This is a genomic window from Streptomyces sp. NRRL F-525 (genome assembly GCF_000716605.1).
Taxonomy (GTDB): domain Bacteria; phylum Actinomycetota; class Actinomycetes; order Streptomycetales; family Streptomycetaceae; genus Streptomyces.
The window spans coordinates 114,940-171,267 of sequence record NZ_JNXE01000011.1 but is presented as its reverse complement, the minus strand read 5'-3'; the positions used below and the strand labels follow the sequence as shown (position 1 = coordinate 171,267).

General features: G+C 71.2%; 51 protein-coding genes (2 of these 51 cut by a window edge). 24 read left to right on the top strand and 27 right to left on the bottom strand.

The genetic code is table 11. From position 1 onward, the window contains the following. Both OO69_RS18270 and OO69_RS18265 read right to left on the bottom strand, forming a co-directional pair. A protein-coding gene (locus tag OO69_RS18270) for an ABC-F family ATP-binding cassette domain-containing protein (protein ID WP_033281730.1) crosses the window boundary here: on the bottom strand, window positions 1–1,278 show its 5' portion. 366 nt of this gene lie to the left of the window's left edge; only the first 1,278 of its 1,644 coding nucleotides appear in the window; its start codon is at window positions 1,276–1,278; its stop codon lies beyond the left edge, outside the window. A 70-nt stretch (window positions 1,279–1,348) separates the two neighbouring features. Then, a complete protein-coding gene (locus tag OO69_RS18265; protein ID WP_033281729.1) occupies window positions 1,349–2,374 on the bottom strand; it encodes a hypothetical protein in 1,026 nt (341 codons plus the stop codon). Window positions 2,375–2,439: 65 nt separating this feature from the next. Here OO69_RS18265 and OO69_RS18260 point away from each other — a divergent pair, with 65 nt between their 5' ends. Continuing rightward, the gene (locus OO69_RS18260) at window positions 2,440–3,399 is read left to right on the top strand and encodes an FAD-dependent oxidoreductase (RefSeq protein ID WP_199810974.1); all 960 of its coding nucleotides are present in this window, start codon (window positions 2,440–2,442) and stop codon (window positions 3,397–3,399) included. A 138-nt stretch (window positions 3,400–3,537) separates the two neighbouring features. On the opposite strand, the gene OO69_RS18255 is transcribed toward OO69_RS18260, so the two are convergent. After that, a complete protein-coding gene (locus OO69_RS18255; protein ID WP_033281800.1) occupies window positions 3,538–5,484 on the bottom strand; it encodes a Xaa-Pro dipeptidyl-peptidase in 1,947 nt (648 codons plus the stop codon). 192 nt (window positions 5,485–5,676) lie between these two features. Here OO69_RS18255 and OO69_RS18250 point away from each other — a divergent pair, with 192 nt between their 5' ends. Next, the gene (locus tag OO69_RS18250; RefSeq protein ID WP_033281728.1) at window positions 5,677–7,164 is read left to right on the top strand and encodes a M1 family metallopeptidase; all 1,488 of its coding nucleotides are present in this window, start codon (window positions 5,677–5,679) and stop codon (window positions 7,162–7,164) included. A gap of 99 nt (window positions 7,165–7,263) precedes the next feature. Here OO69_RS18250 and OO69_RS18245 read toward each other — a convergent pair whose 3' ends face one another. Further along, window positions 7,264–8,475: an erythromycin esterase family protein gene (locus OO69_RS18245; RefSeq protein ID WP_033281727.1), complete on the bottom strand. Its 1,212-nt coding sequence runs from the start codon at window positions 8,473–8,475 to the stop codon at window positions 7,264–7,266. A gap of 58 nt (window positions 8,476–8,533) precedes the next feature. Here OO69_RS18245 and OO69_RS18240 point away from each other — a divergent pair, with 58 nt between their 5' ends. Continuing rightward, a complete protein-coding gene (locus OO69_RS18240) occupies window positions 8,534–9,295 on the top strand; it encodes a TioE family transcriptional regulator (protein ID WP_033281726.1) in 762 nt (253 codons plus the stop codon). Here the strand turns inward: OO69_RS18240 and OO69_RS18235 are convergent. Together OO69_RS18235 and OO69_RS18230 are read right to left on the bottom strand one after the other, a co-directional pair. Then, window positions 9,292–10,224, bottom strand: coding sequence for an adenosine kinase (locus OO69_RS18235; protein WP_033281725.1), 933 nt, complete (start codon window positions 10,222–10,224; stop codon window positions 9,292–9,294). The genes OO69_RS18240 and OO69_RS18235 overlap by 4 nt on opposite strands. Window positions 10,225–10,296: 72 nt before the next feature. Then, window positions 10,297–10,776, bottom strand: coding sequence for a macro domain-containing protein (locus OO69_RS18230; protein WP_033281724.1), 480 nt, complete (start codon window positions 10,774–10,776; stop codon window positions 10,297–10,299). Window positions 10,777–10,856: 80 nt separating this feature from the next. Between OO69_RS18230 and OO69_RS18225 the strand changes: the two genes are divergently transcribed. Then, window positions 10,857–11,588, top strand: a complete 732-nt coding sequence (locus OO69_RS18225) for a MerR family transcriptional regulator (protein ID WP_033281723.1) — start codon at window positions 10,857–10,859, stop codon at window positions 11,586–11,588. 19 nt (window positions 11,589–11,607) lie between these two features. Here the strand turns inward: OO69_RS18225 and OO69_RS18220 are convergent, their stop codons facing one another. From OO69_RS18220 to OO69_RS18205, 4 genes are all read right to left on the bottom strand, one after another. Next, a complete protein-coding gene (locus OO69_RS18220; protein WP_033281722.1) occupies window positions 11,608–13,800 on the bottom strand; it encodes a 3-hydroxyacyl-CoA dehydrogenase NAD-binding domain-containing protein in 2,193 nt (730 codons plus the stop codon). 40 nt (window positions 13,801–13,840) lie between these two features. After that, window positions 13,841–15,055, bottom strand: coding sequence for an acetyl-CoA C-acetyltransferase (locus tag OO69_RS18215; RefSeq protein ID WP_033281721.1), 1,215 nt, complete (start codon window positions 15,053–15,055; stop codon window positions 13,841–13,843). A gap of 11 nt (window positions 15,056–15,066) precedes the next feature. Further along, window positions 15,067–16,233 (bottom strand): CaiB/BaiF CoA transferase family protein, encoded by a 1,167-nt coding sequence (locus OO69_RS18210; protein WP_199810973.1) that lies wholly within the window; start codon window positions 16,231–16,233, stop codon window positions 15,067–15,069. Window positions 16,234–16,343: 110 nt separating this feature from the next. Continuing rightward, window positions 16,344–16,739 (bottom strand): MmcQ/YjbR family DNA-binding protein, encoded by a 396-nt coding sequence (locus OO69_RS18205; protein WP_033281720.1) that lies wholly within the window; start codon window positions 16,737–16,739, stop codon window positions 16,344–16,346. 91 nt (window positions 16,740–16,830) lie between these two features. Here OO69_RS18205 and OO69_RS18200 point away from each other — a divergent pair, with 91 nt between their 5' ends. After that, window positions 16,831–18,009, top strand: coding sequence for a saccharopine dehydrogenase family protein (locus OO69_RS18200; RefSeq protein ID WP_033281719.1), 1,179 nt, complete (start codon window positions 16,831–16,833; stop codon window positions 18,007–18,009). A 268-nt stretch (window positions 18,010–18,277) separates the two neighbouring features. Here the strand turns inward: OO69_RS18200 and mmpA are convergent, their stop codons facing one another. The 3 genes from mmpA to OO69_RS18190 form a co-directional block, all read right to left on the bottom strand. Continuing rightward, a complete protein-coding gene (gene mmpA / locus OO69_RS52500) occupies window positions 18,278–18,415 on the bottom strand; it encodes a morphogenic membrane protein MmpA (protein ID WP_199810979.1) in 138 nt (45 codons plus the stop codon). An 87-nt stretch (window positions 18,416–18,502) separates the two neighbouring features. Then, window positions 18,503–19,192, bottom strand: a complete 690-nt coding sequence (locus OO69_RS18195; protein ID WP_033281718.1) for an endonuclease V — start codon at window positions 19,190–19,192, stop codon at window positions 18,503–18,505. Window positions 19,193–19,263: 71 nt separating this feature from the next. Further along, window positions 19,264–20,358, bottom strand: a complete 1,095-nt coding sequence (locus OO69_RS18190; RefSeq protein WP_420707887.1) for a WD40/YVTN/BNR-like repeat-containing protein — start codon at window positions 20,356–20,358, stop codon at window positions 19,264–19,266. Between the two features lie 240 nt (window positions 20,359–20,598). Here OO69_RS18190 and OO69_RS18185 point away from each other — a divergent pair, with 240 nt between their 5' ends. Continuing rightward, window positions 20,599–21,015, top strand: coding sequence for an SsgA family sporulation/cell division regulator (locus OO69_RS18185; RefSeq protein WP_033281717.1), 417 nt, complete (start codon window positions 20,599–20,601; stop codon window positions 21,013–21,015). A gap of 1 nt (window position 21,016) precedes the next feature. Here OO69_RS18185 and OO69_RS18180 read toward each other — a convergent pair whose 3' ends face one another. Continuing rightward, window positions 21,017–21,850: an isocitrate lyase/PEP mutase family protein gene (locus OO69_RS18180; RefSeq protein ID WP_033281716.1), complete on the bottom strand. Its 834-nt coding sequence runs from the start codon at window positions 21,848–21,850 to the stop codon at window positions 21,017–21,019. Between the two features lie 338 nt (window positions 21,851–22,188). On the opposite strand from OO69_RS18180, the gene OO69_RS18175 reads away from it, so the two are divergent. The 3 genes from OO69_RS18175 (at window position 22,189) to OO69_RS18165 (ending at window position 25,932) form a co-directional block, all read left to right on the top strand. Next, a complete protein-coding gene (locus OO69_RS18175; RefSeq protein ID WP_033281715.1) occupies window positions 22,189–23,808 on the top strand; it encodes an ABC-F family ATP-binding cassette domain-containing protein in 1,620 nt (539 codons plus the stop codon). A gap of 157 nt (window positions 23,809–23,965) precedes the next feature. Then, a complete protein-coding gene (gene ddaH, locus OO69_RS18170; RefSeq protein WP_033281714.1) occupies window positions 23,966–24,742 on the top strand; it encodes a dimethylargininase in 777 nt (258 codons plus the stop codon). Between the two features lie 215 nt (window positions 24,743–24,957). After that, complete coding sequence (locus tag OO69_RS18165) at window positions 24,958–25,932, top strand: acyl-ACP desaturase (protein WP_033281713.1); 975 nt, start codon at window positions 24,958–24,960, stop codon at window positions 25,930–25,932. A gap of 114 nt (window positions 25,933–26,046) precedes the next feature. Here the strand turns inward: OO69_RS18165 and OO69_RS18160 are convergent, their stop codons facing one another. Beyond that, the gene (locus OO69_RS18160) at window positions 26,047–26,292 is read right to left on the bottom strand and encodes a WhiB family transcriptional regulator (protein WP_199810972.1); all 246 of its coding nucleotides are present in this window, start codon (window positions 26,290–26,292) and stop codon (window positions 26,047–26,049) included. A 273-nt stretch (window positions 26,293–26,565) separates the two neighbouring features. On the opposite strand from OO69_RS18160, the gene OO69_RS18155 reads away from it, so the two are divergent. Then, on the top strand, window positions 26,566–27,357 hold the full coding sequence (locus tag OO69_RS18155) for a VOC family protein (RefSeq protein ID WP_033281797.1): 792 nt from the start codon (window positions 26,566–26,568) through the stop codon (window positions 27,355–27,357). A gap of 100 nt (window positions 27,358–27,457) precedes the next feature. Here OO69_RS18155 and OO69_RS18150 read toward each other — a convergent pair whose 3' ends face one another. From OO69_RS18150 to ligD, 3 genes are all read right to left on the bottom strand, one after another. After that, on the bottom strand, window positions 27,458–28,504 hold the full coding sequence (locus tag OO69_RS18150) for a LacI family DNA-binding transcriptional regulator (protein ID WP_033281711.1): 1,047 nt from the start codon (window positions 28,502–28,504) through the stop codon (window positions 27,458–27,460). Between the two features lie 134 nt (window positions 28,505–28,638). Then, window positions 28,639–29,568 carry an ornithine cyclodeaminase family protein gene (locus OO69_RS18145; protein ID WP_033281710.1) on the bottom strand — a complete coding sequence of 310 codons (930 nt, stop codon included), beginning with the start codon at window positions 29,566–29,568 and terminating at the stop codon, window positions 28,639–28,641. Between the two features lie 4 nt (window positions 29,569–29,572). Continuing rightward, window positions 29,573–30,676 (bottom strand): non-homologous end-joining DNA ligase, encoded by a 1,104-nt coding sequence (ligD, locus tag OO69_RS18140; RefSeq protein ID WP_051801089.1) that lies wholly within the window; start codon window positions 30,674–30,676, stop codon window positions 29,573–29,575. 75 nt (window positions 30,677–30,751) lie between these two features. Here ligD and OO69_RS18135 point away from each other — a divergent pair, with 75 nt between their 5' ends. After that, complete coding sequence (locus OO69_RS18135) at window positions 30,752–31,816, top strand: ATP-dependent DNA ligase (protein ID WP_033281709.1); 1,065 nt, start codon at window positions 30,752–30,754, stop codon at window positions 31,814–31,816. Window positions 31,817–31,985: 169 nt separating this feature from the next. Further along, window positions 31,986–32,990 carry a DUF3048 domain-containing protein gene (locus OO69_RS18130; protein ID WP_033281795.1) on the top strand — a complete coding sequence of 335 codons (1,005 nt, stop codon included), beginning with the start codon at window positions 31,986–31,988 and terminating at the stop codon, window positions 32,988–32,990. 88 nt (window positions 32,991–33,078) lie between these two features. On the opposite strand, the gene OO69_RS18125 is transcribed toward OO69_RS18130, so the two are convergent. Beyond that, entirely contained in the window at window positions 33,079–33,543 is a 465-nt protein-coding gene (locus OO69_RS18125) for a MarR family winged helix-turn-helix transcriptional regulator (protein WP_033281708.1), read from the bottom strand. 210 nt (window positions 33,544–33,753) lie between these two features. Here OO69_RS18125 and OO69_RS18120 point away from each other — a divergent pair, with 210 nt between their 5' ends. From OO69_RS18120 to pcaD, 7 genes are read left to right on the top strand one after another with little or no spacing between them, the layout of a single operon-like run. Beyond that, window positions 33,754–34,509 carry a CoA transferase subunit A gene (locus tag OO69_RS18120; protein ID WP_033281707.1) on the top strand — a complete coding sequence of 252 codons (756 nt, stop codon included), beginning with the start codon at window positions 33,754–33,756 and terminating at the stop codon, window positions 34,507–34,509. Continuing rightward, window positions 34,509–35,153 (top strand): CoA transferase subunit B, encoded by a 645-nt coding sequence (locus tag OO69_RS18115; protein WP_033281706.1) that lies wholly within the window; start codon window positions 34,509–34,511, stop codon window positions 35,151–35,153. Before OO69_RS18120 ends, OO69_RS18115 begins: the two co-directional genes overlap by 1 nt. Further along, window positions 35,150–36,352: a thiolase family protein gene (locus OO69_RS18110; RefSeq protein ID WP_033281705.1), complete on the top strand. Its 1,203-nt coding sequence runs from the start codon at window positions 35,150–35,152 to the stop codon at window positions 36,350–36,352. The genes OO69_RS18115 and OO69_RS18110 overlap by 4 nt, the downstream gene beginning before the upstream one ends. A 38-nt stretch (window positions 36,353–36,390) precedes the next feature. Further along, window positions 36,391–37,164: a protocatechuate 3,4-dioxygenase subunit beta gene (gene pcaH, locus OO69_RS18105; RefSeq protein WP_033281704.1), complete on the top strand. Its 774-nt coding sequence runs from the start codon at window positions 36,391–36,393 to the stop codon at window positions 37,162–37,164. Window positions 37,165–37,170: 6 nt separating this feature from the next. After that, window positions 37,171–37,776, top strand: coding sequence for a protocatechuate 3,4-dioxygenase subunit alpha (gene pcaG, locus OO69_RS18100; protein WP_033281703.1), 606 nt, complete (start codon window positions 37,171–37,173; stop codon window positions 37,774–37,776). Beyond that, the gene (gene pcaB / locus OO69_RS18095; RefSeq protein ID WP_033281702.1) at window positions 37,773–39,107 is read left to right on the top strand and encodes a 3-carboxy-cis,cis-muconate cycloisomerase; all 1,335 of its coding nucleotides are present in this window, start codon (window positions 37,773–37,775) and stop codon (window positions 39,105–39,107) included. The genes pcaG and pcaB overlap by 4 nt, the downstream gene beginning before the upstream one ends. Beyond that, window positions 39,104–40,222, top strand: coding sequence for a 3-oxoadipate enol-lactonase (gene pcaD / locus OO69_RS18090; protein WP_033281701.1), 1,119 nt, complete (start codon window positions 39,104–39,106; stop codon window positions 40,220–40,222). The genes pcaB and pcaD overlap by 4 nt, the downstream gene beginning before the upstream one ends. Before the next feature lie 204 nt (window positions 40,223–40,426). Here pcaD and OO69_RS18085 read toward each other — a convergent pair whose 3' ends face one another. Beyond that, window positions 40,427–43,111 carry an ATP-binding protein gene (locus tag OO69_RS18085; RefSeq protein WP_033281700.1) on the bottom strand — a complete coding sequence of 895 codons (2,685 nt, stop codon included), beginning with the start codon at window positions 43,109–43,111 and terminating at the stop codon, window positions 40,427–40,429. Between the two features lie 157 nt (window positions 43,112–43,268). Between OO69_RS18085 and OO69_RS18080 the strand changes: the two genes are divergently transcribed. The 3 genes from OO69_RS18080 to OO69_RS18070 all read left to right on the top strand — a co-directional run bounded on the left by OO69_RS18080 (window position 43,269) and on the right by OO69_RS18070 (window position 46,864). After that, window positions 43,269–44,645, top strand: a complete 1,377-nt coding sequence (locus tag OO69_RS18080) for an MFS transporter (RefSeq protein ID WP_033281699.1) — start codon at window positions 43,269–43,271, stop codon at window positions 44,643–44,645. Next, on the top strand, window positions 44,566–45,720 hold the full coding sequence (locus OO69_RS18075; protein ID WP_033281698.1) for an anhydro-N-acetylmuramic acid kinase: 1,155 nt from the start codon (window positions 44,566–44,568) through the stop codon (window positions 45,718–45,720). The genes OO69_RS18080 and OO69_RS18075 overlap by 80 nt, the downstream gene beginning before the upstream one ends. 94 nt (window positions 45,721–45,814) lie before the next feature. Then, window positions 45,815–46,864 (top strand): DUF2510 domain-containing protein, encoded by a 1,050-nt coding sequence (locus OO69_RS18070; protein ID WP_033281697.1) that lies wholly within the window; start codon window positions 45,815–45,817, stop codon window positions 46,862–46,864. 166 nt (window positions 46,865–47,030) lie between these two features. On the opposite strand, the gene OO69_RS18065 is transcribed toward OO69_RS18070, so the two are convergent. Further along, window positions 47,031–47,654 (bottom strand): TetR/AcrR family transcriptional regulator, encoded by a 624-nt coding sequence (locus OO69_RS18065; RefSeq protein WP_033281696.1) that lies wholly within the window; start codon window positions 47,652–47,654, stop codon window positions 47,031–47,033. A gap of 224 nt (window positions 47,655–47,878) precedes the next feature. Between OO69_RS18065 and OO69_RS18060 the strand changes: the two genes are divergently transcribed. Both OO69_RS18060 and OO69_RS18055 read left to right on the top strand, forming a co-directional pair. Further along, a complete protein-coding gene (locus OO69_RS18060; protein ID WP_033281695.1) occupies window positions 47,879–48,673 on the top strand; it encodes a phosphatase PAP2 family protein in 795 nt (264 codons plus the stop codon). Next, window positions 48,670–49,635 (top strand): membrane protein, encoded by a 966-nt coding sequence (locus tag OO69_RS18055; protein ID WP_033281694.1) that lies wholly within the window; start codon window positions 48,670–48,672, stop codon window positions 49,633–49,635. Before OO69_RS18060 ends, OO69_RS18055 begins: the two co-directional genes overlap by 4 nt. Window positions 49,636–49,641: 6 nt before the next feature. Here the strand turns inward: OO69_RS18055 and OO69_RS18050 are convergent, their stop codons facing one another. The 6 genes from OO69_RS18050 to OO69_RS18025 form a co-directional block, all read right to left on the bottom strand. After that, window positions 49,642–50,487: a phospholipid scramblase-related protein gene (locus OO69_RS18050; RefSeq protein WP_033281693.1), complete on the bottom strand. Its 846-nt coding sequence runs from the start codon at window positions 50,485–50,487 to the stop codon at window positions 49,642–49,644. A gap of 52 nt (window positions 50,488–50,539) precedes the next feature. Continuing rightward, a complete protein-coding gene (locus OO69_RS18045; RefSeq protein WP_033281692.1) occupies window positions 50,540–52,594 on the bottom strand; it encodes a phosphocholine-specific phospholipase C in 2,055 nt (684 codons plus the stop codon). Between the two features lie 159 nt (window positions 52,595–52,753). Then, complete coding sequence (locus OO69_RS18040; RefSeq protein ID WP_033281691.1) at window positions 52,754–53,998, bottom strand: ABC transporter permease; 1,245 nt, start codon at window positions 53,996–53,998, stop codon at window positions 52,754–52,756. Beyond that, entirely contained in the window at window positions 53,995–54,786 is a 792-nt protein-coding gene (locus OO69_RS18035) for an ABC transporter ATP-binding protein (RefSeq protein WP_033281690.1), read from the bottom strand. The genes OO69_RS18040 and OO69_RS18035 overlap by 4 nt, the downstream gene beginning before the upstream one ends. Beyond that, a complete protein-coding gene (locus OO69_RS18030) occupies window positions 54,783–56,036 on the bottom strand; it encodes an HlyD family efflux transporter periplasmic adaptor subunit (RefSeq protein ID WP_051801088.1) in 1,254 nt (417 codons plus the stop codon). The genes OO69_RS18035 and OO69_RS18030 overlap by 4 nt, the downstream gene beginning before the upstream one ends. After that, window positions 56,033–56,328: the 3' portion of a hypothetical protein gene (locus tag OO69_RS18025; protein ID WP_051801087.1), read on the bottom strand. It continues 277 nt past the right edge of the window; only the last 296 of its 573 coding nucleotides appear in the window; the start codon falls outside the window, past its right edge — the gene reads right to left on this strand; its stop codon occupies window positions 56,033–56,035. Before OO69_RS18025 ends, OO69_RS18030 begins: the two co-directional genes overlap by 4 nt.

The window sequence follows — 56,328 nt, the reverse complement described above, 5'->3', positions numbered from 1 at the left end:
GTGGAACAGCTGCCGGGCCTGGTCGACCTCGCCCACCAGGACACCGGAGCCGAGCGAAGCCTGCCCCGCGTCCAAGGGGATACGCCCGAGCAGCGCACCGAGCAGCGTCGACTTGCCCGCACCGTTCGCGCCGGTCACCGCGACCCGGTCCGCCCAGTCGATCTGCAGGGACACCGGCCCGAAGCTGAAATCGCCCCGCCGTACCTCCGCGTCCCGCAGCGTCGCGACGACCGCGCCGGAGCGGGGCGCGGACGCGATCTCCATCCGCAGCTCCCACTCCTTGCGGGGCTCCTCGACGACATCGAGGCGTTCGATCATCCGCTGGGTCTGCCGCGCCTTCGCCGCCTGCTTCTCGCTCGCCTCGCTGCGGAACTTGCGGCCGATCTTGTCGTTGTCGTTGTTCGCCTTGCGGCGGGCGTTCTTGACGCCCTTGTCCATCCAGCCGCGCTGCATCTGCGCCCGGTCCTGGAGCGCGGTGCGCTTGTCGGCGTACTCCTCGAAGTCGTCGCGGGCGTGCCGCCGTGCCACGTCCCGCTCCTCCAGGTACGCCTCGTAACCGCCGCCGTAGAGGTTGATCTGGTTCTGGGCCAGGTCGAGTTCGAGGACCTTGGTGACCGTGCGGGTGAGGAACTCGCGGTCGTGCGACACGACGACCGTGCCCGCGCGCAGGCCGGAGACGAAGCGTTCGAGGCGCTCCAGGCCGTCGAGGTCCAGGTCGTTGGTGGGCTCGTCGAGGAGGAAGACGTCGTAGCGGGAGAGGAGGAGGGAGGCGAGGCCCGCGCGCGCCGCCTGGCCGCCGGACAGGGACGTCATCGGCTGGTCCAGGTCGATCGCCAGGCCGAGCGAGTCGGCGATCTCCTCGGCCCGTTCGTCGAGGTCCGCGCCGCCGAGGTCGAGCCAGCGCTCCAGGCTCGTCGAGTACGCGTCGTCGGCGCCGGGCGCTCCGTCGACCAGGGCCTGGGTGGCCTCGTCCATGGTCCGCTGGGCCTCGGCGACTCCCGTGCGGCGCGCGAGGAACGCGCGCACGCTCTCGCCGGGGCGCCGATCCGGCTCCTGCGGGAGGTGGCCCACGGTCGCCGCCGGCGGGGAGAGGCGCAGTTCGCCCTCCTCGGGGGCGAGGAGCCCGGCGAGCATCCTGAGGAGGGTGGACTTGCCCGCGCCGTTGGCACCGACAAGGCCGATCACATCGCCGGGGGCGACGACGAGGTCGAGCCCGGTGAACAGGGCGCGGTCGCCGTGTCCGGCGGCGAGATTCTTGGCGACGAGAGTGGCAGTCATCAGACCGCCGATCCTAATCGGTCCCCTTCGCCGTCCGCGCCACGGATTTCCTCCGTCCGCGCCGCGGTTCTCACCGCGCCATCGCCTCCACCAGCACGCTCCCGGTCGTCCGCGCCACGACGAAGGACTCCCCCTTCACCGCCTTCGCGTCCAGGGCGATGCGGTGGCGGCCGGCTTCCAGGACACCGTCGAAGACATCCCGCGTGTGGCTGCGGTACAGGCGGTCGAGACGGTACGCCGTGACGCGCACCCGGCACGGCGAGGTGACCTCGATGCCCGCCTCGCCGTCGGCCACGACCAGGCGGGTCAGGCGGTGCTGGTCGGCGGGGCGGCGGTCCAGGGCGTGTTCGATCTGGGCGACGAGGAGCGGGACGATCGGCGCGAGGCCGTCGACGTACGCCACGTCGACCCCGGCACGCTCGAACTCGGCCCGTACAGCGGCCCGTTGCTCCTCCGTGACGGCCCGGCCGAACGCTACGGCGCCGTAGCCGCGGAGTTCGTCGGCGGGGACATGGGTCGCGTCGCCGGTGATGTCGGCGCCGATGCCGATCGCGCGCAGAGCGGCGGCGAGCTTGGCGAGGACGGCGACGCGGGCGCCGATCAGCAGGACGCGGCGCCTGGCGACCGGGGGCTCGGTGCCGTCGACGAGGGAGTCGAGGGCCGCGCGGTACTCGGCTCCGGCGAAGCGGAAGGGCCCTATGCCGTGGTAGCCGTTGCGCTCCAGGTCGGCGTGTTCGTCGGTCTGCCAGGCGAAGTCGCGCCAGATGTAGTCGGCGCCGTCCCGCTGGATGACGGCGGTGACCGCGCCGCAGGCCAAGTCCTCGCACTCGGGGCAGCCGTAGATGACGTAGCGGCCGCCCTTCAGGGGTGGGTCCGTCTCCAGGAGGAGGCTGCGGACCTGGGCGGTGAAGATCGCCGGGGGGACGTCGGAGGCGAGCGGGGAGACGGCGTCCAGGTCGGTGAGCCGGAACAGCAGCGGGCGGCCGTCGACGATGAAGTCGACGAAGTCGCGGTGCACCTGGTAGCCGCCGTCCGCGAGGACTTCACCGGCACGCATCGCCGGTGCCAGGCCGAAGGCGGCGTATTCGGCAGACATGCTGTGAGTATCCCCAGCGCGCGGGGATCTGAGCACCGCATGGCGTATTCCGCTACCGTCCGCGCATGGAGAGCGGCGTGAGTGGCGATGTGATCGTGGTCGGCGGGGGCGTCATCGGGTTGACGACGGCGGTCGTGCTGGCGGAGCGCGGTGCCCGGGTGCGGGTGTGGACGCGGGAGCCGGTCGAGCTGACGACCTCGGCGGTCGCGGGCGCGCTGTGGTGGCCGTACCGGATCGAGCCGGAGGTACTCGTCGGTGAGTGGGCGCTTCAATCCCTTGTCGTGTACGAGGAGTTGGCGGCGCGGCCCGAGGAGACGGGCGTACGCATGGTCGAGGGTGTACAGGGTGAGACGCGGCTGGACGAGCTGGGGCCGTGGGCGGCCCGGGTGCCGGGGCTGCGGCCGGCGCTGGCCGAGGAGTACGCGGGCGGCGGGCTGTGGGCGCGGTTGCCGCTGATCGACATGCCGGCCCATCTGCCATGGCTGCGGGGGCGGTTCCTGGAGCTGGGCGGGACGGTCGAGGAGCAGTCCGTGGTGGATCTGACGGAGGTGCCGGCGGCCGTCGTGGTCAACTGCACGGGGCTTGACTCCCTGGACCTCGTGCCCGATCGCTCGGTGCGGCCGGTGCGGGGGCAGTTGGTCGTCGTGGAGAACCCGGGGATCACGACCTGGCTGACGTCCGTCGACCACTCGGCGGACACGTCCACGTACTTCTTCCCGCAGCCGGGCGGGCTGATCCTGGGCGGCACGGCCGAGGAGGACGCCTGGTCGATGACGCCCGACCCCGCGACCGCCGAGGCGATCATCGCCCGCTGCGCGGCGATACGGCCGGAGATCGCCGACGCGCGGGTGCTGGAACACCGGGTGGGACTGCGGCCCGCGCGGCCCTCGGTGCGGCTGGAGCGTGAAGTACTGCGGGACGGGCGGGTGTTGGTGCACAACTACGGTCACGGTGGGGCGGGGATCACGGTGGCGTGGGGGTGTGCGCGGGAGGCCGCGGGGCTGGTGGAGGCGGGCGCGAGGTGAGGGGTCGCGCTGTCGGTCGGGGGCGGGGAGGGTGTCCGGTGGAAGCGTGACACTTTCTCTTGAAGTGTCACACTTCCACCGGGAGGGTGTCGGGTCCGCCGACATCGGCATCGACGAGGGGCCGGGACGGGTTACTCCTTACGGCACCCGCTGGACCCTGCTCGGTGCGCGCACGCCGTCGAGTGTCGTGGCCGCCGGTGCGCCGGTGGCCGTAGCGCCCGCCGTGGCCTTCGCAAACGCCGACGCGCCCCCGACGAGCGGGAGTTGGGCCGCGGTGCGGGACAGGTTCAGGGTGAGGGTCGGGGTGGTGGACGGCGGATCGATGAGGTCCTTGTCCGTGCCCGCGACGATCAGGGCGAGGCGGTGTCCGGCCGGGACGACGTGGTCGGTCGCCGCCAGGTCGAGGGTGATGGTGTACGCCTTGCCCGGGGTGAGCGGTACGCCCTTCGTGGCGGAGGCGTAGTTGCCGAGGTCGGCCCAGCCGCGGCTGACGACGTTGTAGTCGACTGCCTTGGTCTTGGCCTGGGTTGCCAGGAAGCAGGCGCTGTCACCGGCCGTGCTCTCGCCCCAGCAGGTGCGGTTGGTGAGCGTGGTGATGCCCTCGGCCGAGTCGGCGTAGTCACGGATGGTGTCGGGGCCGACATCCACAAGTACCGCCGACAGATGGGCCGTTGAGGTCGTGGGCGTCGCGGTGACGGTCACCTTCGAGGAACCCGACAGGCGCAGGCCCTTCGTGAGCGGCCCGGTGACGAAACCGGCCTTGTCCGCCGTCGGCTTGTCGATCGCGGCAGCCCAATCGGTCTCGCTCTCCTGGGGGTTGTCGGTGAACGTCTCGGTGCCCGCGCCGGTGCGGAGGCCGAGCGTGCCGACTCCGGCCTGGGTGCCCTGCGCCGGGTGGAGGGTGGTCGTCGCGGTGCCGCTCGGCGGCCAGACGGCGTCCGTGGTCCAGTGGTCCGGGGTCCGCTCGATGTCGGCCATCGGCGCGCGGTCGATTCCGTTGTCGTAGCCGAGGAGTTCGTGGTCGAACCAGCGGTGCAGGGTGTCCACGAAGTCGGCGCGACGGTAGTCGAAGGGGTCGACATGGCCGGTCTGGGAGAGCCAGATCTTGCGCTCGACGCCGTTCTTGGCGAGGGCGTCCCACCACTGGCCGAAGTTCTTGGTGCGGACGTTGAGGTCCTGCATGCCATGCACCAGGAAGACGCTGGCCTTGACCTTGCCCGCGTCCTTCACGTAGTCGCGCTCGGTCCACAACGGGGTCCAGTCGCCGGTGCGCGGGGCGCCGTCGACGAGTTTCTTCTGTACGGCCGCGCACTTGGCCTGCGCGTCGGGGCTCTCGACGGCGTCGGACAGCCAGTCGGGTCCTGAGTCGTAGAGCGGGGCGCCCTTGGCGAAGTAGTAGTCGTACCAGGAGGAGATGGAGCTGATCGGGACGATCGTCTTCAGGCCCTTCACGCCGGTGGCGGCGACGCCGTTGGCTATGGTGCCGTCCCAGCTCTTGCCGATCATTCCGGTCGTGCCGTTGGTCCAACTCGCCTGCGAGCGAACGGTTCCGGTGCGGGTGGTGTACGCCTTGGCGCGTCCGTTGAGCCAGTCGACGACGGCCTTCGCGGACTGGATGTCGGAGCGGCCGCCGACGTCGACGCAGCCGTCGGAGCGGTTGGTGCCGGCGAGGTCGACGCCGACGAAGGCGTAGCCGCGGGGCACGAAGTAGTTGTCGTAGAAGAGCGGCATCTGGACAACGTCGCCGCTGGCGTCGTACGTCTTCAGCTGGCTCTCGTTGCCGCGTCCGCAGCAGGAGTAGTAGGGGCTGGCGTCCATGATGACGGGGACTTTGCGGCCCTGGCGGGCGGGTTCGCTCGGCCGGACGATGTCGACGGCGACCCGGTCGGTCTTCCCGTCACCGTCGCCGTCGAGTCCGGTGTCCACCCAGACGGCCTCCCGGATGGCGTTCGCGTAGGAGTAGACGGGTTGACTCTCCTGCGGAGCGCTCTGGGCCGCTGTCGGGGTGAGGAAGGCGGCCAGGAGGGCGGCGATCGCCGCGGTCGCGAGCGATCTCCAGATCGTGAAGCGCGTGCGTTTCGGCATGCGCGGACGGTACATCGGTCAACTCCCGCGCAGGAAGAGGCACTCGGGGTCGTGACGGCCGAATGGCGATCGTGTGACAGGAGGGGCCGTGGACAGGCGCGGGGCCACAGGGGGTGAATAGGCTCCGTACAGACTTCGTGGACCCCCACGGCTCTCCGGACTTCTCGTGGAGCCCTACGACTTGGAGTTCTCGTGCACCGCAGAATCATCGCGCCGGGCGCACTCGCGGCGGCCTCCCTCATGCTGGCGATCCCGGCGTCGGCGGCAAGCTACTCCCCCGGCGCTCCGGGCATCGGCGACCCCTATTACCCGTACTACGGCAACGGCGGATACGACGTCTCGCACTACGACCTCAGGCTCCAATACCAGCCCGCCACCGACGAGTTGGCGGGCACGGCGACGATCCTCGCGAAGACCACGCAGGACCTGTCGCGGTTCAACCTGGACTTCCTCCTCGACGTCAGCGAGATCCGGGTCAACGGCGCGGCGGCGACGTTCGCGACCTCCGGCCAGCACGAGCTGGAGATCACCCCGAAGACCCCGCTGCCGAAGGGCACGCCGATCACGGTCGTGGTCCGCTACAGCGGAGTGCCGTCCACGAAGAGCGCGTACGGCTTCAACACCTGGCACCGCACCCCGGACGGCGCGGTCGCGGCGGACGAGCCCGAGTCCGCGTGGTGGTGGTTCCCGAGCAACGACCACCCGAGCGACAAGGCGACCTACGACGTGTCGGTCGCGGTGCCGGACGGCACCCAGGCGATCTCCAACGGCACGCTCCAGTCGACGAGTTCACAGCTCGGCTGGACCCGCTACAACTGGCGCCAGAACAAGCCGCAGGCCACCTATCTCGCCACGCTCGCCCTCGGCAAGTTCGACATCACGACCAGTACCTCCGACGGCGGCGTCCCCGTCATCAACGCCTACAGCAAGGACCTCGGCGACAACGACGGCTCCGCGCGGGCGAGCGTCGAGCGCACCGGCGAGATCGTCGACTGGCTGAGCGGCTACTTCGGCAAGTATCCGTTCAGCTCGGCCGGCGGGTACGTCCCCAACACGACCACCGGGTACGCGCTGGAGACCCAGACCCGCGTCTACTACAGCCAGAAGCAGTTCGCGAACGGCGCCAACACCTCTGTCGTGGTGCATGAGTTGGCCCACCAGTGGTACGGCGACGACGTGTCGCTGAAGGGCTGGAAGGACATCTGGATCAACGAGGGCTTCGCGCGCTACGCGCAGTGGCTCTGGTCCGAGCACGAGGGCGAGGGCACGACACAGCAACTCGCCGACTACGTCTACGCCTCGCACCCGGCGGACGACGCGTTCTGGACGATCGCGCCGGGCGACCCCGGCCCGGAGAACCAGTTCGAGCTTCCGGTCTACGACCGGGGTGCGCTGGCCATCCAGGCGCTGCGCAACGAGGTCGGCGACGACGCGTTCTTCGCCATCCTGAAGGGCTGGCCGAAGGAGCACGCCTACGGCAACGCGTCCGTCGCGGACTTCCGGGCCTACGCCGAGCAGGTGTCGGGGAAGTCGCTGGGCGCGCTCTTCGACACATGGCTGTTCCAGCCGACCAAGCCGGCGGCTCCGGCGGCGCGGAGCGCGTCGATCTCGAAGGCGGGTGTAGATCCGGTACAGCCGAAGTCGTGGAAGAAGATCGCGGCTACGAACGACGTGCACTAAGCGTCTGCCGGGTTCGGTGGCGGGGGGCTGCGGGCCTGTTGTAGCTGGGCGCGCAGTTCCCCGCGCCCCTGAAGGGGCGCTCTCCTGGACCTGCCGAAATCAGCCGCCCTTGCCGGCAGCCGTGTCCTTGACGAACACGATCCCGTCTATGCCGGCCAGGTGCGCGGGGTCCAGCGGGGCGTAGCCGTACCAAGGGGACTCGCGAGGGGCGAGCGTCGCGTCGGCGAGCGCGGCGGCCAGTCGGCCGGAGTCGACGAGGCAGCGCTCCTGCGGGAGCGCGTACAGCAGCCCCTCCACCGTGTCCGGTGGCGGGGCGCCGACCCCTTGGTGAGGGATCGTGCCGAGGGCCGTGGCCAGGAAGGCGTACTCCTCGCCCAGGCCGGCGGCGACGATCGCGCCGGCGCTCCACCACTCCACCGGCGGGCCGCCCATCCTCATCATGCTCCTGTTCCGCTGGAGGTGGCCGTTGTGGGCGTGCACCAGCGTCGGGGTCCGTTCGGCGAGGGCGAGCAGGTTGGCGGCCATCATCGCGTCGCGCTGGGCGATCAGCCGTGCCATGCGGCTCGGTGACGGGTCGGCCATCGAGGAGTGGTAGCGCAGCAGCCCGACGGCGGTACGCCCGTACAGGCGCGCCCGGTGCCACTCGTCCGGTGTGGACGTCGCGACCAGGTGCGGTGTCTGCGTGTCGAGCAGGGTCACCAAGTCGTCGGCGAGCAGGCGGAGTTGACCGGCTTCGAAGGTCTGCCCGACAGACCGGGACGGGTCCGTCATCACGGCGGTGTCGGTCCACCGGTCATCGGCGCCGAGCAGTTCGTCGAGGGTCTCCGCCATGTGGGGAAGGAGGGCGGAGTCGACCCTGGCGGCGAGGTAGGTGTGGAGTGCGGTGAGGGCCCGCCTCGGGCTCGCGGCGCCGGTGATCTCCAGCGGGCCGTCGAAACCGGCGAACCGCACCCGCTCGGCCCCGGGCCGGCCGTCGTTGTACGCGCGCATCCAGCGCACCAGTTCGCGGTTGGGCCCGAACGCGCCCCACCCGTGGCTGAAGCCGCGCTCCATGACCTCGTCGAGGGTGCCGGTGCCCGAGGTGACGTAGTCGTCGACGACCAGGCCCATCAGGCAGTCGCTCTCGATGGCGATCGTCCGGTAGCCCTCTCGCTCGACGAGGTGGCGGAAGAGTTCGTTGCGCACGTCGAGCAGCACGTCCTCGCCGTGGGTGGGCTCCCCCAGGGCGAGCAGCCGCGGCCTGCTCGGGAGCAGTCCCATGACGGCGGCGGGGTCGACGGCGTGGACGGCATCTGCGATCCCAGGAGTCATGCCTTAAACGGTATCGTTGACGCAACGGTTGAAACTTTTGGTCGACAACGGCAGGACAGTGAAGCGAAACCCTCAAAGCGTGGGTCGGCTGCGGCCCGTCGACCTGGCGCGCCGGCACGGTCTGTCGACGCAGGCGGTCCGCAACTACGAAGCGGCCGGGATCCTTCCGCCCGCCGACCGCACCGCGCACGGCTACCGCACCTACACACCCCGGCACGCTCAGGCCCTGCACGCGTTTCTCGCGCTCATGCCGGGACACGGCCACCAGACGGCGACGGCGATCATGCAGGCGGTCAACCGTGACGCCGTCGAGGACGCGCTTCGGCTCATCGACGAAAGCCATGCACAGCTTCTCGACGACCGCCGTACCCTCCAGGCCGTCGAGGCCGCCCTCCGCGACCTCCGGCCCGTGCCGGAGGAACGCGGCGACACGTTCGTCGGCCCACTGGCGAGAAGGCTCGGCATCCGCCCGGCCACCCTGCGCGCCTGGGAGCGCGCCGGCCTGGTCCAGCCGCGCCGCGACCCGCGGACGGGCTACCGGGTCTACGGCCCCGCCGACGTGCGCGACGCCCTGCTGGCCCACCAACTCAGGCGGGGCGGCTACCTGCTCGAACAGGTCGCCCCGCTGATCGCCCAGGTCCGTTCCGCCGGCGGCGTCGCACCGCTGGAGTCGACGCTTCGGGACTGGCAGGCCCGCCTCTCGGCCCGCGGCCGTGCCCTGCTCACCGGCGCCGCCGCACTGGACGCCTACCTCGGCGATCCACCGGTGCCCGGAGACGGGGCAAGCACCCGCACCACCCTCTCCTCGACCGCGGACTAGTGCGACGCACCTGCCGTCGAGGCCTCCAACTCCGCTACCTGTACGAGGAGTTCGTCCCGGCCGATCGCGTCGATCTCCGTCGACGGCACCGTGCACGCGTACGCCCCGGCGACCGCGCCGTACCGGGCGCATCGCTGCGGGGGCTCTCCGCTCAGCCGGCCGAAGAGGAACGCGGAGGCGAAGGCGTCGCCCGCGCCGTTGGAGTCGACGACCGGCTTCCGGGGCGTGACGGTCGGGATGTGGGTCACCTCGTCGTCGGCCAGCAGATACGCACCCTCCGCTCCGGCCGTGGCGACGACCAGCTCGGCCCGGCCCCGCTCGGCGATGCCGCGCATCGTGCGCTCGGGGTCGCCGGTCAGCGCGGTGGTGGACAGGAAGACGATGTCGGCCGCGAGGGCGAACTCCTCCTGGTACGGGTTCTCGCCGTCCCAGTTGTGCAGGTCCGTCGAGATCGTCGTGCCGGACTCGCGCAGCAGCGGGAGGGTTTGGGCGCAGGGCTGGGTGATGGAGACGTGGGCGTGGCGGCTCCTCGTGGCGAGGGCGCGGACCGCGGGTTCCGGGAGGCGGTCGTCGGGGTGGGCGCGGGTCGCGTCGTAGAGGGAGAGGCGCCGGCCGTCGGGCCCCACGAGGTTGACCGCGCGCTTGGTGCCCGCGGGCTGCGGGACCTCGGTGAGCGGGATGCCGTGGTCGCGGTGCAGCGCGCGGACCAGGTCGCCCTCGGGGTCGGCGCCGAGCGTGTCGAGGTGGTGGGTGCGCAGGCCCAGCGCGCTGAGCCCGAGGGCCACGAAGTCGCCGGTCTGGCCGGCGCGGGTGCGGATGCCGGGGTCGATCATGTAGCTGTCGGCGTACGGGAGCGGCAGTTCGGGGACGTGGACGATGGTGTCCACGCCGGCGCCGCCGAGGACGAGGACGTCGATGTCACGACTCATGGCTCACGGCCTTCCTGCAGTTGCGCAAGATTCTGCAACTCCTTTCAGCCTGGGGCAAGTTGGGGCGGGGGATCATTCCCCGTGGTCGTACACCGTCACCGCGATCCCCCGGCGCACCAGCCGCTCGGTGATCATCGGTTCGACCCGTGACCACTTGCCGCCCGCGAGGCCGCACCCGATGCGGGGCATGTGGACCGACGCACCGAGCTCGGCCGCGCGCTCGGCCAGCAGGCCCAACGCCGTGCCGATCGCCTCGTAGCGCACCGGCACGCCCTTGCTGCCCGTGCGTATCCCGCGCTGGCCGATCATGTTGGCCACCCACACCTGGCGCTTCACCTGGACGAGTTGGACCGCGCCCAGGCCGAAGTCGTTGGCCGCGCGGTCCCGGTGCCACGCCCTGTACGCCTTCTCCGGCTCCGGCCAGCGGCGCGACACCGCCAGCACGAAGCCCTTTCCCCAGCCCCCGATGTCGTTGCAGACATGCGCGATCACCTTGACGCCCTTGACCGACGGAACGGTCGCGTCACCCCGGACATAGCTGATCTCCCCCATGCCGACCACCGTAGACGGCACCACTGACAATGGCCCCGACGTGGTTTCACAGCGTTGGTGAGACAGCGATACTGCTGCACATGACGACCGATGCCGAGACCGACACCGCCGCCGAGGAGCCGACGCTCACGATCGACGAACTGGCCGCGCGGGCCGGTACCACGGTCCGCACGGTCCGGTTCTACAGCACCAAGGGGCTGCTCCCGCCGCCGGTGATCGGGGCACGGCGGGTCGGGCACTACGGGCAGGAGCACCTGTCCCGGCTCGCGCTGATCGAGGAGCTGCAGCACCAGGGCATGACGCTCGCGGCGATCGAGCGCTACCTGGGCCAACTGCCGCCGGACCTGAGCGCGCACGACCTCGCGATCCACCGCGCGGTGGTGGCCTCGTGGGCGCCGGACGCCGTGGAGACCCTGGACCGCGCGGAGTTGGAGCGGCGGGCGGGCCGGGCGCTCGCCGAGGAGGACATCGAACGGCTGGTGGCGATGGACGTGATCGCCCTCGACGACGGCGCCTTCCGCGTCGACTCCGGTCTGCTGCGGCTGGGTGTACGACTGCTCGACGTACCGGTGTCGCAGGAGGCGATCCTCGCGTCCCGGAACGTGCTGATCGAGCACTCCCGCGCGGCGGCCCACGAGTTGTCACAGGTGTTCCGCGGGGAGGTCTCCCAACGGGCCGCGCAGGACGTGAAGTCGCTGTCCGCGCACATGCAACCCCTGGTCGTGCAGGCCCTTCTGACGACCTTTCAGCGGTCGCTGCGCGAGGAACTCCGCGAGTGGCTCAGGGAGTCGCCGGAGGACCGGGACAGCTGAGCCACTCGCGGCACGTGCCTCAGCGCGCGTCGCTGAAGCGCTCCCCCTTCTCCGCCTTGTCGACGAGCAGCGCGGGCGGCGTGAACCGCTCCCCGTAGCGCTCGGCGAGCGCACGCGCGCGTGCCACGAAGCCGGGCAGGCCGCCCTCGTAGCCGTTGATGTACTGCAGGACGCCACCCGTCCAGCCGGGGAAGCCGATCCCGAAGATGGACCCGATGTTGGCGTCCGCCACGGACGTCAGCACGCCCTCCTCCAGGAGCTTGACCGTGTCGAGCGCCTCGGAGAACAGCATGCGTTCCTGCATGTCCTTGAAGGGCACGGTCTCGGAGGGGCTCTCGGCGCCCACGCGCGTGAAGTGCTCGCGCAGGCCCGGCCACAGCCCGGCGCGCTTGCCGTTCTCGTCGTAGTCGTAGAACCCCGCGCCGCCGCTGCGCCCGGTACGGCCGAACTCGTCGACCATGCGGTCGATGACGGCCTCGGCGGGGTGACCGGGCCAGGTGCCGCCCGCCTCCTCCACCGCCCGCTTGGACTCGTTGCGGATCTTGCGCGGCAACGTGAGCGTCAACTCGTCCATCAGGGAAAGGACCTTGGCCGGGTAGCCGGCCTGCGCGGCGGCCTGCTCGATCGACGCTGGCTCGATGCCCTCGCCGACCATCGCGACGCCCTCGTTGATGAACTGCCCGATCACCCGTGAGGTGAAGAAGCCACGCGAGTCGTTGACGACGATCGGTGTCTTCTTGATCTGCCGGACCAGGTCGAAGGCGCGGGCAAGCGCCTCGTCGCCGGTGCGCTCGCCCTTGATGATCTCGACGAGGGGCATCTTGTCGACCGGCGAGAAGAAGTGCAGCCCGATGAAGTCGACCTGCCGCTCCACGCCTTCGGCGAGGGCGGTGATCGGGAGGGTGGAGGTGTTGGAACACAGCAGCGCGTCGGGCTCGACGATGTGCTGGATCTCCTGGAACACCTTGTGCTTGAGCGAGGTGTCCTCGAAGACGGCCTCGATCACCGCATCGCAGCCCGCGAGTTGCTGCGGGTCGGCGGTGGCGGTGATGCGCGCGAGCAGCGCGTCCGCCTTCTCCTGTGTCGTACGACCGCGGGAAACGGCCTTGGCGCAGAGCTTCTCGGAGTACGCCTTGCCCTTGGCCGCCGCCTCCTCGGTCACGTCCTTGAGGACGACGTCGATGCCCGCGCGGGCGCACGAGTACGCGATGCCGGCGCCCATCATCCCGGCGCCGAGGACGGCGACCTTGCGGACCGGGCGGGAGGGGATGCCCTGGGGGCGGTTGGCGCCGGAGTTGACGGCCTGGAGGTCGAAGAAGAACGCCTGGATCATGTTCTTCGAGGTCTGGCCGACCGCCAGCTCGACGAAGTAGCGGGTCTCGATGACCTGGGCGGTCTCGAAGTCGACCTGGGCACCCTCGACGGCGGCGGCGAGGATGTTGCGCGGCGCCGGATAGGGCGCGCCGTTGGTCTGCTTGCGCAGGCTCGCCGGGAACGCGGGCAGGTTGGCCGCGAACTTGGGGTTCGCCGGGGTGCCGCCCGGGATGCGGTAGCCGGGCTTGTCCCAGGGCTGCTGCGATTCGGGGTTGGCGTCGATGAAGGCACGGGCCTTGGCGATCAACTCGTCCGGGGTGGTGGCCACTTCCTGGACGAGGCCGTTCTCCTGAGCACGCCGCGGGCTGTACTGGGTGCCCTGGAGAAGCACCTTCAGCAGGGCGTCCGCGATGCCCAACAGCCGTACCGTACGGACGACTCCGCCGCCTCCGGGGAGCAGGCCGAGGGTGACCTCCGGGCAGCCGATCTTCGAGCCGGGCGCGTCGAGGGCGACCCGGTGGTGGCAGGCGAGGGCGATCTCGTAACCGCCGCCCAGGGCCGCGCCGTTGATCGCGGCGACGACCGGCTTGCCGAGGGTCTCGATGCGGCGCAGGTTCCGCTTGATGGCGAGGCCGCCGTCGAAGAACTCCTGGGCGGTGTCCGGGGTGACGCGGATGAGGTCGCGCAGGTCGCCGCCGGCGAAGAAGGTCTTCTTGGCGGAGGTGAAGATGATGCCGCGGATGGAGTCCCGCTCGGCCTCCAGGCGGTCGGCGATCGCGGTGAGGGAGGCGCGGAAGGCCGCGTTCATGGTGTTCGCGGACTGGTCCGGGTCGTCGAGGACGAGGGTGACGACGCCGGTGTCGTCCTGTTCCCAGCGGATGGTGGTGCTCTCGGTCATGAGGGGTTCTCCGTAGAAGTCTCTGCTGCCGCTGGGGTGTTCAGACGCGCTCGACGATGGTGGCGATGCCCATGCCGCCGCCGACGCACAGCGTGGCGAGGCCGTAGCGCTTGTCCTGGCGCTCCAGTTCGTCGACGAGCGTGCCGAGGATGATCGCGCCGGTGGCGCCGAGCGGGTGGCCCAGCGCGATCGCGCCGCCGTTGACGTTGACCTTGTCCAGGGACAGGCCCATGTCGCGTACGAAGCGCAGGACGACCGCGGCGAAGGCCTCGTTGATCTCGACGAGGTCGATGTCGTCGATGGTCAGCCCGGCCTTGGCGAGGGCCTTGCGGGTGGCGGGCGCGGGCCCGGTGAGCATGATGGTCGGCTCGGAGCCGGAGACGGCGGCGGAGACGATCCGCGCGCGCGGGGTGAGGCCGTAGCGGTCGCCGACCTCCTTGGAGCCGATGGCGACGAGGGAGGCGCCGTCGACGATGCCGGAGGAGTTGCCCGCGTGGTGGACGTGGTCGATCTTCTCGACCCAGTGGTACTTCTGCAGGGCCACGGCGTCGAAGCCGCCGAGTTCGCCGATGTCCGCGAAGGACGGCTTCAGCCGGGCGAGCGAGTCGGCGGTGGTGCCGGGGCGCAGGTGCTCGTCCTGGTCGAGGACGACCAGGCCGCTGCGGTCCCGCACCGGGACGACGGACCGCCCGAAGCGGCCCTCCTTCCACGCGGTGGCCGCCCGCTCCTGCGAGAGCGCCGCGTACTCGTCCACGTCGCGCCGCGAGAATCCCTCGATCGTGGCGATCAGGTCGGCGCCGATGCCCTGGGGCACGAAGTTGACGGCGAGGTTCGTCATCGGGTCGTTGAACCAGGCGCCGCCGTCCGAGGCCATCGGCACCCGGGACATCGACTCGACACCGCCGGCGAGGATGAGATCCTCCCAGCCCGAACGCACCTTGGCGGCGGCCATGTTGACGGCTTCGAGACCCGAGGCACAGAAGCGGTTCTCCTGCACTCCGGCCACCGTGTCCGGCAGTCCGGCGGCCACGGCGGCGATCCGGGCGATGTCGGAACCCTGGTCGCCGACCGGGCCGACGACCCCGAGGACGATGTCGTCGATCGCGGCCGGGTCCAGGTCCGGGAAGCGGTCACGGAGTTCGTGGATGAGCCCGACGACCAGGTCGATGGGCTTCGTGCCGTGCAGGGATCCATTCGCCTTGCCGCGCCCGCGCGGGGTGCGGATCGCGTCGTAGACATACGCTTCGGTGCTCACTGACAAGCCTTTCAATGAGGGTTTTCGACAGCTCGATGAAGATCTTCTACGGCGTCGACGAGTCCGGGGACGTCCCAGTCGCGGGCCACGCCGGAGGTGTCGGCGCCCGGCAGGGCCGGCCCGCCGCGCACCGAGGTGGGCGTCGCGGAGAACCGGGGTGCGGGCGCGGGCTGGGTGATCCCGCCGTGCTCGGTGAACGTGCCGCGCGCGGCGAGATGCGGATGGTGCGGGGCCTCGCGCAGCGACAGCACGGGCGCCACGCACGCGTCCGTGCCCGCGAAGACGGCGGTCCACTCATCCCGTGTACGGCTCCGGAAGCGGGCCGCGACCGCCTCGCGCAGTTCGCCCCAACGGGTCCAGTCCCGGCGGGCGTCGGCGAAGTCGGCGAGGCCGAGCAGGCGCGTGAACTCGTCGTAGAACCGCGGCTCCAGGGCGCCCACCGCCATGTGCCTGCCATCGGCGGTCTCGTAGGTGCCGTAGTACGGGCAGCCGCCGTCGAGGAGGTTGGCGGCGCGCCGGTCCTGCCAGCTGCCGGCAGCGAGCATGCCGTGGATCATCGCGGAGAGGTGGGCTGTGCCGTCGACGATGGCCGCGTCGACGACCTGGCCGGTGCCGGTCACGCGCGCGTGGTGCAGGGCGGCGAGGACGCCGACGACGAGGTAGAGCGCGCCGCCCGCGTAGTCGCCGAGCAGGTTGGCGGGGGCGGGCGGGGGCTCCCCGGGGCTGCCGATCATGCCGAGGGTGCCGGTCAGCGCGATGTACGCGATGTCGTGCCCGGCACGCTCGGCGAGGGGGCCGTCCTGGCCCCAGCCGGTCATCCGGCCGTAGACGAGCCGGGGGTTGCGGGCGAGGCAGGGCCCGGGGCCCACGCTGAGGCGCTCGGTGACGCCCGGGCGGTTGCCCTCGATGAGGATCTCGGCGCGGGCGACGAGGTCGAGCACGCGCGCGGGGCCGTCGGGCGCCTTCAGGTCGACGAGGACCGAGCGCTTGTTGCGGTTGGTGACGTCGTACTCGGGGGCGACGCCGAGTGCGGGACCGCCGGGCCGGTCGACGCGGACGACGTCGGCGCCCAGGTCGGCGAGGAGCATGGCCGCGAAGGGGCCGGGGCCGATCCCGGCCAGCTCGACCACGCGCACGCCGGAGAGCGGGCCGTGCCCGGGCGTCGTTGCCGCTGTCATCCAGCCCCCAGCTTTGACACAACTGATGTAACACCAGTGATGGTAAGAACATGTTCCACTCAACACAAGGCCTGGGCGAGCAAGCGCTTAGCCAAGTTACCCGGCGTTAGTCACGGCCGGCTGCGGCCCTGCTCGTCCAGCTCGGCTATCAGGCGCTTCGGGGCGATCACGCGATAGCTCTCCTCCACCCAGTCGCACAGCAGCTCGGCGGCCGGGGCGCCCTGCTCGGCGAGCGGGACGCGCACCCAGCCGGCCTTGCCGAGGCCGTAGCCGGCGGGCTCGGCGCCGGGCGAGGTGAGCGCGTGGGCGTGGACCGCGTCGTCCGTGAGTTTGACCGTCATGGCGAGCGGATAGCTGCCGTCGTCGACACCGAGGAAGACAAAGACCTTCTTGTTGACCTTCGCGACGGTCTCGCCCCAGGGGAACTCCTCAGTGGCACCCGGCAGCCCAAGGGCGAACTCACGTACTTTCGCCCGCTTCTTCAGGGCGTTCCTGTCCACGGCCACCTGCTACCTCCGGGCTCGTCGTCGGGCTCCGCACTCTTCACGCTAGCCTCAGCCACCGACAGCGGCACGGGCTGCGGGATCCAGGAGTGTCATGAGCAGGCTGAACAGGACGGACCGTCCCTACGACATCGTGCTCTTCGGGGCCACGGGCTTCGTCGGCGTGCTCACCGCCGAGTATCTCGCCGCGCACGCGCCCAAGGGTCTGCGCTGGGCGATCGCCGGCCGCGACGAACTCAAACTGAAGCGCCTGCGCGAACGGCTCCCCGCCGGCACGTCGGTGGGCGTGCTCCGGGCCGACGTCTCCGACCCGGCCTCCCTGCGCGAACTCGCCGAGCACGCGCGCGTGGTGGCCACGACGGTCGGCCCCTACGTCACCTACGGCGAGGATCTCGTCGCCGCCTGCGCGGAGGCCGGAACGGACTATCTCGACCTCAGCGGGGAGCCGGAGTTCGTCGACCTGACGTACGTCCGCCACGACGCACGCGCGCGTGAGACCGGCGCACGGCTGGTGCACTGCGCGGGCTTCGACTCGATCCCGCACGACCTGGGGGCGTACTTCACGGTGCAGCAGCTGCCGGAAGGGGTGCCCCTGACGGTGGACGGCTTCGTGACCGCCGACGCGATGTTCTCCGGCGGCACGTTCGCCACGGCGCTGACCCAACTCGGGCGCGGCCGACAGGTGTTGGCCGCCGCCCGGGAACGGCGCCGCCACGAACCGCGCCTTGTGGGCCGCCGGGCCGGCGCGCCCATGGGGGCGCCGCGGTTCGCCGGGGAGATCGGCTCCTGGGCGGTGCCTCTGCCGACCATCGACCCGCAGGTCGTCCAACGATCCGCGAGGGCCCTGGACCGCTACGGCCCCGACTTCCGCTACCGCCACTACGCGGCCGTACGCCACCTCCCCGTGGCGCTCGGCGGGGTCACGGCGGTCGGCGCCCTGGCCACGGCCGCCCAACTCCCGCCCGCCCGGCGCTGGTTGTCCGACCGCCTCAAGCCCGGCGACGGACCGAGCCCGGAGAAGCGCGCGAAGAGCTGGTTCTCCGTGAAGTTCGTCGGCGAGGGCGGCGGCCACCGGGTCTTCACGGAGGTCGCGGGCGGCGACCCCGGTTACGACGAGACGGCGAAGATGTTCGCCGAGTCGGCCCTCTCCCTCGCCCTCGACCAACTCCCGCCCACAGCAGGCCAGGTGACGACGGCGGTGGCGATGGGCGACGCTCTCATCACGCGGCTGCGCGGCGCGGGCATCACGTTCCGGGTGGCCGCGAGCCGGTAAGCGTGCCCGCCCGTCCTTGAACACGCGAGCCCGCCGGGTCCCGTACTGGCCGCCCCCACAAGGGAGTTCGAACGGACCCTCGGAATGGGATACGATGGATCATGAGCCGGTCGCCGGAACACCCGGAGTCTGGTCGCGCGTCGGTAGTCCAAGGAAAGACGCCCCGCTTCCTGCGGGGAGATGTAGGTGCAAGGCCTGCCCGGCGCTCAAGTCCGAGCCCCACACCGTCAGTTGCGGTGTGGGGCTCGCTCGTTCCCCCACCGTCGCCTCACGGCCACAGCGTGTAGATCATCCCGCCGATCCAGGCGAGGCCCGCCGCCACGGACAGGACGAGCGCGACCATCACGGCACGCTCGACGGGCTGGCTCGGGTGGGCAACGGGCTTCGGGGAACGGTGGGTTGTCATGCGGGACAGCCTGCCGATCACGCGGGCGCGGCCACATCCGTACACGTACTCAGATCAGGTACTCAGAACCCGACTCGCCCCAGGCGCTCACTCGGTCGCCTCCCGCAGCGCCCGTCGGCACAGCGCGTCCGCCCTGCGCGTCGTCTCCGGGAGGCGGTACTCCGGGGTCAACGCCAGCGTGTGGGCACAGGCGTTGTCCAGGGTCACCCGGTGGCCCACGGAGACGAACACCGGCTTCACGCCCTCCCGGGTGCGCAGCGCGCGGCCGACCTCGTCGGCGTCCGCGCGGAGCGGCGACGAGGAGCCACGCGGGGTGCCCGGATCGTCGTACGTGAACGTGAAGGGGTTCTTGGCGACGCCGATCGTGGGCAGGCCGGTGAGGACGCCGAGGTGGCTGGCGAGGCCGAAGCGGCGGGGGTGGGCGAGGCCGTAGCCGTCGCACACGACCAGGCCCGGCGGGCAGGGCAGGGCCTCCAACGCGGCCAGCACCGTGGGGATCTCGCGGAAGGCCAACAGCCCCGGCACATACGGGAAGGAGACCCGGCCGACGGCAGTCGCCTCGGCGACGACGGTGAGGTCCGCCGCGTCCAGGACGACGGCCGCGGCCACGACCACGTCGCGCTCGTCGTCGTAGGCGACATCAACTCCCGTGACATGCCCGGTCCTTGGCGGCGGCCCCGGTTCGTCGGTCACCACCCGCTCCCGCAACTCGTCCTGGACGGCGCGGGCTTGCTCCTCGGTCGCGGGCCAGCCCGCGGGAATGTCTACGGTCGTCATGGTGAAGCCGAGCGTACGGGGATCCTGGCGGCGCGAAGAAACGGCGGGGGCCGTACCGCCCCCGCCCTGCCTCAGTCCTCCAGCCGTGCCACGCGGCCCTTCTCCCCCGCTGCCCAGCAGCCCAGGTCCGCCGCGCAGTCGACCGTGTCGTACGAGCCGGTGTCGACCGTCTTCCAGGTTCGGCCGGCGTCGGTCGTGACGTCCGTGCCCGTGGGGCCGACCGCGAGGGCCGTGCCGCGGCTGCGGGGCAGCCAGGTGACGCCGGAGCGGTAGGCGGGCGGCGGGATCGTGGCGGAGCGCCAGGTGCGGCCGCCGTCGCCGGTGACGGCCGCCGCCTGGGGTGACGGGGCGCCCGCGTTGAAGTCGCCGCCGACCGCGAGGCCGTGCGTACGGTCGCGGAAGGCGAGGGCGAACACCCCGCGCGCGGGGTCACCGGCCGGGATCGGCGTGTCGGTCGCCGTCCAGGTGAGGCCGCGGTCCGCGGAGTGCAGGACACGCGCGCGTGCACCCCCGCCGGTGGCCAGCCAGACGTCACGGGGCCCGGAACTCACCAGGCACTGACCGCTCGCCGCGAAGCCCGCCTCGCCGTCGAGCGCGGCCGGCATCCCGGTGTTGGGCAGCACCTTCCAGGAGCGGCCCCCGTCGCCGGTGGACAGGATGCGGAACTTGCCGTCCACCGGGTCGCTCATCGCGAGGCCGTGGCGGCTGTCGAAGAAGGTCATGCAGTCGTAGAAGGCGTTCGCGTCGGTGTTGCGGAAGGACTCCGTCCAGGTCGCTCCGGCGTCGTCGGTGCGGTAGACGCGGGACGTCTCGCCCTCGCCGATCGCCAGGACCACCGCGCGGCGCGCGTCGAACGCCTCGATGTCCCGGAACTGGAGGTCGGCGGTGCCGGGCGGCGAGACGTTCCGCCAGCTCGCCCCGCCGTCGGTCGTGCGCAGCACCGTGCCCGCGGTCCCGGCCACCCACGCGGTGTTCCGGCTGACCGCCGACAGCCCCCGGAACCGCACGTCGGCGGCCCCGCTGTCCTTGAGCTCCCAGTGCGGAGCCCGGTGCGCCGTCTCCCGCGCCTGCGCCGGTACGGCGGTCAGCGCGGCCAGCGCCGCCCCGCACGCCATGGCCACGGCCACGTTCCGGTACGTACGTCCCACCCGTCGCGTCTTCCCCATGCGCCTCATGGCGGGCGAAGCTAGCCCACTCCCCGGAGGCCGTCCAGATGCCCGCGCCCGCCTTGGGCGCATATGGGCGGCGGTGACAGAGGTCACTCGAAATTCATGTGCACGGATCGGCCCGTTCCGGCGTCTCTTCCAGTGCGGACCCATCCACTCGGGGGTCCGCTCCGGAATCTTTTCAGGAGACCGTCCGGCCTTCACCGCAGCAGCACCGCCGTCACACAAGGGAGCAAGGCGTTGTCCATCGTCATCGAGCAGCCCGTAGAGGCCCGTCTCGTCGCCGCCGCACCGCGGATGCCGAGCATTCCCGCCACCCTGCACTACGACCGGCGGGACCCCTTCGCCGTCCGGATGACCTTCCCGGCGCCGGCCACCCTGGAGGGCGTCGAGGTCTGCTGGACCTTCGCCCGCGAACTCCTCGCGGCCGGTCTGCACGGCGCCGAGGGCCATGGCGACGTCCGGGTGCGGCCCTACGGCTTCGACCGCACCGTCCTGGAGTTCCACGCCCCCGAGGGGACGGCCGTCGTGCACGTCCACTCGTCCGAGATACGCCGCTTCCTGCAGGCCACCGGCGAGCTGGTGCCCGTCGGTCTCGAACACCTCCAGCTCGACCTGGACCACGACCTCGCCGAGCTGATGCGGGACGCCTGCTGAGCTAGTTCCCCCGTGCCAGCAGGGAGTTGAGCTCGCCGTAGCCGATCCCTCCCGTCTGCGCGCCGTAGGTACCCGTGTCCAGCAGCTCCCGCGCGGCACGGCGGACCACGGCGTACGCGGCCGCCGCGATGCTGGAGCCCGCGCTCACGCGCGCGACGCCCAGCGCGGCCAGTTCGGCGACCGGCGGTGCGCCGGGGCCGACCAGCACATTGAGCGGCGCCTCGATCCCGTCGGCGAGTTCCTTGACCGTGCCCGGTTCGACGGCCCCGGGGACGAAGATCCCGTCGGCGCCCGCGGCCCGGAACGCGGCGGCCCGCTCCAGGGTCGCGTCCACTCCCCCGGCGCCCCGCAGAAACGTGTCGATGCGCGCGTTGACGAACAGCGGCACGCCCTCCGCGTCGGCGGCCTCACGCGCGGCGGCGATGCGCTCGGCCTGCTCGGCGACCGGACGCAGGACGCCCTCACCGCCGTAGAGCGCGTCCTCGATGTTCACCCCCACCGCGCCCGCCGCGAGCACGGCGCGGACGGTGTCGGCGACGCCCGCCGCGTCCTTCGCGAAGCCGCTCTCGATGTCGGCGCTCACCGGCACGCCGACGCTCGCGGTGATGCGGGCGACCGCCTCCAGGGCCCGCTCCCGGTCCAGCCGGTCGCCGTCCGCGACGCCGAGGGCCCAGGTGAGGCCCGCGCTGGTGGTCGCCACGGCGGACGCGCCCGCGTCCTCGACGATGCGGGCGCTCGCCGCGTCCCAGGCGTTCGGGAGGACCAGCGGACGTCCCGGCACATGCAGCGCGCGGAAGGCCAGAGCCCGGTCACGGAGGGTGTTCTGGTTCGTCATGCGCCCCACTCAAGCAGGCTCCGGCGCGCTCTGGCTGGCAGGAATCCGACATGGGCGTGCGGGTCGTGGGCTCCCGTTTAATGCGTTGACAGCCCCCCGAGGCCGTTCGTAGCGTTGCCCTTGCTTCTGTTGCCGTCGATCGGAGTAGGACGTTGCTCGTCTGAGGTTCTGAGACACCGCGTCACACACCCCTGAGGTGTGTCCGCCGTGTACGACCTCGGCGTCCGAGCCGTCCTCCGGAACAGGGCCTTTCCCTCTGTCCCCGGGACCAGTCTCCCGCCTCGCGGTGTCTCGATACGCGCCCGCCCCTGACCGCGTCGAGCAACCACGAGGCCCGCATGCATATCTCCGTCACCTGTACGTCCCTCTCCTTCGCCTGGCCCGACGGGACCTCCGTCTTCGAGGACCTGGACGCCGCCTTCGGACCCGGCAGAACCGGGCTCGTCGGTGTCAACGGATCGGGGAAGTCAACCCTGTTGAAGCTGATCGCCCGTCAACTCGCCCCGGCCGACGGCACCGTGCGCGTCGCGGGCGAGGTCGGCTACCTCCCGCAGAACGTCACGTTGGACACCGCCCTGCGTGTCGACGAGACGCTCGGCATCGCCGCCCGACGCGCCGCCCTGCACGCCATCGAGGCCGGTGACGCGGCCGAGGAGCACTTCGAGACACTCGGCGACGACTGGGACGTAGAGGAAAGGGCGATCGCCACACTCGGCGAACTCGGCCTGGGACACATCGACTTGGACCGCACCATCGGCGAGGTCTCGGGCGGCGAGTCCGTACTCCTGCGGCTGGCCGCGCTGTTGCTCGGACGGCCGGACGTCCTGCTCCTCGACGAGCCGACGAACAACCTCGACCTGTACGCCCGCAGGCGGCTGTACTCGGCCGTCGCGTCCTGGCCGGGAGTGATGATCGTGGTCAGCCACGACCGTGAACTCCTCGACCTCGTCGACCAGATCGCCGATCTGCGCTCCGGCGGGATCACCTGGTACGGCGGCAACTACTCCGCCTACGAGGAGGCCCTCAGCACCGAACAGGACGCCGCGACACGGATGGTGCGCGTCGCCGAGGCGGACCTCCGCAAGCAGAAGCGCGAACTGTCCGACGCCCAGGTCAAGTTGGCCCGGCGCAAGAAGTACGGGCAGAAGATGTTCGAGCAGAAGCGCGAGCCGAAGATCGTCATGGGCGCGCGCAGACGGGCCGCGCAGGAGTCCGCGGGCAAGCACCGCATCCTGCACGAGGAGCGGCTCGCCGACGCGAAGGAACGGCTCGACGAGGCGGTGGAGGCCGTACGGGACGACGACGAGATCCGCGTCGAACTGCCGTACACGGCCGTACCGCCGGGCCGTCAGGTCCTGACCCTCATGGACCTGGAACTCGCGTACGGCGCGCGGGCGGGCGGCCTCGATCTGCGCGGGCCGGAGCGGATCGCGCTGATCGGGCGCAACGGCGCGGGCAAGACGACGCTGCTGCGGACGATCGCCGGGGAGCTGGAGCCGGTGGCGGGCGAGGCGGCGGCGCATGTCCCGCTGCGCTTCCTGCCGCAGCGGCTCGACGTCCTCGACGGTGAGCTGACAGTGGCGGAGAACGTGGCGCGGTTCGCGCCGGGCGCCACCAACAACCGGGTCCGGGCGCGGCTTGCCCGCTTCCTGTTCCGGGGTGCCCGCGCCGACCAGCAGGCGGCGACCCTGTCCGGCGGCGAGCGCTTCCGGGCGGCGCTGGCCGCGCTGATGCTCGCGGAGCCCGCCCCGCAGCTGCTGATGCTGGACGAGCCGACGAACAACCTCGACATGGCGAGCGTGCGGCAGCTGACCTCGGCGCTGGAGTCGTACGAAGGGGCGTTGATCGTGGCCAGTCACGACGTGCCGTTCCTCGAATCGATCGGCATCACGCGCTGGCTGCTGCTGGACGGGGAGCTGCGGACGATCACGCCGGAGGAGGTGGAACACCCGGCCTGAGGTCTTCGGCAGCCCCTCCTGAGGCGTTCGGCGCGCATCTCAGGAGGGCCACAGCCTCACGTGAGGGGTTTTGTCGGCACGGACGGGTGACGCATGATGGCCAACCGGTGCCCCGACAACGGTGCCGAAACGATCCCGCCGATACGGAGTCCCGCTCGTGCCCAGCAAGAAGGCCCTCGTCCGCCGCCCCAGCCCGCGCCTGGCCGAAGGGCTGGTCACGCACGTCGAGCGGGAGAAGGTCGATGTCGAGCAGGCCCTCGAGCAGTGGGAGGCGTACACGCACGCGCTGCGGGTGCACGGCTGGGAGACGATCGAGGTGGATCCGGCCGACGACTGCCCCGACTCCGTGTTCGTCGAGGACGCGGTGGTCATGTACAAGAACGTGGCGCTGATAGCCCGGCCCGGTGCCGAGTCCCGGCGCGAGGAGACCGGCGGGGTCGAGGAGGCGGTGGCCCGGCTCGGCTGCTCGGTGAACTGGGTCTGGGAGCCGGGCACCCTGGAGGGCGGTGACGTCCTCAAGGTCGACGACACGATCTACGTCGGCCGGGGCGGCCGGACGAACGCGGCCGGCATCCAGCAGCTGCGGGCCGTGTTCGAGCCGCTCGGGGCGCGCGTGGTCACCGTGCCCGTGAGCAAGGTGCTGCATCTGAAGTCGGCGGTCACCGCGCTGCCCGAAGGGACGGTGCTCGGGCACATACCCAAGGTGGACCGGCCGTCGCTGTTCCCGCGCTTCCTGTCGGTGCCCGAGGAGGCCGGCGCGCATGTGGTGCTGCTCGGCGGCGACAAGCTGCTGATGGCGGCGAGCGCGCCCAAGACGGCCGACCTGCTCAGCGATCTCGGCCACGAGCCGGTCGTGGTGGACATCAGCGAGTTCGAGAAACTCGAAGGATGTGTGACGTGCCTCTCGGTCCGACTCCGGGATCTGTACGCCTGAACGGGTGACAAAACCGCCCGTTCGGCGCCGGGACCTGCGGTCCTGCGACCGTACGGGATTCCCCGGCAATACGGCCTGAACAGCGATCTTTACAGCGTCCTTAACCTACGGTCACGTAACCTACGGTTTCGTAGCCTACGATTCCGTAAGTTGCACAGGTCCCGGCACCGCTCGCCGGTTTGTTCAGTTTTGTACGACGTCCCCCTGGAGTCCCCGTGACGATCACTTCCCCGCACCTCGGCAGCCCCGCAGTCTGGACCGACGCCAAGCTGCTGTACGCGTTGGAAGAAGTCGTCGAGACGGAGCTCAACCGGCACCTCAAGGTCACCAAGGACTGGATGCCGCACGAGTACGTGCCCTGGAGCGACGCCCGGAACTTCCCCGGCTTCTTCGAGGACGGCGAGGCCTGGGGCAAGGAGCAGTCCAAGGTCACCGAGATCGGCCGGATCGCCCTCGTCGTGAACCTCCTTACGGAGGACAACCTCCCCAGCTACCACCACGAGATCGCCTCCCTCTTCGGCCGCGACGGCGCCTGGGGCACCTGGGTGCACCGCTGGACGGCGGAGGAGGGCCGGCACGGCATCGTCATGCGGGACTACCTGCTCGCCTCCCGCGCGGTCGACCCGGACAAGCTCGAGGCGTTCCGCATGCAGCACATGAGCGAGGGCTTCGAGTCGGACAACCGGCACTCGATGCTGCACTCCGTGGCGTACGTCGCCTTCCAGGAGCTGGCCACGCGCGTGTCGCACCGCAACACCGGCCACCAGTCGGGCGACCCGGTCTGCGACCGCATGCTGGCCCGCATCGCGACCGACGAGAACCTGCACATGGTCTTCTACCGCAACCTCCTGAAGGCCGCGTTCGAGCTCGCCCCCGACCTCACCATGCAGGCCGTGCGCGACGTCCTCGTCAACTTCCGGATGCCCGGTCACGGCATGCCCGGCTTCGAGCGCTTCGCCGCGCAGATGGCCATCGGCGAGGTCTACAACCTGCGCATCCACCACGACGACGTCATCCAGCCCGTCCTGCGCTTCCTGAAGGTCATGGAGATCGACGGCCTCGGCCCCGAGGGCCAGCAGGCCCAGGAGGAGATCGGCCTCTACATGGGCGGCCTGGACTCCGAGGCGTCCAAGTTCGACGAGAAGCTGGCGACCCGCAAGGCCCGCATGGCGGCGCGCGCCAGCGCCTGACGGACCTCGCGTCCGTACGCGAGCGAGGACTTCGGGGCTGTCGGCCGTACCAGGCCGCCGGCCCCGTTCCGCTGTCGCCGACCGGATCGCCGGTCGGCGATCATCAGTCGGCGGTCAGCGTGAGGTGCGCCGGATCTCCAGCCGTTCCTTCTCCGACAGCCCGCCCCACACCCCGAAGCGTTCGTCGTTGTCGAGGGCGTACTCCAGGCAGGCCGAGCGGATCGGGCACATGCCGCAGATCCGCTTGGCCTCCCTGACGGAGCTGCCGGGTTCGGGGAAGAAGAAGTCCGCCCCGGTCTGCGCGCACAACGCCTCCTGCTGCCAGTCCAGGTCGGGCGAGGTGATCGTGTCGATGTGCATGGCCAGGATCGTGCCGGTCGGCGAAAAACGTTCGATCAACGTGGGATCAACGCCGCGCTCCGGGGCCTCCGGCCACCCCGATGGTGGCGCCGCGCCCGCACCGACGCACGGCGGCGCGCGGAACCGGTGTGAAAACACGGAGAACTTCAGCGGTCACCGAGGGTAACCAACGCCGTATCCGCGAACCGCTGCCGTTGTGCGGCAGCGATTGTCAGTGGGCGGTGCAAGACTCGGCGGTGCAGAGAACGGGCCCCTTCAACGAGGAGGGCAATGATGCTCACCACCCGTTTCGTCAACGGCGCTCCCAACTGGCTGGACGTCGGCTCCCCCGACATCGACAGCGCCATCTCCTTCTACGGCGGTCTCTTCGGCTGGCGGTTCCAGTCGGCGGGACCCGAGGCCGGCGGCTACGGCTTCTTCCAGCTCGACGGCAGGACGGTCGCCGGCGGCATGCCCCTGCCCGCCGAGCACGACGCGTCCGCCTGGACCGTGTACTTCCAGAGCGCGGACGCGGAGGCCACGGCCAAGGCGGTGGAGCAGGCGCACGGCGCGGTCCTGTTCCAGCCGATGGACGTGTTGGGCCAGGGCCACATGGCGATCCTCAGGGACCCGGCGGGCGCGGCGTTCGGCATCTGGCAGCCGGGTCAGATGAAGGGTGTCGACGTCGTGGGCGACCCCGGTTCGCTGACCTGGGTCGAGCTGTACACACCCGATGTCGCCGCGGCGGCCGCGTTCTACGACGCCTCACTCGGTCTGGAGACCTCCGCCGCGCCCATGCCGGGCGGCGACTACACCTGCCTCAACGCGTCCGGTGCCGGTGAGGACGCGATGTTCGGCGGGGTCGTCCCGCTCGACTTCGACCCGACCGGCGCGGCCTCGGGGGCGTACTGGCTGGCGTACTTCGAGGTCGCCGACGTGGACGCGACCGTGGCCAAGGCGCTGGAGACGGGCGGCAAGGTCACCATGCCGGCCACCAGCATGGAGGGCGTCGGCCGCATGGCCCAGCTCACCGATCCGCACGGCGCCCGCTTCGCCGTCATCAAGAGCGAGGCTCCGCAGGACTGACGGCCCCGAGTCAGCGGGCCGGCCGGCCGGCGAGTCAGCGGCCAACAGGCCGGTCCCACACGGACGTACGGGCCCGGCACGGCTCACGCCCGGGCACCGCTCACGCGGAGGCGCGGTGGACCAGTGTGGTCGGCAGGATCACGCTGGACGGCGCGCCTCCGATGCCGTCGCGGACGCCCCGGCGGTCGAGGCCGCGCAGCAGCAGGCGGGCCATCAAGCGGCCCATCTCCTCGATGTCCTGGCGGACCGTCGTGAGTGGTGGTTCGGTCTGTTCGGCGACCGGCAGCATGTCGTCGAAGCCGATCACCGCCACGTCCTCGGGCACCCGCAGCCCCTCCTCGCGCAGCACCTTCATGGCGCCGTACGCGGTGAGGTCGTTGGCGGCGAACACGGCGTCCACGTCGGGGCAGTTGTCGAGGAGCTCCCGCATCGCGCGCTCACCGCCGCCCGGGGTGAAGTCGCTCTCCACGATCAGCCGCGGATCGACGTCGACCATGACGTCCCGGAACCCGTCGAGCCGGTCCACCGCGGAGGTCTGGTCGAGCGCGCCGGTGATGTGCGCGATCCGGGTGCGGCCGAGCCCGACGAGGTGCCGTACGGCCTCACGGGCACCGCCCCGGTTGTCGCAGTCGACGTACACCGTGGGTCCGGACGCGCGGGTCCCCTCGCTCCAGCCGGGCCGGCCGCCGAACACGGTCGGGACACCGGCCCGTTGGATCAGTCCGGGCAGCGGGTCGTCGAGGTGCAGGGAGAAGACGAGCGCGCCGTCGACATGGCCACCGGCGAGATACCGGCCGACACGGGCGTGGTCGTCGCGGCCTTCCGTGAGGAGCAGCACGAGTTGGGAGTCGTGGGCCGTCAACTCCTTGCTGATACCCCGGAGTTGCATGGCGAAGAAGGGGTCCGCGAAGACACGGGTCTCCGGTTCGGCGATCACCACGGCGATGGCGTCGTGCCGCTTCGTCACCAGGCTCCGGGCGGCCTGGTTGGGGACGTACCCGAGTTCGTCCACCGCCTGCCGGACCCGTTCGACGAGCGATTCCCGCACCCCGTCCCCGCCGTTGACCACCCGGGAGACGGTGGCCCGCGACACCCCCGCCCGCGCGGCCACGGCCTCCAGCGTGGGGCGCGGTGCTGTCTCGGTCACGTGTGGACCCCTCCTCGATGATGCGGATCAGGATAGCCGCGGCGGAACCCGATGGTGAGAGCGCTCCCAATACGCGCTCCCCATACCGCTCCCCCTGCCGAGCGCACCCTCGTCGACCTCGACCGGTCCTCCCCTCACCCCAGCAGATCCACCCGCCGCCCGACCCCGTCCCGCTCCGCCCGCTCATACGCCAGCCACGCCAGCGCCAGGTCCTGCCACGGCAGCCCGACCGGCGCGTAGACAGAACGCGCACCGGCATCGGTCCGCCCCGGGTGGTCGCCGCGCAGGACGTCGCCGAGCGTGGTGTCGATGTCCGTCGGGGTCAACGCGCCCACGGACTCGACCAGTTGGCGGTCGTCGACGACGACCAGCGCCGCGTCCAGCAGGTCGGCGGCGAGTTCCCGCTTGCCCGGCTCGTCGGCGCCCAGGCTGGTGAGGTGCTGTCCCTCCCGGGTGTCCGCGAGGAACAGCAGCGGGGTGCGGGACCAGGTCGCCAGCAGGACGATGTCGGCGGCCGCGGCGATCTCCTTCGGGGAGCCCAGGACCCGGCCGCCGTGTCGTACGGCGAATTCCGCCGCGCGCTCCAAGTCCGTGTCGTGGACGACCAGTTCGCCGTACGACCGCAACGCGCTCAGCCCCCGCACCATCAACTCGGCCTGCGCGCCCGCACCGACGACCCCCACCACCGCACCCTCCGCCGACCCCGCGAGGGCATCCGTGCCCAGGGCGGCCGCCAGCCCCGTACGCCACGCGGTCACCGTCGCCGAGTCCAGCAGCGCGAGCAACTCCCCGTCCACGCCGCTGTGCAGGCAGAGCACGCCTCTCAACGCGGGCCGCGCGTCGGGGAACTTGGCGTTGACCTTCACGGTGTAGGCCTCGATGCCGGGGAGCAGTCCGGGCATCAGGGCGGTGGCCGTCCCGGGGAACGGCAGGTCGGTGCGCACCCGTTGGCCCGGGATCGCCACCGGGGCCCCTACGGCGAGGAAGCCGGCCCGCAGCGCGGCGAGGCAGGCCGAGGGTTCCAGCAGGGCGCCCAGATCGCTCCGGGTCAGCAGGCGAGTCATGCGTTCATGATCCGTCGGAAGCGGAGTCGGTGCCCGAGTCGGCGGCGGGGTACCCGGCGGAGCCGGCAGCGGCATCTGGGCCTGGATCCGGGGCAGTTGAGGCCTTCTTCGCCCTGCTCGGCTGCACCCGCTTCGGCTCTCCCGGCATCTTCGGATACTCCGGCGGATACGGCAGATCCCCCAGCCCGTGGTCGTGTTCGTCGCGGCGGGCGAGTTCGAGGAGGGCGTCCAGGGAGTAGCGGTGGTCGTCCATGTCGGCGTGCACGTCGCCGAGTTCGGCGAAACGGGCCGGCATGGTCGCGAGGTCGAAGTCCCGGGGGTGCGCGGTGCCGACCTCGTCCCAGAGGAGCGGGGCCGAGACCGGGGCGTGCGGGCGGGGCCGTACGGAATAGGCGGAGGCGATGGTGCGGTCGCGGGCGGTCTGGTTGTAGTCGACGAAGATGCGCTCGCCGCGCTCCTCCTTCCACCACTTGATGGTCACCTGGTCCGGCATCCGGCGGGCCAGCTCCCGGCCGACCGCGATGGCCGCGCGGCGGACCTGGGTGAAGGTCCAGCGCGGTTCGATCGGCACGAAGACGTGCAGGCCGCGTCCGCCGGAGGTCTTGGGGAAGCCCCGCAGACCCCCGAACTCGTCGAGTACGGCGCGGAGTTCATGGGCGGCTCGGACCGCGTCGTCGTAGTCCGTGCCGGGCTGCGGGTCGAGGTCGATGCGGAGTTCGTCGGGGCTGTCGACGTCGGCGCGGCGGACCGGCCAGGGGTGGAAGGTGAGCGTGCCGTACTGGGCGGCCCACAGGACGGCGGCTTCCTCGGTGGGGCACATCTCGTCGGCGCTGCGTCCGCTGGGGAAGGTGATGTGGGCGGTCGGGATCCAGTCGGGCATGTTCTTGGGCGCCCGCTTCTGGAAGAAGTTCTCGCCCTCGACCCCGTCCGGGTAGCGCTCCAGGGTGGTGGGGCGGTCGCGCAGGGCGCGGAGGATTCCGGGGCCGACCGCGATGTAGTACCGGGCGAGGTCCAGCTTGGTGAAGCCGCGCTCCGGGAAGAAGATCTTGCCCGGGCTGGACAGCCGTACGGTCCGGCCGCCCGCCTCCAGTTCCACCGCTTCGCCCATGCGAGCCACCGTAGGCCCGGCGCAGGGACATCGCACACCGGGCGGCGAGCGCCGCACGAGCGCAGAATCGGAACCATGGATCTGCCGGTGATGCCACCCGTGAAGCCCATGCTCGCCAAGTCGGTGGCGAGGATTCCGCCGGGCATGCACTACGAGGCGAAGTGGGACGGCTTCCGGGCGATCGTGTTCCGTGACGGCGGAGAGATCGAGCTGGGCAGCCGTACCGGAAAGCCGCTGACCAGGTACTTTCCCGAACTGTTCGAGGCGCTGAAGGAGCGGGTGCCTGAGCGCTGTGTCCTGGACGGGGAGATCGTGATCGCACGGGACGGCCGGCTGGACTTCGACGCACTGAGCGAGCGCATCCACCCGGCCGAGTCGCGGGTGCGGACGCTGGCCGAGCGGACCCCGGCCTCCTTCGTCGCCTTCGACCTGCTGGCCCTGGCCGACGAGTCACTGCTGGACGTCCCGCTCGGCGACCGCCGGGCGCTCCTCGAACGGGCACTGTCCGAAGCGACCGCACCCGTGCACCTCGCCCCCGCGACCACCGATATCGACGTGGCTCAGCGGTGGTTCGAGCAGTACGAGGGCGCCGGACTCGACGGTGTCGTCGCCAAGCCGCTGGACCTGCGCTACCGCCCGGACGAACGCGCCATGTTCAAGATCAAGCACGAGCGGACCGCGGACGCCGTCGTCGCGGGCTACCGCCTCCACAAGAGCGGCCCCGTCGTGGGCTCACTCCTTCTCGGCCTCTACGACGGCCAGGGCACCCTGCAGCACGTGGGCGTGTCCGCCGCCTTCACCATGAAGCGGCGCGCCGAGCTCATCGAGGAACTCGCGCCCCTGCGCATGGACGACCCGGCCGGGCATCCGTGGGCGGCCTGGTCGGAGGAGGCCGCGCACGAGTCGGCCCGGCTGCCGGGCGCCCCGAGCCGCTGGTCCGGCAAGAAGGACCTCTCCTGGGTACCGCTCCGGCCGGAACGGGTGGCCGAGGTGGCGTACGACCACATGGAGAACGGCGCGCGCTTCCGGCACACGGCGCGTTTCCGCCGCTGGCGCCCCGACCGCACGCCCGAGAGCTGCACGTACGCGCAGTTGGAGGAGCCGGTCAGCTACGACCTCGCGGAGATCCTCGGTCCGTAGAAGTCGCGGGATTCCCGGGACGCCCGGAACCCTCCGGACTGACCCCCTCCACATTTTCCAGTGAGCCGATCGGCTCAATCAACGCGCACAATCACAACCGAGCGGGTATGGCCACCAATGAACTTATAAGCGCACAATCGAAAACACAGACTTGGTGGCAACGGTGGGCATGGGACGAAGGACGCCTGAGCGGCGCGGCGCGAGAAGAGCGGCGCTGCTGGCCGCCACGATGACAGCCTCCCTGGCGGTGGGCTGCACGGCACATCACGGCAGCCCCGTCGACGACGGACGCGGACAGACCCGGCCCCCGACACAGACCCCGGCCCAGAGCCCGAGCACCGGCGGCACGGTCGCGCCCGCCACCGGCCCCCTGCTCGCGGTGAAGATCGACAACGTGCCCGCGGCCCGCCCCCAGACCGGTCTGGACTCGGCGGACATCGTGTACGCGGAGCAGGTCGAGGGCGGGCTGAGCCGGCTGATGGCGGTGTTCGCCACCAAGCTGCCCAAGTCCGTCGGGCCGGTGCGCAGCGCCCGCGTGTCCGACCTGGAGCTGCTTCGCCAGTTCGACGACCCGACGCTCGCCTTCTCCGGCGCGCAGCACAAGCTCCTGCCGCTGATCGCCAAGGCCCCGCTGCGATCGGCGTCACCCGACGAGGTGGCCAACGCCTACTACCGGGGCGTCGACAAATCCGCCCCGCACAACCTCTACCTCCACCCGAACAAGCTGCTCTCCTCCGCCCCGGGCGCGGCGGCCCTGACCACCGGCTTCCGCTACGGCTCGGCCCCTGCGGGCGGCAGGCCCACCGCCTCCCGCACCGTGCGCTACCCGGCGGCCCGCTTCACCTTCACCTGGTCCGGGAGCAAGCACCGCTGGCAGATCAGCGAGGACGGCACGCCCACCGTCCTGACCGACGGCAAGCGGCTGGCTCCGGCGACGGTCGTCGTGCAGTACGTGAAGATCCGCAAGTCCAAGTACCACGACGTCCTCGGCAACAACACGCCGTACACGGAGACCGTCGGCTCCGGAAAGGCGGACGTCCTGCGGGACGGCCGCACGTACAGCGTCGACTGGAAGCGCCAAAAGGCCACGGACGGAACGCAGTTCACGACCTCGGACGGAACACCGATGAACTTCGCGAAGGGCCAGGTGTGGGTGGTGTTCGCGAAGTCCTGAACAGGGCCGGCCAAAGCGCGCCCCTTTTTAGGGGCGCGGGGAACTGCGCGACCAGCCCCCACGGACCGCAGCGTAAAAGACGGCCTACCTACCGTTGTACGACGAGGGGCTCCCCAGGATTCCGGAGCCCCTCCGCCGCATCCGACACCCGCTGGATGAGGTCAAAGAAGACCCCCTGCTCCTCTGCGGAGAGCGGCGCCAGAAACACCTGGTTCATCCGAGCCGTCCGCACAACCAGCTTGCGATGGACCCGCACCCCGTCATCGGTGAGCCGCAGCAGAAACCGCCGCCCGTCCCGCGCATCCCGCACCTTGTCCAGCAACCCGCGCCTGATCAGCCGACTGATCACCTCCGCGATGGTGGACCGGTCCAAACCCACCCGCTCCCCCGCCGTGCGCTGGTCGAGCCCCGGCTCGTCGGCGAGCGCGTTGAGCACCGCGAACTGCGGGGAGGTGATCTCCTCGGAGACCATGGTGTTCCACAGCAGATAGTGCGCCTGCTGGAGTCGCCGGGCGAGGTGCCCGGGGTGGGTGGTGAGGTCCACCGCGGCCATGTGCCCTCCCGACGTCATATTCATCCGTGCACTGAACGATACCCGGAGGCCCCGGGGGCGAGTCCAGCCTCGCACACGGTCCTGACCCGGCACTTCTCCCAGGTCTTGACGGCGAGCCCCCACAGTGGCAGCGTGAAGGAAACTTCACCGAAATGCTCAGTGCCCTGAGGATCTGCTCACCGGGCGCTCGAACGGGACGGAGCTTCACGGATGGACAAGGTGGTCGCCACGGCCGACGAGGCCGTGGCCGATGTGCCGGACGGAGCGACGCTCGCGGTCGGCGGCTTCGGGCTGAGCGGTGTGCCGAACGTACTGATCCAGGCCCTCTACGAGCGCGGTACGACCGGCCTGGGCGTGGTCTCCAACAACTGCGGGGCGATGGAGTCCGGCCTCGCCGTCCTCCTCTCCGCCGGGCGGATCGCACGGGTGACCGGCTCCTACATCGGCGCGAACAAGGAGTTCGCCCGCCAGTACCTCGCCGGTGAGCTGGAGGTCGAGATGATCCCCCAGGGCACCCTCGCGGAGCGACTGCGCGCCGGCGGCGCGGGCATCCCCGCCTTCTACACCCCGGCCGGTGTCGGCACCCAGGTCGCCGAGGGCGGACTGCCCTGGCGCTACGACGGCTCGGGCGGCGTCACGCTCGCCTCCCCGGCGAAGGAGGTGCGGGAGTTCGACGGCACCGAGTACGTCCTGGAGCGCGGCATCCGCACCGACTTCGCCCTGGTCCGCGCCGCGAAGGGCGACCGGCACGGCAACCTCGTCTTCAACAAGTCCACCCGGAACTTCAACCCCCTCGCGGCGATGGCGGGCAAGGTGACGATCGCCGAGGTGGAGGAGCTGGTCGAACCCGGCGAGATCGACCCGGACGCGGTGCATCTGCCCGGGATCTTCGTGCAGCGGGTGGTGGCCCTCACCCCCGAGCAGGCCGCCGACAAGCGGATCGAGCAGCGGACGGTGAGCAGCTGATGGCCTGGACACGCGAGGAGATGGCGGCCCGCACGGCCCGCGAACTCCAGGACGGGCAGTACGTCAATCTCGGCATCGGCCTGCCGACCCTGATCCCGAACTACCTCCCGCCGGGCGTCGAGGTGATCCTCGAATCCGAGAACGGCATCCTCGGCACCGGCCCCTACCCGACCGAGGACCAGGTCGACCCGGATCTGATCAACGCCGGCAAGGAGACCGTGACGGTCCTGCCGGGCGCCTCCTTCTTCGACTCCGCGCTCTCCTTCGGGATGATCCGGGGCGGCCACATCGACGTCGCCGTCCTGGGCGCCATGCAGGTGTCGGCGGGCGGTGACCTGGCGAACTGGGCGATCCCCGGGAAGATGATCACCGGGATCGGCGGGGCGATGGACCTCGTGCACGGCGCCCGCACGGTCATCGTCGTGATGACCCATGTGGCCAAGGACGGCTCCCCGAAGATCCTCACCGAGTGCGCGCTGCCGCTCACAGGCAAGGCGTGTGTGAACCGGGTCATCACCGATCTCGGCGTGATCGACGTGTCGCCCGACGGTCTCGTGCTGATCGAGACCGCGCCCGGTGTGAGTGTCGAGGAGATCGTCGCCAGGACCGACGCGAAACTCACCGTCACGGAAGGCCTGCTGTGAACCCGGTTTACATCGTCGACGCCGTCCGCACCCCCATCGGCAGGTACAGCGGAGGGCTCGCCTCGGTCCGCCCCGACGACCTCGCGGCCCACGCCCTCCGGGAACTCCTCGCCCGCACGCCCGACTTGGACCGGTCCCGCATCGACGACGTCTTCTTCGGCAACGCCAACGGTGCCGGCGAGGAGAACCGCAACGTCGCCCGCATGGCCGGCCTCCTCGCGGGCCTGCCCACCTCCGTGCCGGGCGTCACGGTCAACCGGCTCTGCGCCTCCGGCCTCGAAGCGGTCATCCAGGCGGCTCGCGCGATCGCGGTCGGGGACGCCTCCATCGCCGTGGCGGGCGGGGTGGAGTCGATGACCCGGGCGCCGTACGTGCTGCCGAAGTCGGACCGCCCTTTCCCCGCCGGGCACACCGAGTTGTACTCGACCACGCTCGGCTGGCGCATGGTCAACCCGGCCATGAACCCGGAGTGGACCATCCCGCTCGGCGAGAGCGCTGAGCTGATCGCCGACAAGCACAAGATCGGCCGCGAGCAGCAGGACGAGTTCGCGCTCGCGAGTCACCGGAAGGCGGCAAACGCGCAGGCCGCAGGCCTCTTCGACGGCGAGATCGCCCCCGTCGCCATCCCGCAGCGCAAGGGCGACCCGGTCCTCTTCGCCGCCGACGAGTCCGTACGCGCGGACGCCTCCCTCGCCGCGATGGCCAAGCTCAAGCCGTCCTTCCGCACGGAGAACGGAACGGTGACCGCGGGCAACGCGTCGCCGCTCAACGACGGCGCCGCCGCCCTGTTGCTGGTGGACGAGGAAGGGCTCAAGGCGACCGGCCGCCAGCCCCTCGCCCGCGTGACAGCCACCGGTGTCTCGGCGATCGACCCGCAGTACTTCGGACTCGCGCCCGTCGAGGCGGTCAACCGCGCACTCGCCAAGGCGGGCAAGGGATTTGACGACCTGTCAGTCCTCGAACTGAACGAGGCCTTCGCCGCGCAGGTGCTCGGATGTGTCGCCGAGTGGCCCGAGTTCGACCCGGCGATCCTGAACCCACAGGGCGGTGCCATCGCCCTGGGCCACCCGCTCGGCGCCTCCGGTGCCCGGCTCGCGGGCACCGTCGCGCACCAACTCGCCCGCAAGGGCACGGGAGTTGGCGTCGCCACCCTCTGCATCGGCGTGGGCCAGGGCCTGGCCCTAGTCCTCGAACGCTAGGAACCCGAACGGCAGGAACTCGAACGGCAGGAACCCCCATGGCTCTCACCCAGCACGACATCGACCTCGAAATAGCGGCCGAGCACGCGACGTACGAGAAGCGGGTCGCCGACGGCGCGCCGGTCGAGCACCACCCGCGCCGCGACTACGCCCCGTACCGCTCCTCGCTGCTCCGCCATCCGAAACAGCCGCCGGTCACCATCGACGTCTCGAAGGACCCGGAGCTGGTTGAACTGGCCTCCCCCGCGTTCGGCGAGCGGGACATCACGGAGATCGACAACGACCTGACGCGGCAGCACAACGGCGAACCGATCGGTGAGCGGATCACCGTCTCCGGGCGGCTGTTGGACCGGTCCGGGCGGCCGATCGGCGGCCAGCTGGTCGAGATCTGGCAGGCGAACTCGGCCGGCCGCTACGCCCACCAGCGCGAGCAGCACGACGCCCCGCTGGACCCCAACTTCACCGGTTTCGGGCGGACGTTGACCGACAACGAGGGCAACTACCGCTTCACGACCGTCCAGCCGGGCCCCTACCCCTGGCGCAACCACGTCAACGCCTGGCGCCCGGCGCACATCCACTTCTCGATGTTCGGCACGGCGTTCACCCAACGGCTCGTGACGCAGATGTACTTCCCGAGCGACCCGCTGTTCCCGTACGACCCGATCATCCAGTCGGTGACGGACGACGCGGCCCGCCAGCGCCTCGTCGCGACGTACGACCACAGCCTGTCGGTGCCCGAGTTCTCGATGGGCTACCACTGGGACATCGTGCTCGACGGCCCGCACGCCACCTGGATCGAAGAAGGACGCTGACCCGCCATGACGAAGATCGACACGAGCCGCCCGGAGTCCGTCCTACCGACCCCGTCGCACACGGTCGGCCCCTTCTACGGCTACGCGCTCCCGTTCCCCGGCGGCGGCGACATCGCGCCCGTCGGACACCCGGACACGATCACCGTCCAGGGCTACATCTACGACGGCGAGGGCAACCCGCTGCCCGACGCCTTCGTGGAACTCTGGGGCCCCGACCCCGAGGGCAACCTCTCCACGACCGACGGCTCGATCCGGCGCGACCCGGCCAGCGGCGGCTATCTCGGCCGCAACGGCGTGGAGTTCACCGGCTGGGGCCGCATCCAGACGGACGCCAACGGCCATTGGTACGCACGGACGCTACGGCCTGGCGCTCGCGGCAGGAACGCCCCCTACCTGAGCGCGTGCGTCTTCGCGCGCGGACTGCTGGTGCACCTCTTCACCCGTATCTACCTGCCGGGCGACGAGGCCGCGCTCGCCGCTGACCCGCTGCTGTCCGGGCTGGACCCGGCGCGGCGCGGCACGCTGATCGCCCAGGACGACGGCAAGGGCACATACCGTTTCGACATCCGCCTTCAGGGCGAAGGCGAAACGGTCTTCCTGGAGTTCCAGTGACACCTGCCGACCCGTCGGACACCGGCCTGCTCGCCCCCGGGTGGACCGGCTCCCCCGCCGCGTCCGCGACGAGCGACACCGCGTATCTACGGGCCCTGCTCGACGCGGAGTCCGCCCTCACCCGCGCCCAGGCCGCCCTGGGTCTCGCCCCCGCCGAGGCGGCGACGGCGGTGACGACCGCGGCCGACGCCGACCGCTTCGAGGTACGCTCCCTCGTGGACCGGTCCAGGTCCGGCGGAAACCCGGTGATCCCACTGGTCGCGGACCTGACGAAAGCGGTCGGCGGGGAGTACGGCCCGTACGTCCACCGGGGTGCGACCAGCCAGGACATCATGGACACAGCGACGATGCTGGTCGCGTCCCGCACCCTGGACCTGGTCCTCGGCGACCTGGCGCGCACAGAGCGTGCGCTGTCGGGGCTGGCCGCCGCCCACCGCGACACCGCGATGCCGGGCAGGACGCTCACCCAGCACGCCGTACCGACGACGTTCGGGCTGAAGGCGGCCGGATGGCGGTCGCTGGTACTCGACGCGCGGGACAGGGTGCGTGCAGTTCGATCCGGGCTGCCCGTCCAACTCGGCGGCGCGGCGGGCACGTTGGCCGCCTTCACGGCGTACGGCGCCGAGGACGCACTGGCACTCCCGGATGCCTACGCCCGCGAACTCGGCCTGACGGCACCGCTGTTGCCCTGGCACACACTCCGGACGCCGATCGCCGACCTCGCCGGGTGTCTGGCCTTCGCGGCGGGGGCGCTGGGCAAGGTCGTCGCCGATGTCCTCGTCCTGTGCCGTACGGAGATCGCCGAGGTCTCCGAGGGCAGCGGCGGAGGTTCGTCGGCCATGCCGCACAAGGCGAATCCCGTACGGTCCACGCTGATCGCCGCCGCCGCGCGCCGGGCACCGCAGCTCGCGGCCGTCCTCTACGGCTCGTTGGTCGCCGAGGACGAGCGGCCTGCCGGGGCCTGGCACGCCGAGTGGGAACCGTTGCGGGACCTGCTGCGGCTGGTCGGCGGGGCGGCGCGTGATGCCGCCGAACTGGCCGAGGGGCTGCGGGTGCACCCCGGCGTGATGCGTGAACACCTGGATCTCACCCATGGGTTGATCGTCTCCGAGCGGCTGTCGGCCGAACTGGCGCCGCGGCTGGGCCGGACCCGGGCGAAGGAGCTGCTCACGGAGGTGGCCCGGCGGACGTACGCCGAGGGCCGTCCGCTGACCGAACTTCTCGCCGAGGAGCCCGAGTTGAAGGATCTCGACCTCTCCGCACTCACCGACCCAGCCCGTTACACGGGTTCCGCCGGAGCCCTCACCGACCGCGCCTTGGAGCGACGTTGACCGAGAAACTCCTCAACTTCCGTGCCGAGGGCTCCGATTCCGCGCCCCCGCTGCTGCTGGGGCCCTCGCTGGGCACGTCGTACGCCCTCTGGGACAAGGTCGCGCCCGAACTGTCCGTCACCCACCGGGTGATCCGCTGGAACCTGCCCGGGCATGGTGGTTCGGCGCCCGGGTTGATCGGTCCCGGGGCGACCGTAGGAGACCTCGCGGATCTGGTGCTGGCGCTGGCCGACTCGCTCGGGATCGAGCAATTCGCTTACGCGGGTGTGTCGTTGGGGGGCGCGGTCGGTCTGCACCTGGCCGTACATCACCCCGAGCGGGTCGCTTCGCTCGCCGTGATCTGTTCCTCGGCGCACTTCAACGGGTCGAAGCCGTGGGAGGAACGGGCCGCGCGGGTACGGAGCGAGGGGCTTGGCTGGCTGGTGGAGAGCGCCAACTCCCGTTGGTTCACACCCGGGTTCACCGTCCCGGGGCTGGTGGCCGACCAGGGCGCCGTCGACCCGGCCGCGTACGCCGCGTGCTGTGACGCGCTGGCCGCGTTCGACCTGCGCGAGCGGCTTCCCGAGATCAGCGCGCGGACGTTGGTGATCGCCGGTCGTGAGGATCCGGCGACCCCGCCGGCGCATCTGCGGGAGATCGCGGACGCGGTGGCGGGTTCGGCGCTCGTGGAGATCCCGGGTGCCGCGCATCTCGCCCCCGCGCAGTGTCCGGAGGCGGTTCTCACGGCGCTGCGCGCGCACCTGGGTGGCGGTGCCAAGCGTGGGATGGAGGTTCGGCGTGAGGTGCTCGGTGACACCCACGTGGACCGGGCGCAGGCTCGGCAGACGCCCTTCACCGCCCGGTTCCAGGACTTCATCTCCCGGTACGCGTGGGGGGAGATCTGGACCGATCCAACACTGACGCGGCGCGAGCGGAGCATGATCACACTCACCGCGTTGATTGCACATGGGCACTACGACGAGTTGGCGATGCATGTGCGGGCGGCTCGGCGTAATGGGCTCACGCCGGAGGAGATCGGGGCGGTGCTGTTGCAGAGTGCGGTGTATTGCGGGGTGCCCGCGGCCAACTCGGCGTTCGCTGTGGCGCAGCGGGTGCTGGCCGAGGAGGCCGACTAAAGGGGTGGGGCTGCCTGTTGTGCGTCGTCTGCGGCTACGTCGTGGCTGGTCGCGCAGTTCCCCGCGCCCCTTAAAAAAGCAGGCCCGCCCGTGTCTTTAGGGCGGTCGGAGCTGCGCGCCCTTGAAAGCACAGGCCAGTCCAAGTCTTCAGGGGCGCGGGGAACTGCGCGACCAGCCCCCACCGGCCCGCGGCCAAAAAACGACTCACCGCAACCCCCTCCCCGTCTCCAACACCTCCCGCGCCTGCGCCACCAACCCGTCCGCCCCACACGAACGCGCAAGCGTCAGACCCCTGTTGATCTCCGCCACGGACCTCGCAGCGATCCCGTACTCGACCCGCGCCGCCGCATGCTCGTACTGGCACGGCGAGGACTCCAGGTAAGCAACGGCCTGCGCCGCGAGGCGCACCGCCCGCTGCCCCGTTTCCAGCGACGCGGCACAGCGGAGGGCCTCGCCGATCGCCGTGTCCGTGCCGAAGTGTTCGGCCTGGCGGCGCGCGTCGGAGGCGAGCTGGGCCGCGCGGGTCGGGTCCTCGACGGCGAGCGCGCGGGCGAGGTCGACGGCCCAGGGGACGAGGACCGGGTTGTGATGGCCGCGTACGGTCGCCGCCTTCGCGGCCTGTTCCAGTTCGTTGATGCCGTCCTTCGTGCGGCCGACGGCGAGCAGGAGCCGGCCGCGCACGCAGCGCGGATCGGGCAGCACGATGGTGGACGGGTACGGCGGCGCGAAGCCGTACTGTTCGGCGGTCGCCCAGGCCTCCTCGACATGGCCGCGGGCCAGCAGCGTGTCGACCAGGTTGCAGGTGGCCGACCAGTACAGGGGCAGTCCGCGGCCGACGCGCTCGGCGAGGCGCAGGGACTCGCGCAGCGAGATCTCGGCGTCACGGAGACGGCCGCGCCTGCGGTGGCCGAGGCCGATGTAGGCGTGCGCCAGCGAGAGGTGGCCGCCGCTCCAGCCCGCGGAGACGTACGCGCGCAGGGCTTCGTTGTACAGGCTCTCCGCGCGGTCCAGGCGGTCGGTGTAGGCGTACGCGCTGGCGAGCATCATGAGGATCTCGATGCCCCACTCGGTGTCGGTCCAGCCGAGTCCGGGGGCGAGCCGTCCGTTGACGAGGGCGCGGTCGCAGACCTCGACGACCTCCTCGGCGTTCTCCCCGTGGGTCATGGCGTCGAAGCCGCGCAGGATCAGCAGGGCCCGCTCGGAGTTGTCCCGGCCGGTGCAGGTGCCGGCGAGTGCGGCGAGCCGCTCGGAGCGTCCCGGGGAGATGCCCTCGCCCGCGTGGATGCCCTCCCACATGAACTGCACGGCCTGGAGCCGCATCCGGGCGGCGCCCGGTTCGTACCGGGCGGCCTCCGCCTCGACGGTGCGGACGGCCTCCTCCAGCTGGTTGTTGTGGAGGAGGGCCTGGGAGAGCCGGAAAACGGCGTCCACGCGTGCGTGGCCGTCGAGGCCTGGCATGCCGAGGGCGGTCTGGAGGTGGCCGATGGTGGTGGCGGGCGCGGTGAGCAGGGTGGCGCAGCCCAGTTCGAAGAGCACGTGCGCGTGGGTCTCGGCGAGCGGCGGCTCCAGGAGGGCGCGCTCCAGACAGCGGCGAGCTGCGTCGGGGGCGCCGATGGAGAGGTGTTCGCGGGCTGCCTCGCGCAGCTGCTCGACGAGTTCCTGGTCGTCGTCCGGGTGCACCTTGAGGAGGTGCCGTGACGCGGAGGCGGCGCCGAGTCCGGAGTCGGTGACGACCTGGGCGGCGATGCCGTGCATGGCCGTACGGACGCCGCCCGGGATGGAGTCGTAGACGGCGCTGGCGATCAGCGGGTGGACGAACTCCAGCTCCCCGGCGCCGGCTTGGGACGCGACGGGGTCGGGTGCGGTGAGGATACGGGCGGTGCGGAGCAGTTCGGCGCAGCAGCCCGCCTCCTCGCGGCTCATGGTGGCGAGCTTGGCGACCAGGTTCACGGAGATGCCGGTGCCGAGGATGGCGGCGGCCCAGGCGAACCGGGTGGCCTCGAAACCCAGGTCGTCCAGGCGGGCGACGAGTCCGCCGCCGCGTGCGGAGCGGTTGAGCTCGCGCAGTTCGGTGGCCGCGTCCTCGACGGGTTCGAGGCCGCTGTCCTGCACCTTGGCGAGGAGTTCGACGGTCTCGTACGGGTTGCCGTCGGTGACCGCCCACACCTCGCGGCAGAACGCGCCGTCGGCGTGCGGGCCGAGGGTGGCGCGGGTGAGGCCCGCGGTGGCCCTCGGGGTGAGGGATTCCAGGACGGTGGCCGGGGGTCCGGCCGCGGCGGCGATCGCGTCCAGGTAGCGGGCGCTCTCGCCGCTGACCTCGCCGGGCCTGCGGGCGACCACGAGCAGGACGGACAGGTCGTCGAGGCGTTCGGCGAACGCGGCGAGCCAGCGCAGGGTCTCCTGGTCGGCCCAGTGGGCGTCGTCGACGATCAGGACCAGTGGCCAGACGCGCTTGGCGAGCCGGCGCACCGCGGCGACCAGTCCGTCGCAGACGCCCTGCGGGTCGGGCTGCCGCTCGCCGGGTTCGGTGACGCCGAGGGCGGGGCCCGCGATGTCGTACCAGTCGCCGAGGTACTCGCGGATCTCCTCGGGCATCAGCGAGATCAGGGCGGGCTGCAGCAACTGCCGTACGACGTTGAAGGGGACGGACCTGAGGGTCTCGCCGCCGCGGGCCTGCCAGACCGCGCAGCCGCGTGCCTCGGCGATACGGCGGGTCTCGGCCAGGAGCGCGGTCTTGCCGAACCCGGCCTCGCCGCGGACCATCAGCAGGCTGCCGGAGGACGACTCGTCGGCACGCAGCCGGTCGATCGCCTCCACCACACCGGCGACTTCCTCGTCGCGCTCCCACAGAGAGGCCGAGGCGGCCTCCGGAGGCCGTTCCTCCGTCATCCCGATACCTCCCCAGTAGCCCGAACGACGTACAGCCCTTGAGCGTAGCCGTCCGGATGCCGAAGTGGAGGCCGGTCCGGGGAGCTGTTGCCGCATCGGGTGACGGCGGCTCAGCAGCAGGACTCATGTAGGTGACGAACGGTCAAGAGGCGCTGAAATGAAGGTGTTTTCCGATCATCCCCGGCCCGTCCCGGACAAGCCCGCCGTACGCGCTCTGGTCGCCGGGTCGGTGGGGAACTTCATCGAGTGGTACGAGTTCGGTGTCTACGGCTATTTCGCGACGGTGATCGCGGCGCGGTTCTTCACCCCGGAGGGCGCGGGTGCGGCCGAGGGGCTGGTGCGGACGTACGCCTCGTTCGCGCTGGCGTTCTTCTTCCGGCCGGTCGGCGCCGCCCTGTTCGGCCGGCTCGGTGACCGGGTGGGGCGGCGGCCGGTGCTGATCCTGGTGATCGCGCTGATGACGGGCGCCACGGCGTTGATCGGTGTGCTGCCGACGTACGCGACGGCCGGTGCCCTCGCGCCGTGGCTGCTCACGTTTCTGAGGGTCCTTCAGGGACTGTCCGCGGGCGGGGAGTTCGGGGGCGCGGTGTCGGTGCTGACGGAGTTCGCGCCGCCGGGCCGGCGTGGGCTGTACGGAGCGTGGCAGTCGTTCACCGTGGCGCTCGGGCTGTTGGGCGGGGCGGGGGTCGCGGCGCTGCTGGCGACGATGCTCGACCCCGGTCAACTGGGCGACTGGGGCTGGCGGTTGGCGTTCCTGCTGACGCTGCCGATGGGGCTCGGCGCGCTGTGGCTCCGGCTGCGGCTGGAGGAGACGCCGTCGTTCCGGGCCGGCGCGGTACGGGAGGTGCCGCCCGCGCGTGAGGTGCGTGTCGCGATCGCGCTGGGCGCCGCGCGGGTGATGGGGTGGGCGGCGGCCGGTTACACCTTCCTCGTGGTGCTGCCGTCGTATCTGCAGAGCACGCTGGACGCGAGCTTCCAACAGGCGCTGCTGGCCACGGTGTTGGCCAACGTCGGTTTCGCGGTGACCATCCTTCCGGCGGGGCTGCTGAGCGACCGGGTGGGGCGGCGGCCGGTGATGCTGGCGGGGGCCGCGCTGGTGGCGGCCTTGTCCGTGCCGCTGCTCAATCTCCTTCAGGATGACGGGACTTCGAACACGGTGAAGGGTGCGTGGGTGTTCGGGGCGGGTGCGGTGGTGGGGCTGATGGCGGGGCCGGGTCCGGCGATGCTCTCGGAGATGTTCCCGACGAGCGTGCGCCACACCGGTCTGGGACTCGCCTACGCCCTGTCCAATGCCGTGTTCTCGGGGTGTGCCGGGCTCATCATCACGGAGAGCGTGCGGCGGACCGGGAACGTGGACATCCCCGCGTACTACGCCGCGGCGGCCTGCGCGGTGAGCGTGCTCGCGCTCGCTGTCACCAAGAACCCTGCGGGAGAGGTGAGTCGGGAGGATGCGGATGCGGGTGATCGGGCTGATGTCCGGGACGTCGTACGACGCGATCGACGCGGCGGCGGCCGACCTGAGCCTCGTCGGTGACAGCGTCGTACTGGAACCGCTCGGGATGGTGAGCGAGCCCTACGACGAGGAACTGCGGGAAGCGCTCGCGGCGGCGCTGCCACCGGCCGCCACCACCCTCGCCGAGGTGTGCCGCTTGGACACGCTGATCGGGCAGGTCTTCGCCGCGGCGGCCGTCCGGGCGAACGCCGAACTGTGCGGCGGGCGGGCCGAGTTGGTCGCCTCGCACGGGCAGACCGCCTACCACTGGGTGGAGGGCGGCGCGGTGCGCGGCACGCTGCAACTGGGGCAGCCCGCCTGGATCGCGGAGGCGACCGGGCTGCCCGTGGTCGCCGATTTCCGGCCACGCGACATCGCCGCCGGAGGCCAGGGCGCACCCCTCGTCAGCCTCGTCGACCTGCTGTGGCTGCGCGGCCGCCCGGGCACCCCGGTCGCGCTCAACCTCGGCGGCATCGCCAACCTCACCGCCCCCGACGGCACGGCCTTCGACACGGGACCGGCCTGCGCGCTGATCGACGCGGCCGCGCGGGGCTTCAGCGGCGGCCGGCTCGCCTACGACGCGGAGGGCGCCCTCGCGGCCCGTGGAACGGTCCACGAGCCGTTGCTGGAACGGCTGTCGAGCGAGCCGTACTACACGCTCCCCGCGCCGAAGACCACCGGCAAGGAGCTGTTCCACCTCGGCTATCTCCAGGACGCGCTCGCCGGTCTCGGCACGCTGCCCGCCGAGGACGTCATCGCGACGCTCACGCTCCTCACGGCCCGCACGGTCGCGGACGCGGTCCGGTCGGTCGCCGCGACGGAGGTCATCGCCTCGGGCGGCGGCACCCGCAACCCGGTCCTGATGTCCCTGCTGGCCGCCGAACTGCCGGGCGTCCCCCTGCGCACCTCCGACGAACTGGGCCTCCCGTCCGCCGCGAAGGAGGCCTACGCCTTCGCCGTCCTCGGCTTCCTGACGGCCCACGGCCTTCCTGGAACGGTCCAGGCGAGCACGGGCGCCCGGCATCCGAGCGTGCTCGGGTCGGTGACGCCGGGGCGGCGCGGGCCGGGGCTGCCACCGGCCGCCGAGCACAGTCCCGTACGGCTGGTTCTGGGCTGAGAAGCGGGCGCAGAAACCCTCGGCGCACCGTTGCGCATCGATTCGGGCCGGATCCTCTCATCCCCCTTTCACCGACGCCTCATACGGTAGGGGCATGACGCAGGTGACTCCCCCCGGGTGGTACCCCGATCCCGGGCAGACGAATGACGGTCCCGCCGCCGAGCGCTGGTGGGACGGCAAGGCATGGACGGACCGCACCCGCCCCGCCGGGTCGGGTGCCGAATGGGGTCCCCCGACGGAGCCGCCGTACGGCGGGGCGTACCCGGCGTACCCCGCCGCGCCCCCGGCCGCGCCGCGCCGCAATCTGCGCACGGGCATAGCCGTGGCGGTGGCCGTGGCGGTGCTCACGGCCATCGGTGTCGGCGCCTACGCACTGTCCGGCGACGGCAGCGGGAACGGCACCCAGGCCAACCCGCAGCAGGCGCCGAACGGACAGGGCGGCATCGGCGGCCAGGGCGGCCCCGAGGGGCAGGGCGGCACGGGCGGTTCCGGCGGGACCGGCGGGACCGGCGGCCAGAGCGATCCCTTCGGCGGGTCCGGCGGGACGGGTGGTTCCGGTGGCGCGGGCGGTGCGACGCCCGCTCCCAGCCAGTCGGCGGAGCCGAAGGTGAAGGCCGGCGGCACCGTGGTCGACTCCCTCGACGGCATCAGCTTCACCGTGCCGACCGACTGGTACGGCCAGGTCATCCAGATCGGCGCGCAGGTCACGTCGAACACCTCGTACAAGTGCCCCGGCAACACCTCCCAGACCTGCACCAACGGCGGGGCGTACTCCTCGCCCGCGGTGGTCCTGGGCACGAAGGGCAGCACGGCGGAGGCGGTCGCCAAGGCCGACATCGCCGCCAACGCGAAGGAGTCCTACGGCGGTACGACCTACGGCAGCATCACCTCCCACCAGGTCCTCGCCTCCAAGGCAGTGACCGTGGCCGGGCAGAAGGGCTATCTGGTCCGCTGGAAGGCGGTCACCAGCAAGGGCGCCGACGGCTATGTCGAGTCGCTCGCGTTCCCCTCGCCGGCCAGTACCGGCCAGATCGTCGTGGTCCGCTTCGGTGTCGACGTGGGCCAGAATCAGTCCGTGATCGACGAGATCACCTCGAACATCAAGGTGGCCTCGGGCACCGGCGGCGACGGACAGAAGATCTGAACTCCCGCCGTGGCCACGCCAGTTCCCCGCACACCAGTCGGCCGGGTGGGGCGCCTCTCCGCTCAAGAGGAACCCCACCCGGCCGGGGGGTGCGCGCCGCCCCCGTCCCCACGGTGCGGCGCGAGCAGGTCACCGTCCAGTCATCCCATGGACGGCGGCCTGGTTCTCAGGGTGACCCGGCGAGCCCGAGTGCGGGCAGCACCGCGGCCTCCACGAATCTGACGAGGTAGTCGGGGTCGGCGTAACAGCCCTCCAGGACCGGACGGGCCCGCAGGACGCCGAAGATCTGGGCGGGAACGTACGGCAGGGCCGGATGGTCCGCCGGGATCTCGCCGCGCTCCACACCGCGGCGCAGGATGTCCTCCAGCGCGGCGATCTCGGGATGGACGAGCGCTTCCCGTACCGCCTGGGCGAGTTCGCTGTCCTGGATGACGGCGTGACCGAGTGCCGAGACGAGTTTCGTGTCCTTCGCCGACCAGGCGCCCGCCGCCCGCGCGGCCTGCCTCAGGTCCTCCGCGAGCGAGCCCGTGTCGATGCCGGTGAAGTGCACCCGGCGGTTGGCGCGCAGCGCGGCCGCGACGAACTGGGGCTTGGTCCCCCACTGCCGGTAGAGCGTGGACTTGCTGCACCGGGTGCTGCTGGCGACGCCCTCCATGCTGACGGAGTCGTACCCGCATTCCCGGATCTGTTCGAGCACGGCGTCGAAGAACTCCCGCTCACGCTCCGGCGTGATCTTGGAGCGGCGCGAGGCGGCGACCGTGTCCGGTGCGTCCTCAGCCTGCGACGTCATGGCTCGTCTCCTCGCTCGGTCCACGGACCCGGGGCCCGTTCTCCAGTGTGTCTCGTTTCGCTATCGATACGCCAGTGTACCGGTACTCAGCCGTATCGGTACCCGCCCGTATCGGTACACTGGCGTATCGGAACGAACTCGTACCGATGAGTTCGGGCCGCCGACCGGGTCACAAACCCGGCCAGCACCACCACACGCACCACCGTCAGCGAAGGGGCCGGGGGATGAATGCCCGCACCGAGCCTGCAGAGAAGGGGACCAGCGCGATAGCGCGGCCCCCGCTCGTCCGTGAGCTCCTGCTCGTCGCAGGGCTCTTCCTCGTCTACAAGTTCGGCCGCCAGCTGGCGACGGGCCACACCGGTGAGGCCCTGCACAACGCCCGCCACGTGTGGGACCTGGAACGGACCCTGCGCCTCCCGGACGAGGGCTCGGTGCAGTCGGTGCTGCTGCACAGCGACACCCTCGTGCACCTCGCGAACACCTTCTACGCGACCGTCCACTTCCCGGCCACCGTCGCCTTCCTGGTCTGGCTGTACCTGCGGCGCCCCGCGCACTACGTCTGGGCCCGCCGGGTCCTGGCCACGGTCACCTCGGCCGCCCTCGTCCTGCCCTTCGTGTTCCCCCTCGCGCCCCCGCGCATGCTGGCCGCGACCGGCCTGGTCGACACCGCCAAGGTCTACGGCCCCTCGGTCTACGGCCCGCCGACCAGCGACCACCTCTCGAACCAGTTCGCGGCGATGCCCTCGCTGCACTTCGGCTGGGCCCTGATGGTGGCGATCGGCCTGATCGTCGCGACCCGCTCCCGCTGGCGCTGGCTGTGGCTGCTGCACCCGCTGGTCACCCTGATGGTCATCATCGGCACGGCGAACCACTACTGGCTCGACGCGATCGTGGCCGCCGCCATGCTCGGCATCACCCTCGCGCTGATCCATCCCCCGCACCGCACGGCGACGACCGCCGGGCGCGGCCAGCCCCGACTCGCCGTGGAAGAGCCGGTCCTGGTCGGAGCGGGCCGATGAACGCCACGCTCGTCGCCGTCGTCCTGTCCCTGTTCTCGGCCGTCGCCTACGCGGCCGCGGCCGTGGCCCAGGAGCGGCTGGCCTCTCGCAACTCCGACGCGGGCATGCTGCGCCTGCTCGCCACCGGTTCCTGGTGGTGGACGGTCGTCCTGAACGCGTCGGCCGCGCTGCTCCACGTCGTGGCCCTCAAGTACGGCCCCCTGACCGTCGTACAGCCGCTGGGAGCCCTCACCCTGGTCGCCGCCGTCCCGATGGGCGCGCGGGTCGCCGGGCGGCGGGTCACCCTGGTCGAATGGCGGGGCACCGCCCTCACGTTGCTCGGCCTGTCGGCCCTGCTGATCACGGCGTCGGGCCCGCAGCCCGACCAAGTCCTCACCGTTCCCCAGGCGTTGGCGGTCGCGGGCGCGACCTCCGCCCTGATCGGCCTGCTGGCCCGCCGCGGCGCGAAGCCCGGTCTACGGCACGCCTCGGCGTCCGGTGTCGCCTCGGGTGTGGCCTCCGCGCTCACGCAGACCGTGACGGTCGCGGCGACGGACCGTTCGGGTCCGCTGCTGAGCATGCAGGTGGTCGGAGTCGCCCTGCTGGTCGCGGTGTTCGCGGCGGGCGGGCTGCTGCTCTCGCAGACCGCCTACCGGGGCGGTCTCGGCGCCCCGCTCGCGGTGGTGACCCTGGCGAACCCGGTGGCCGCCGCGGCGATCGGCCTCGCGCTGCTGGGCGAACGCCTCCAGGGCGGCGCGGCCGGAATCATCCTCGCCCTGGCCGGAGCCGGAATCGCGTCCTGGGGTGTGGTCCTGCTGACCCGGGTGACACCCGCCGTACCGCTGCCGCACGCGTACGACGACCACGATCACCCCGTGGCCGCCGTCCTGGCGCTGGAACCCCAAACGGCCTCCGCGGAACCGGCGTTGCTGCCCCGGCAGCCGGACCGGAAGTCCGCGCCGGGGCATCTCACCGCACTGTGATCAGGGTCAGCCGAGGCCGCGCGAGTCCTGCTTGAGCGCGGTGTCGACGGTCAGCGCCGTCGCCACCACCAGGCTCAGCAGGGGCTCGGGCAGCTGGTAGTGGATCTGCAGAACGTAGTTGTCCGCAGTCGTGAACATCGTCTTCGCGAGGCCTTCCCAGGTCTTGGTGATCCGGGCTACCTCGTTGTCCGCGTGGTCGACGATCGCGAAGTTCCAGGCCCGCCAGTTCTCGGCCTTGATCGCGCCGATCTGCTGGCCGTTCGCGTTCAGCGCGAAGTTGATCTTCCCGATCATGTTCTGCTGGACGATCTCACCCACGGGCGAGCCGTCCGGACGGGTCACGATCACCCGGGACTTCATGATCTTCGCCGGCCGGGTCAGCACCAACTGCGGCTGCCCGTAGGCGTCCCGGATCTCCAGCCGGTGGGTCATGTACTGGTCGAGGCTGGAGACGAAGCGCAGCGCCTTCTTCAGCGTGCTCTGGCCGACCTCGTCGACCGAGCCGATCACGTTGCCGTTCTGATCCATGACCTTGTACTCGTTGGTCAGCTCGATCAGCTTGGCCTTCTGGTTCACCACGAGCACCGGCTCGGTGAACAGGCTGCCGCCGCCGGGGCCGCCCCCGGCGACCCCGGCCTGCTGCTGCACCTGCTGCTTGACCTGGCGCTGGGCCCGCGGATCCGGCCCCGCCTGCTGCTGCGGCACGGCCTGCGGCTGCTGCTGGGCGCCCTGGCCCTGCTGGTCCGCGTTGGTGTGCTCGGTCCACTTCACGCCGTCCCAGTACCGGAGGGTCTGGGGCGCTCCGTGCGGATCCGGGTACCAGCCTGCAGGTGTGTTCGAATGCGTGGTCACCGGGGCACACTACCGCGAGTGCCCCGGAAAACAACCGGTCTCACAAAGCCCCTCAGGCGGTCGCGATCGCCGGGTCGCTGACCCCCGGGCGGCCGTTCTCGACATGTCCGGCGAATCGCCGCAGGAAGCTCGCGTCGCCGTCCGAGGTGACCGTCAGGTCGTACCACCGCTTGCTCGCGCCCAGGTCGAAGGTGTGCCGTACGGTGGCGCCCGCCCGCACCTTGAAGGTCTGGGAACGCCCGCCGTAGCCGCTCACGACCTTCAACTGCACCGTCCCGGAGCCCTTGTTGGTGAAGGTCAGCTCGACGTCGTCGCCGCAGTTGCGGGCGGTGACCTCGGGGCCGGCCGTCTTGCCGGGGCCCTTGAAGACGCGCAGGAAGCCGTTCGGGCCGTGCACGGTCAGGTCGTAGGAGCCGTTCGAGTACGCCGAGTTCCAGGCGTCCGAGACGGACTTGCCGGCCTCGGTGGTGTAACTCCAGGGCCCGTCCGTGCGGTTGGCGGAGGTGACGAGGAAGGTGGCGCCGGCCTTCGCGCCGGAGGCGAAGGTGAGCGTGAACTTCCCGGCCGCCGTGTCGGCCGAACCGTCCACCGCGGCCGCGTACTTGAGCGGCCGGGCCGGGCGCAGTCCGCGCTCCTGCTTGGGCAGCGCCGGGTTGGCGGGCGGGGTCGGCTTGTAGTCCGGGTGACGGTTCTTGTCCGGCGGCTGGTAGCCGTCGGTGCTCGGCAGCGGGACCTCCTTGACGTCCTTGTGCGAGAAGTCGAAGGCGCCGGTCAGGTCGCCGCAGATCGCGCGCCGCCACGGCGAGATGTTGGGCTCGTGGACACCGAAGCGGGTCTCCATGAAGCGGATGACCGAGGTGTGGTCGAAGGTCTCCGAGCAGACGTAACCGCCCTTGCTCCAGGGCGAGACAACGATCATCGGCACGCGCTGGCCGAGGCCGTAGGGGCCCGCCGGGTTGGTGGCGTTGCCCTTGAAGAGGTCGGGGCCGACGTCGACGGTGGACTTGCCCTGCGCGGCCGAGCCCGGCGCGAACGGCGGGAGCAGGTGGTCGAAGAAGCCGTCGTTCTCGTCGTAGGTGATGAACAGGGCCGTCTTCGCCCACACCTTGGGGTCGGAGGTCAGCGCGTCCAGGACCTGGGAGACGTACCAGGCGCCGTAGTTCGCGGGCCAGTTGGGGTGCTCGGTGAAGGCCTCGGGGGCGACGATCCAGGAGATCTTCGGCAGCTTGCCGCCCTTGACGTCGGCCTTCAGCTGGTCGAAGAAGCCCTCGCCCTTGGTGGCGTCGGTACCGGTGCGGGCCTTGTCGTAGAGCGGGTCGCCGGGCTGGGCGTTCTGGAACTGCTTGAAGTACAGGAGCGAGTTGTCGCCGTAGTTGCCGCGGTAGGCGTCCTGGATCCAGCCCCAGCCGCCCGCCGCGTCGAGGCCGTCGCCGACGTCCTGGTAGATCTTCCAGGAGACCCCGGCCTTCTCCAGGCGCTCGGGGTACGTCGTCCAGCTGTAGCCGGCCTCGTCGTTGCCCAGGACCGGGCCGCCGCCGACGCCGTCGTTGCCGGTGTAACCCGTCCACATGTAGTAGCGGTTCGGGTCGGTCGAGCCGATGAACGAGCAGTGGTAGGCGTCGCAGATGGTGAAGGAGTCGGCGAGCGCGTAGTGGAAGGGGATGTCCTCGCGCGTCAGGTACGCCATCGTCGTGGAGCCCTTGGACGGCACCCACTTGTCGTACTTGCCGCCGTCGAACGCGGCGTGCCCGTCGTTCCAGCTGTGCGGGAGGTCCTGGATGAACTGCAGGCCCAGGTCGTCGGCGTCGGGGCGGAACGGGAGGATGTCCTTCGTGCCGTCCGACTGGTACCAGACCGGTTTTCCGTCCTGCCGGGTCACGACCGGATGCGGGTCGCCGAAGCCCCGGACGCCCCTGAGCGAGCCGAAGTAGTGGTCGAAGGACCGGTTCTCCTGCATCAGGACGACGATGTGCTCGACGTCCTCGATGCTCCCCGAGCGATGGTTCGCCGGGAGCGCGGCGGCACGCTCGATGCTGTTCGACAGCGCCGTGAACGCCGTGGTGGCACCCGCGAGTTGGAGAAAGCGACGCCGATTGACTTCGGACATGGGTGAGGCACCTCTCATCCTGACGCGCGGCCGGCCGGAACATGGCGAAATGCGCGCGGTGCGAGTGTTCCAAGAGCAACAAACGTCAGGGAAGGGTCTGGTGGCGCCTGTGTGAAACTCGCCCGTACGTGCGGGGGCGGCCCCTCGCCGCCGGCCGCGTCACGTCGTGGCGAGGGCTTCGGTGGGGGTGAGGCGGGAGGCCCGGATCGAGGGGTAGACACCGGCGGCCATGCCGATGAGGACGGCACCGCCGAAGCCGCCCGCGACGGCGGGGAGCGAGATCACCGGGGGCCAGTTCTGGTAGGTCGCGTAGCCGATGGTGGCGAGGATACCGAGGACCGTCCCGGCGAGGCCGCCGAGGCAGGACAGGGCGATGGACTCGGTGAGGAACTGGCCGCGGATCTGGCCCTTGTTGGCTCCCAGGGCCCGTCGCAGGCCGATCTCGCGACGGCGTTCGAGGACGGAGATGACCATGGTGTTGGCGACGCCGATCCCGCCCACGAGGAGGGCAACTCCGGCGAGGCCCAGGAAGAGGGCGGAGAAGGTGGTCCGGGTGGCGCGTTTGGCGGCCAACGCGTCGGAGGGGCGGCTGACTTGGACCATGCCGGGGAGTTCCGGGTAGATGGTGGGGGCGAGGACGTTGCGGACGGCGTCGATGCCGTCCTCACGGGCCTTGACGTAGATCACCGTGGGGTGACCCGCGAAGTTCAGCTGGGTGCGGGCCGCGTCCCAGCCGACCAGCACCGAGCGGTCGATGTCGGGCGAGAGCGGCGTCTGCGCCAGGATGCCGATGACGGTGAACCAGCGCTGGTTGATGTAGATCTGCGGGGCGGGTTGACCGGGGACTATCTTCGCGATGCCCATCCGGGTGGCGGCGACCGAGCCGAGGACGGCCGTGGGGAACTTCTCGGTGGTCGCCGTGAGGTAACTCCCGGACTGCACCTTGGCGTTGATCGCGTGCAGCAGATCGGTCCTGCCGGCGAGGACGGTGAGCCCCGCGTAGTCGTCGGCGTCGACGTGGTCGTTGCGGAACACCTCGGCGTGGGTGTTGGCGACCGCGCTGGCCACCGTGACCGGGCCGATCCGGCGGACCATGTCCACGGACTGGGGCGGGAGTTGGACCGGCGGGGTCTGGTTGGGGACCGGCACGGCCTGGAGCATGTTGGTGCCCAGCGCGGAGAGCTGGTTCATCAGGGCCTTCTGGCTGGACGCCGGGATGCCGGTGACGACGATCATCGTGGCGATGCCGATCGAGATGCCCAGCGCGGACAGGGCCGCGCGCATCTTGCGGGTGTGGATGCCGAGCAGGCCCAGGCGCAGGATGTCGAGGGGGGCCAGGCGGACCGGCTCGGTGTCGGCGAGGGAGCGCGTAACGGGCCGGTGGGGTGCGGTTGTTGCGGTCATGGCCGGTGATCCCCGTCGGTGTCGGTGAGCGGGTCGAGGTGGATCGCGAGGGTGTCCTCGGCGGCGAGGTCCGCGGTACTGATGGCGAGGGTGTCCTCGTCGAAGCCGCCGCCGCGGACATCGGCGACGAGGCGGCCGTCGAGGATCTCGATCCTGCGGGGCAGACGCCGGGCGATGTCCCGGTCGTGGGTGATGATCGCGATGGTGGTGCCCTCGGCGTTCAAGGTGGTCAACAGGTCCAGTACGGCACGGCCGTTGGCGGTGTCGAGGGCGCCGGTCGGCTCGTCCGCCAGCACCAGGGCGGGGCGGTTGACCAACGCGCGGGCGATGGCGACGCGTTGGCGTTCGCCGCCGGAGAGCTGGTTGGGGAGGTGTCCGGCGCGGCGGGCGAGGCCGACCCGGGCGAGTGCCTCGCGGGCCAGCGGTTGGCGCTGACGGCGCGGAACTCCGGCGTAGAGCAGGCCTGTTGCGACGTTCTCGGCGGCGCTCAGCCCGTCGGTGAGGTGGAACTGCTGGAAGACGAAGCCGAGGAGGCGGCCGCGCAGGGCGGACAGGCGGCGGTCGGAGAGGGTGGCGACGTCGTGGCCGCCGATCTCCACGGTGCCGCTGGTCGGGCGGTCCAGGGTGCCCATGATGTTCAGCAGCGTCGACTTGCCGGACCCCGACGGGCCGACGATGGCGAGGAGTTCACCCTCCGCGATGGCGAGGGAGACACCGTCGAGGGCGGTGACTCCGCCCGGGTAGGCCATGCCCGCGTTGGTCACGGCGAGGACCGGTCGGCTCTTCATGACGTGGTCACCACCTTCAGCCCGGCGGTGAGGCCGTCGCCGGTGACCTCGACGAGGCCCTTGGCGAACATGCCGGTCCGCACCGCGAGCAGCCGGCCGCCGGGGAGTTGGACGGCGTAACCGCCCTCGCTCAGCGCGAGCAGCGCGCCGACCGGTACGGCGAGGACGCCCTTGCGGGTCCGGGAGGTGAAGGCGACCTGGACGGGGGCGGAGGTGAGTCTCGCGACAGCGCCGGCGTCGGGAACCCGGACGGTGACGGTGAGTTGGGCCGGGCCGCCTCCGCCGCTGGTGTCGCCGTCGTTGTTGTCGGTGGCGGTGGCGGTGGCGCCGACCGCTTCGACGGTGCCGGTGACGGTGGAGTTGTCGGGGAGGGTCACCGTGACGCGGTTGCCCCGGGCCATGGTGCCGACGCGGGTCGCGTCCACGGGTACGGACACCTTCTTGGTGGTCGAACTGACCGTCATCAGGCTGCCGTTGGCGTCGTCACCGGTCTGCGCCTGCACCGCGCCGACGCGGACCTCGCCGGGCTGGACGACGACGTCGCCGATGCCGAGCACTCCGGTGGCGGGCATTCCGGCGTAGGTCTGCCAGCGCCTGACCGCCGCGATCAGGTCGGCGGTGAGGACTCCGTCGCCCTCCTTCACCTTGACCGAGGTCGCGGTCGCGGTCGCGGTGGGCGTCGGGGTTGGTGTCTCGGCGGGGGCCGCCCTGTCGGTGGACGTCTTGCCGGACTCCTCAGCCGGGGCCGGGTGTTGAGCAACCCAGGTGCCCGGCGCCGGTTGCGACCCGATGTCGTAGCCGAGCCTCTTGAGGTTGTCGGCGACCACCCGCACGTCCGGACCGGTCATCCCCCTCGCGTTCAGCGCGCGGTAGAGCGGGGTCGCGCCGTAGAACACCGGCACCGGCACGTTGTCCACCTTGTACAGCGCGTGGCCGCGGGTCACCCTCGCGCCCGGCGCGGGCAGCCAGGTGACCAGCCCCGCCTTCGCGCCCTTGACCGGCGCCGCCTTGCTGTAGCCCAGAGTCCCGCTCAGCGTCTGGGCGTCGGAGAGGTCGGTCCGGATCACCGTGGCGGTGCCGACCCTGGCCGAGTCGGCGGCCGTCGTGCTCGGTTTCGTGTTCCCGTCCTGCCATACGGTGACGCCGAGCGCGGTGGCCGTGACGCCAGCCAGGGCCACGGCCCCGATCTTCAGGCGGCGGCTTCCGCGACGCGAGCGGGTGCCGTCGTTGTCGTCGCCGGTCGTCGTCACTTGTAGGCCTTCAGCTCGCAGTCGTGGTCGAGTTCGTCCTGCTGGGCCTGGGTCAGGGAGCTCTGGCCGTCGTAGTTCCAGCCGCCGCCGTTGGGCAGGGCCTTGACCTTCAGGCCTCCGTCGTTCAGGCACCTGATGTATGTGCGGTAGTCGTCCATGTAGTGCGGGTTCGTCGCCGGGTCCAGCTCCGGTGGCGTGAGCGGCCTCTTCGGGAGGCAGGCTCTGTAGGCGGCGGGATGGTCGGACTCCTTTCCGTCGGGGACGAACTGGCTCCCCTTGTGGCCGCCGGGGA

Coding starts and splice junctions, on each gene's coding strand:
- OO69_RS18265 (WP_033281729.1), bottom strand. CDS start 2,374: ATGTCTGCCGAATACGCCGCCTTCGGCCTGGCACCGGCGATGCGTGCC.
- OO69_RS18260 (WP_199810974.1), top strand. CDS start 2,440: ATGGAGAGCGGCGTGAGTGGCGATGTGATCGTGGTCGGCGGGGGCGTC.
- OO69_RS18255 (WP_033281800.1), bottom strand. CDS start 5,484: ATGCCGAAACGCACGCGCTTCACGATCTGGAGATCGCTCGCGACCGCG.
- OO69_RS18245 (WP_033281727.1), bottom strand. CDS start 8,475: ATGACTCCTGGGATCGCAGATGCCGTCCACGCCGTCGACCCCGCCGCC.
- OO69_RS18235 (WP_033281725.1), bottom strand. CDS start 10,224: ATGAGTCGTGACATCGACGTCCTCGTCCTCGGCGGCGCCGGCGTGGAC.
- OO69_RS18230 (WP_033281724.1), bottom strand. CDS start 10,776: ATGGGGGAGATCAGCTATGTCCGGGGTGACGCGACCGTTCCGTCGGTC.
- OO69_RS18225 (WP_033281723.1), top strand. CDS start 10,857: ATGACGACCGATGCCGAGACCGACACCGCCGCCGAGGAGCCGACGCTC.
- OO69_RS18220 (WP_033281722.1), bottom strand. CDS start 13,800: ATGACCGAGAGCACCACCATCCGCTGGGAACAGGACGACACCGGCGTC.
- OO69_RS18210 (WP_199810973.1), bottom strand. CDS start 16,233: ATGACAGCGGCAACGACGCCCGGGCACGGCCCGCTCTCCGGCGTGCGC.
- OO69_RS18200 (WP_033281719.1), top strand. CDS start 16,831: ATGAGCAGGCTGAACAGGACGGACCGTCCCTACGACATCGTGCTCTTC.
- mmpA (WP_199810979.1), bottom strand. CDS start 18,415: ATGACAACCCACCGTTCCCCGAAGCCCGTTGCCCACCCGAGCCAGCCC.
- OO69_RS18195 (WP_033281718.1), bottom strand. CDS start 19,192: ATGACGACCGTAGACATTCCCGCGGGCTGGCCCGCGACCGAGGAGCAA.
- OO69_RS18190 (WP_420707887.1), bottom strand. CDS start 20,358: ATGGGGAAGACGCGACGGGTGGGACGTACGTACCGGAACGTGGCCGTG.
- OO69_RS18180 (WP_033281716.1), bottom strand. CDS start 21,850: ATGACGAACCAGAACACCCTCCGTGACCGGGCTCTGGCCTTCCGCGCG.
- OO69_RS18175 (WP_033281715.1), top strand. CDS start 22,189: ATGCATATCTCCGTCACCTGTACGTCCCTCTCCTTCGCCTGGCCCGAC.
- OO69_RS18160 (WP_199810972.1), bottom strand. CDS start 26,292: ATGCACATCGACACGATCACCTCGCCCGACCTGGACTGGCAGCAGGAG.
- OO69_RS18155 (WP_033281797.1), top strand. CDS start 26,566: ATGCTCACCACCCGTTTCGTCAACGGCGCTCCCAACTGGCTGGACGTC.
- OO69_RS18145 (WP_033281710.1), bottom strand. CDS start 29,568: ATGACTCGCCTGCTGACCCGGAGCGATCTGGGCGCCCTGCTGGAACCC.
- ligD (WP_051801089.1), bottom strand. CDS start 30,676: ATGGGCGAAGCGGTGGAACTGGAGGCGGGCGGCCGGACCGTACGGCTG.
- OO69_RS18135 (WP_033281709.1), top strand. CDS start 30,752: ATGGATCTGCCGGTGATGCCACCCGTGAAGCCCATGCTCGCCAAGTCG.
- OO69_RS18130 (WP_033281795.1), top strand. CDS start 31,986: ATGGGACGAAGGACGCCTGAGCGGCGCGGCGCGAGAAGAGCGGCGCTG.
- OO69_RS18125 (WP_033281708.1), bottom strand. CDS start 33,543: ATGGCCGCGGTGGACCTCACCACCCACCCCGGGCACCTCGCCCGGCGA.
- OO69_RS18120 (WP_033281707.1), top strand. CDS start 33,754: ATGGACAAGGTGGTCGCCACGGCCGACGAGGCCGTGGCCGATGTGCCG.
- OO69_RS18115 (WP_033281706.1), top strand. CDS start 34,509: ATGGCCTGGACACGCGAGGAGATGGCGGCCCGCACGGCCCGCGAACTC.
- pcaH (WP_033281704.1), top strand. CDS start 36,391: ATGGCTCTCACCCAGCACGACATCGACCTCGAAATAGCGGCCGAGCAC.
- pcaG (WP_033281703.1), top strand. CDS start 37,171: ATGACGAAGATCGACACGAGCCGCCCGGAGTCCGTCCTACCGACCCCG.
- OO69_RS18085 (WP_033281700.1), bottom strand. CDS start 43,111: ATGACGGAGGAACGGCCTCCGGAGGCCGCCTCGGCCTCTCTGTGGGAG.
- OO69_RS18080 (WP_033281699.1), top strand. CDS start 43,269: ATGAAGGTGTTTTCCGATCATCCCCGGCCCGTCCCGGACAAGCCCGCC.
- OO69_RS18075 (WP_033281698.1), top strand. CDS start 44,566: ATGCGGGTGATCGGGCTGATGTCCGGGACGTCGTACGACGCGATCGAC.
- OO69_RS18070 (WP_033281697.1), top strand. CDS start 45,815: ATGACGCAGGTGACTCCCCCCGGGTGGTACCCCGATCCCGGGCAGACG.
- OO69_RS18065 (WP_033281696.1), bottom strand. CDS start 47,654: ATGACGTCGCAGGCTGAGGACGCACCGGACACGGTCGCCGCCTCGCGC.
- OO69_RS18060 (WP_033281695.1), top strand. CDS start 47,879: ATGAATGCCCGCACCGAGCCTGCAGAGAAGGGGACCAGCGCGATAGCG.
- OO69_RS18055 (WP_033281694.1), top strand. CDS start 48,670: ATGAACGCCACGCTCGTCGCCGTCGTCCTGTCCCTGTTCTCGGCCGTC.
- OO69_RS18045 (WP_033281692.1), bottom strand. CDS start 52,594: ATGTCCGAAGTCAATCGGCGTCGCTTTCTCCAACTCGCGGGTGCCACC.
- OO69_RS18040 (WP_033281691.1), bottom strand. CDS start 53,998: ATGACCGCAACAACCGCACCCCACCGGCCCGTTACGCGCTCCCTCGCC.
- OO69_RS18035 (WP_033281690.1), bottom strand. CDS start 54,786: ATGAAGAGCCGACCGGTCCTCGCCGTGACCAACGCGGGCATGGCCTAC.